This window comes from Acidiphilium sp. PA, assembly GCF_026191915.1.
Lineage (GTDB): Bacteria > Pseudomonadota > Alphaproteobacteria > Acetobacterales > Acetobacteraceae > Acidiphilium.
Genome location: NZ_JAIMBY010000006.1, coordinates 116029 through 173699 on the forward strand (window position 1 = coordinate 116029; position 57671 = coordinate 173699).

The window sequence follows — 57671 nt, forward strand, 5'->3', positions numbered from 1 at the left end:
TCTCGTTATGGTTCCCCGGCATCACCCGACCGCCGGACCCGGCGCATGGCGACAGCGGGCCGGATGAACCCGATCTGTATGCGCTCGCTTTATGGTGCCAGGCTTTCACGCCGCTCACCGCGGTCGATCCGCCCGATGGCGTCCTGCTCGATATCACCGGCTGCGCGCATCTGTTCGGTGGCGAGGCCGGGTTGCGGGCGAGGCTTGCCGCACTCTGGCCACAGGCAAGGCTCGCAATCGCCGATACCGCCGCCGCCGCCTGGGCGCTGGCGCGCTATGGCCAGGCTGATACGCAGCCCCTCGCCGGGTTGCCGCTCGCGGCCCTGCGCGTCCCCGATGGCATGATCGCGCGGCTGCGCCGGCTCGGTATCAGGCGGATCGGTGAGTTGGCTGCATTGTCGCGCGGCGAGATCAGGGCGGGGTTCGGCGCCGATCTGTCGCTCAGGCTCGATCGTCTGTTCGGGCGTGCACCGGAAGCGATGCTGTTCCTGAGCGCGCCGGCGTCGTACCGGGAGGTCGAATATCACGCCGAACCCTTGCTGGCGGCAGAGCAATTGCAGGCGGCGCTGGCGCGGCTCGCGCATAAACTATGCGCGGGCCTGGCGGCGGCCGACCTGGGCCTGGTCGGCCTGAAAACCGGGTTTCACCGCATCGATGCCCGCGTGATCGAGGAGCGCATCGGGTTTGCCGCACCGACGCGTGATGCGCACCATGTCATTCGCCTGTTGTGCGAGCGCCTGCAGGCCGTGGACCCCGGCTTTGGCGTCGAAGCCATCGTGCTTTCCGCCGAAACCGCCCCGCTGGCGATGACCCAGCCCGAACTCGGCGGTGCCGCCGCCCCGCATCACGCGCGCACGATCGACCGGTTGATGCGTCGCGTCCGCCTGTCCCGGTTCGCGCCGGATCAGACGCATATCCCGGAATTCGCCGCACACCGCGTGCCGGTCACCACGCCGGAATCGCAGTGGTCCGCCCCCAGCCATCCCCGCCCGCTGCGCCTGTTCGAACGGCCGGAACCGATCGCGGTGATCGCGCCGGTGCCCGACGATCCACCCCGCATGATGCAGTGGCGCGGCGGGAGCCATCGGGTGGTCCGCGCAACCGGGCCCGAGCGCATCGCGCGTGACTGGTGGCGTCATGATCCGCCGGCCGTCCGCCCGGAAGCGGAGCGGGTACGCGATTATTACGTGATCGAAGACGAGGCCGGCCAGCGCTTCTGGGTGTTCCGCGCCGGGCTGCACGCGGGCGAGGCCGCACCGCGGTGGTTCATCCACGGGCTGTTCTGATGCTCTACGCCGAACTCGCCGCCGCCAGCGCCTTCAGCTTTCTCGAAGGCGCCTCATCCCCGGAGGAACTGGTCGATCAGGCCAAGGCGCTCGGTCTCGCGGCGATCGGCATCGCTGACCGCAACAGCGTCGCGGGCGTGGTGCGCGCCTATCGGGCCGCACGGGGCGCCGATCTGCGTCTGCTGGTGGGAGCGCGGCTCTGCTTTGCCGATGCGCCGGACATCCTCTGCTACCCCGAACATCGCGCCGCCTGGGGGCGGCTGTGCCGGTTGCTCAGCCTTGGCAAATCGCGCGCGAAAAAAGGCGAATGCCGCCTGTTCGCCGCCGATCTGGCCGGAAACGCCACGGGCCAGCGCCTCATTATGATGCCGCCCGATCGGCTCGACGATAGGTTCGCGGCCCAGTGCCACCGGCTCGCGGCCGATTTTCCCGGCCGCATCCATCTCGCCGCGCGCCGCCGCTATGCGCCGGACGATGCCGCCCATCTTGCCGCTCTGGCACGCCTCGCCGCCGCGGCGCGGATCGGGTTGATCGCGGTGAACGATGTGCTGTACCACGCGCCGCACCGCCGGCCCCTGCAGGATGTGCTGCGCTGCATCCGCCTCGGCTGCACGATCGAACAGGCCGGCACCAGGCTGGAGCCGCATGGCGAGCGCCACCTCAAGCCCGCCGCTGAAATGACCCGCCTGTTTCGCGGCCACGCGGCGGCGATCGCGGCCCAGGCCGAGGTGCTCGATGCGGTGCGTTTCACGCTCGATGAACTGCGCTACGACTATCCCGATGAGCCAATTCCGCCCGGTGTGACGCCGGATGCCCATCTGGCCGCACTCGCCTGGGCAGGCGCCGCCGCGCGCTACCCGGCCGGCATTCCTGAAAAAATCCGCGCCACCATCGCCCGCGAACTCGTGCTGATCGCCCAACTCGACTACGCGCGCTATTTCCTGACGGTGCACGATATCGTCGCCTACGCGCGCAGCCAGGGCATTCTCTGCCAGGGGCGCGGCTCGGCGGCTAATTCGGCGGTGTGCTACGCGCTCGGCATCACCGCGGTCGATCCCGCCGAGATCGACCTGCTGTTCGAGCGGTTCGTCTCGGCCGAACGGCGCGAACCGCCGGATATCGATGTCGATTTCGAACATGAACGCCGTGAGGAGGTGGTTCAATATATATATCGCCGCTACGGCCGCGAAAACGCGGCAATCGCCGCAACCGTCATTCATTACCGGCCGCGCAGCGCGATTCGCGAAGTCGGCAAGGTACTCGGGCTGCCCGAGCCGGCGCTCGCCGCGCTGGCGGCGCAAAGCTGGAATCCCGGCGATGAGCTCTGGCCCGATGAGCGGGTGATCGAGGCCGGGCTCGATCCCGCGGCGGCCAAGGTCCGCCGCACGATCGAGCTTGCGCGCGATCTGGTGAATCTGCCGCGCCATCTGTCCCAGCATGTCGGCGGTTTCATCCTGACGCGTGACCGGCTGGACGAGACCGTCCCGATCGGGCCCGCTGGCATGCCGGGCCGCAGTTTCATCGAGTGGGACAAGGACGATATCGATGCGCTGGGCATGATGAAGGTCGATATCCTGGCGCTCGGCATGCTCACCTGCATTCGCAAATGCTTTGCCATGCTGGGCATTCCCGGCCTCGCGGACGTGCCGCGCGAGGATGCGCGGGTTTACGACATGCTGTGCACCGGCGATTCCATCGGCGTGTTCCAGGTGGAAAGCCGCGCGCAGATGAACATGCTGCCGCGGCTGAAGCCCCGGGCGTTCTACGATCTGGTCATCGAGGTCGCGATCGTTCGGCCCGGCCCGATCCAGGGTGACATGGTGCATCCCTATCTGCGCCGCCGCCAGGGGTTGGAAGATCACGAATTACCAGGGCCGCACCCGCAGTACGGTCACCCCGACGAACTCAGGCGCGTGCTCGGCCGCACCCTCGGCGTGCCCCTGTTTCAGGAACAGGCGATGCGGATCGCCATCGAGGCGGCCAAATTCACGCCCGAGGAAGCCAATGCCCTGCGCCGCGCGATGGCGACGTTCCGCAACATCGGCACGATCCACAAATTCCAGGCGCAGATGGTCGAAGGCATGGTCGCGCGCGGCTATGAGCGCGATTTCGCCGAACGCTGCTTCAAGCAGATCGAAGGCTTCGGCACCTACGGGTTTCCCGAAAGCCATGCCGCGAGCTTTGCCCATCTGGTCTATGTCTCGGCCTGGCTGAAATGCCATCATCCGGCCGAATTCGCGGCCGCTCTGCTGAATTCGCAGCCGATGGGCTTCTACGCCCCTGCGCAGATCGTGCGCGATGCGCGCGCGCACGGCGTTGCGGTGCGCGCCGCCGATATCAACGCGAGCGATTGGGATTGCACGATCGAGCATGGTGCCCTCCGGCTGGGTCTGCGGCTGATCGATGGTTTTCATGCCGATTGGGCGCAGCAGATCATCGCCGGGCGCGGCGAAGGCTACGCCACACCGGCCGATCTGCAACGCCTGCCGCGCCCCGCCCTCGACAAACTCGCCGATGCCGGTGCCTTGCGGAGCCTGGGGTTCGATCGTCGCACCTCCCTTTGGCGCGTCGGCGTGATGGAAGACGAGGTCTTGCCCTTATTCACCGATGCGCCGCACAGCAGCGTCACGCCCGCCCTGCCGCCGATGAGCGCGGGTGAACACGTCACCGCGGATTACCGCATCACCGGCCTGTCGCTGCGCGCCCACCCGATGGCGCTGCTGCGGCACAAACCAGCGCTCGCCGATGCGCGCCCCTGTGCTGATACGGCGACCGCGGCCGATCATTCGCGCATCGATCTGGCCGGCGTCGTGGTCGTGCGCCAGCGCCCCGGCAGCGCCAAGGGTACCGTGTTCATCACGATCGAGGATGAAACCGGCATCGCCAACCTGATCGTCTGGCCGGCGCATGTCCTGACCTATCGCGCCGTCATCATCGGCGCCGCGCTGATCCGCGCGCGGGGCAGGGTGCAGCGCAGCGCTGAAGGTGTGGTGCATGTCGTGGTCGAGTCGCTGGCTGATCTGTCGGACCTGATCGGCACGCTCGACCTGCCGCGCGCCCGCGCCGATGAAATGCCGCCACCCGAGCCCGCACGCCGCGCAACCGTCGACAATTCCCCTCATGCCCGTCCGGGAGGCGCGCCCCATGCCCGTCCCGGACATCCCCGTCATCAGCGGATCATACGCAAGAGCCGTGATTTTCACTGACCCTGATCGTCATCATAATCATTTGTTAATCATCCTCCGCCATAATCCGCTCGAAGGATGTGAGGACGAAAAATGGCTAAATCTCCGACGAGCACGAAACCCCAAGAGTCCGAGCCTGGCACAACCGGTGAGGCTGATGCTGCGGCGACCCCGAAAAAGCGCTCGAAACTGCTGTTGTTCGGCATTCCCGCGGCGGTCCTGTTGCTGATCGGCGGCGGGCTCTGGTTCAGCGGTATTCTTCCGCATCTTCTGCATGGCCATAAGCCGGTCGTTGCAACGGGGCCGGTATTCATCAAGATTCCTGAAATCGTCGCCAATCTGAACGTGCCGTCCGGTCAGGATTCCTACGCCAAGCTGGAAGCGACCCTCGAATTATCCAGCAAGGCGTCGGTGTCCCAGGTGCAGCACGACATGCCGCGCATCATCGATGTGTTTCAGACCTATCTGCGCGCGATGCGTCCGAGCGAACTACGCGGCGCCTCCGGCACCTATCGATTGCGCGAAGCGTTGATCGACCGTGTGCGAATCGCGGTGTCACCCAACGTGGTCCGCAACGTCCTGTTCGAAGAACTGATCGTGCAATGATTGGCCGCTCCCGCTTCCTGATTTGATTTTCAACCAGACAACTCTCAACGGCAGGCGAAAATGATCGAAATATTCACCCATTATATTGGCTTGCTGAGCTGGCTTTTTCAAATTACCTTCTTTTGCGCTCTCCTGGTCTCACTGACTTACGCACGCCGCCTCGATCGCTTGCTGCGGCAGGTTCGGAGCGATCATGCCCTCCTGCAGTCGGCATTGCCACAGGTCGATCTGGCTCTGACGAAAGCCGCGGCTGCGACCGATCGTCTGATGCATGATCTGCGCCGTACCGAAACCGCGCTCGGTGAAGCAACCGAGTCCGGCGAAGCCATCACCCGGAAACTGGACGATTCCATCAGCCGCGCGGTTCAACTCCTGGCATCGCCTCCCAAACACACACCGCCTCCCGAGGTTGCGCACCAACCCGCCCCTGCGGTCACGCCCCGCACACCCGCAGGTTCAAAAAGCCGGGCCGAGCGCGATCTGGCGAGGATGTTGATTGATGCCACGTGATAAAATAGCCGATGAGGAGTCGTTAATCCGCACCGAAGGGCACGATCTCCGGCAATCAAGGTCGCTGCGATTTCTGCCCGGTCTCATCGTCCTGCTGATTGGGGTGATTGCGCTGAAGACGGCGACGCTGATCGAAATTTCCTTCGCTCAGGCTGCGCCTACGGCGCCGCCGGCCACTGCTGCCGCACCGCCATCCGCAGGCGCGGCTCAGGCATCAGCGAAACAGTCATCGGCGCGGTATCGACCCGTGAGCAACTGGACCGATCGCCCGCCGCCGCCGCCGATGTGCCGTCCGGACCCGGTGAGCGAGGCCGGTGAGACCAAAATTCTCCTGCATCTTAAGGCGCGTGAAGTGGCATTGGCCGCACGTGCCAAGGCTCTCGACCAGGAACAACTGCAGCTCGATGCAACCAAGGCCGCGCTGGCGCGTCAGGTCGCTGCCCTGAAACCGCTGGCGGCGCGGCTCGAAGCGATGAACACCGCACAGCACAGGGCGGACGAGGCAAAATGGGCATCGCTGGTCGCCACCTACGGCGCGATGGACCCACGCAGCGCGGCGCGCATTTTCGACGGACTCGATCCGACAATCGTTTTCCATGTCCTGAAGCATATGAATAACCGTAAATCGGCCGCTATTCTTGCGGGCATGTCGCCGGCCACCGCGCAGGCGATCACGGAACGCCTCGCTGGCAGCCCGGTACAAGCCATACAGCCGGCCAATGCATTGCTGCCGGATGGCGCGCCATGAGCCGCCGATCCTTCTCGTCGTTCCGGGCATGCTGGGTACTCGTGATCGGGTTGATATCGACCACCCTGGCTGGCCGGCCGGCTCTCGCGCAGACGACAAGCGATCCGTCCTATTGGTTTCGTGTCCTCCTGCCGCCGAATCTGGTCCCGTCGCAGATCGGCCACGCGAGCTTCCGGCTTGGCTCAAATGACATTCTGATCTTTGCGGCCGACTTACCGGTCGAACTCGGGGCCCTGCAGGAGATCACCAAGATCCAGACCGCCGCCGTCCATCATCTGCCGAATGCCACGATCCTGACGATCCCCTTGCCGGCGGGGCAGGTCCTCAATGTGGTCCCGGCACAGAATTCGTTCCACGTCGTTCTGGGCAAACTGCAGGGCACCAAAGCGATCAATCCGTCCTACGCTCATGGGCACATCGTCTTCCCGACCGCTGCGCCGGGTGCGGTCATTACGGTTGCGCTGCCCGATCGAAGTGAGCCCTTGCTGGTTGGTACGGTTATGAATAATGCAGCGCTGGGGCTCGATCTGCAGGGGCCGGGTTATGCGACGATCCCGGCCGTCAGCGGCGTCGTCGTTGCCGCGTCGTCGGACGATCTGGCGATGTCTGCCGATCATGCCGGCTTCGTCCTGGCATCGAGCGATCCGGCCGCCCCGCTGGCGGTCGGCAATCCGCCGGTTTCAGGCACTCTCACGGCTTCGCCAGATCACATCGGGGGGCTCGATCTGCCGCATGGCACGATCCAGGCGCTGCGGGCGCGGATGGAACAGGCGCAACGCCGTGTTGCCGCGGCACCGCCATTGGCGCGCCGCGCTCAATCGTTGCGGCTCGCACGCGTGTTGCTCTCCCTCGGTCTTGGTCCCGAGGCAGAGGGCGTCTTGGTCGATATGCTCCGCAGTGATCCTGCCGCCGCCGATGACCCGCAGCGGCTCGCTCTGCTTGCGGTTGCAAGCGTGCTAGCTCACCGGCCTCTGCCGCACGCGGCGGCAACGTCACCGCCGGCGTTGGCCACACCGACGGACCGACTTTGGCGTGGACTTGCACGCGCCGAGCAGGGCGATGTGATCAAGGCTGCGCCCATGATCACACCCGGATTGCCGCGCCTGATCGCGGCACCGGTATTGCTCCGGCACGAGGTGGCGCCGCTCACCGCTGAAACACTGATCGCGGCCGGGGACGTCGCGCCGGCTAAAACCCTGCTCGAAGCCATGCCGCACGACCGCAATCTGGCTCTCGCGCGGGCCGAACTACGCGAGTCCGAACATCACCCGCACGCGGCCTTGCGCGCCTATCATGCGCTGCTCGACAGTCCAGACCAACGGACGGCGGGCATCGCCCGGTATCGATGGATCATGCTGCGGGTTCAACTCCATCAGATCGATGCCCGCACCGCCGCCGCGTCGCTCGGACGGCACGTCTATGAATGGCGCGCGCCGCGTCATGAGCTCAACGTCCGAATCGCGATGGCGCGCCTGTCGGCCACCGCCGGCCAGTGGCCGCAGGCTTTCGCCGATCTGGGGCGGGCTAGTCACCTGTTTCCCGGCCAGACCTCAAAAATCCTGTCGGTCCGCCAGGAATTGTTCAAGGAAATGATCGCATCGCACGCGTTGAAGACATTATCGCCGCTGGCCGCCGTCACTGTCATCAACGAGAACCTCGACCTTGTCCCGCCTGGTGATGCCGGGGTGCCGATCCTCGGTATACTGTCCGATCGGCTGATCGCGTTGGGACTGCCGGATCAGGCTGCGGGCGTCCTGCGCCAGCTCATCGCGCATTCATCCGACGACGAGACGCGGGCGCATGCAGGCTATGTCCTTGCCGGTCTGGAACTTACGGCGCATCACCTCGCCAAGGCCCAGGCCGCGCTGACTGCAACCGAATTTCCCGATATCAGCGCGCCGCTTGCTTCATCGCGTGCACTGCTTGCAACTGAAATCGCAGCGCGCGACGGTGCTGGCCCCGATCTGACTTCCTTGACGCGCTCGCCCGATCCATCTGCCGTCCGGGTCGCAACCCAGGTCGCGGCTAAGCGGCACGATTGGCCGGCGCTCGAACAAGCGGAGCGAAAACTCGCCGCGGTCACGGTTCCGGCGACAGGCCCGCTTGATCACAAACAAGCGCAGACCATTTTGCAATGGGCCGTTGCGGCGTCTCATCTCAAAGATGGCTCAACTTTGGCGCAGCTGCGCCAGGCATACCAGTCGCGCCTGCCGGCGGGCCGGGCGGCGGACCTGTTCGCAACGATAACTGGGTCTCCCTTGCCGGCGCAGACCGGCCTGTCACAGGCGCTGGCTCAGATTGCGGCAATCGAACGGGTGGGAGCCACTGTCGCGGCGAAACCACACGCCGTGAAACCACCGGGCAAGTCAGCCGGTCAGTCGGAAAAATGATCTGAAAGCCCGGCGCCATCGCGCAGGATCGCCTCTGCCCCGGGCGTGAAGCCGTTATCGTCATGGAGGATCAGGCCCGGTTGCAGCGTCACCGGACCGCGCGCCTGTTTTTTCGATTGAATGATGACCAGTTTGGCAGCCCGACCGCGCCGCGGCCAGAACGGTACGATCCGGCAGGCCCCGAACCCCGCCCGGGTCATGGCGACGAGACACTGATCGATCGACCCTGCCGGCAGAATAAAGGTCAACGTCCCATGAAACCTGACGACCGTACCCAGCGCTGCGGCCCAATCAGCCAATAATCCGCCGCCAGCGCGGTGAGCGGTGCGACGTCCCGCATCGGGCGAGGGTGTATCGAGCAGCGAACGCCAGGGCGGGTTCGCAAAGGCGTGATCGAACGGCTGGCTGATGGGCAGGCGGATGACGTCGGCCGCCACCGCGTGCAATGCCGTCATCGCGTTGATCCGGAAATTATCGGCCGCAAGCGCGGCAAGGCCGGGGTCGCGCTCGATCCCGATCCCTTCGAGCCCGCTAACCCGGTAGCCGAGGCAGAGCAGACCAGCGCCGGCGCCAGTGCCGGCTTCGATGACGCGCTGCCCCGCGCGGGCCGGGATCATGGCGGCCAGAAGCACCGGCTCGAGCCCGCTTCGATGCCCGCGTGCCGTCTGCCGATACTGCAGTTTGCCGCCAAGCAGTGTTCCCGCCGTGTAGGTCACGCTTCGCCCGCTTCCTGCAGCACGCGCCTTGCCTGCGCGGCCTCATCCACGGCGACGGCGATCCGGCGCGGGAACATGCCGATGTTACCCTCGGTGGCGGCGATATTCTGGTCCAGCATCACCGGCGAAAGTCCGGCATCGCGCAGGAGTGCCATCAGAAAACTGAGCCGTATCGTGTCGTTCGATGCGATGATCACTTCCATGCTGCGGTTCGTGCTCCCTGAGTTGCGTCGCGCGCCGGCGCCCGCTCGCCTTGACCCTCGATGATCGAGGCCGATATGCTGTAGCGATCGTCGATAACATGACAAGGTTGAAACCGCCTGTGGATGGTCTGCTGACTTCAGAGCCCGATGCCGTCACGACCAGCGCCCCGGCCGGGGGCGATGCGCTGCAGCGGCTCGCGTCATTGCTCGCGGGCGATCTGGCCGCCACCAACGCCGCGATCATCGCGCGCATGGCCAGCGAGGTCGAACTGATCCCCCAACTGGCCGCACATCTCATTGCAGCCGGCGGCAAGCGATTGCGGCCATTGCTGACCTTGGCATCGGCCCGCCTCTGCGGCTACCGGGGCGAGCGTCACGTGCGGCTCGCCGCATGTGTTGAGTTCATCCATACCGCGACTTTGCTGCATGACGACGTGGTCGATGAAAGTGATCTCCGGCGCGGCCTTGCGAGTGCCAATGCCGTATTCGGCAACAAGGCCTCGGTCCTGGTTGGCGATTTCCTGTTCGCCCGCGCGTTCGAATTGATGGTGGCGGACGGATCGCTCGAAGTCCTGCGCATCCTGTGCAACGCCTCCGCCACGATTGCCGAGGGTGAGGTTCTGCAGCTATCGACTCAGAACGATCTGGGTACCGATATCCCGCGCTATTTCAAGGTGATCGAAGGTAAAACCGCCGCATTGTTCGCCGCCGCGTGCGAGGTCGGCGCGGTCGTGGCGCAGCGCGATGCCGCGACCTGTGCCGCGCTATCGGCGTATGGTTCGGCTCTGGGCATGGCGTTCCAACTGATCGATGACGCGCTGGATTACGCGGCTGACCAGGATGAGCTCGGCAAGACGGTGGGTGATGACTTCCGCGAAGGCAAGCTGACCTATCCGGTCCTGATCGCCTATGCCGATGGCGATGCTCAGGAAAGACGGTTCTGGCAGCGCACCATCGAAGCCGGCGATCAGAGCGATGCAGACTTAAAGACGGCGTTCGACCTGATCGCCCGGCACGACGCCATCGGCCGTACCATTGCGCGGGCCCAGGCCTTCGCGCTCGATGCAAAGGCGGCGCTCGCGCCGTTGCCGGACGATCCGGTCCGCGGTCTGATGATGGAAGCGGCCGATTATGCGGTATCACGCCGTCGTTGAAGCGTCAGCCTAGGTCGCGATCACGATGCTCCCCCGGCGTGCCTTTGCCCGGTAGAGTGCCTTGTCGGCGCGCTCGATGAAAATCTGCGGTGTTAAAATTGAATTCGGGCATAGGCAATCGATCCCGACGCTTACCGTCAGAAAACCGCAGGGCGATTTTTCATGAACGATCTGCAGGTCCCGGACGCCATCCCTGATCCGTTCGGCGACCGCCCTTGCACCACTTAAAAACGTGCCGGGTAGAATAACGGCAAACTCCTCGCCCCCGATCCGGCTTGCCAGATCAGCCGGCCGCAGCGCACCGGTCCCGACGATCGTCGCAAGTTGTTGCAGCGCGATGTCGCCCGTCGGATGGCCATACGCATCGTTATAGGCTTTGAACAGGTCGACATCGATCAGAATGAGGGCAATGTCGAGTTGTTCGCGCAGCGCGCGGCGCCATTCCTTGTCGAGATGATCGTTGAAGCGCCGGCGATTGGCGAGTCCGGTGAGAGGATCGGTATTGGCCAGGAGATCGAGGCGGATCAGATCCGCCTTGCGGCGGTCATCCTCGGCACGGCGGCTCGAAATATCGCGCACGACGCTGACGACTTCGACACGCTGACCGGATTGTCCCGCCGCGATCCGGGTTTTGACCTCGGTCCAGATCGGGCCGCCGCTCCCATTCGGCTGCAATCGAAGTTCAGTGGTAACTTCGGGAGTGCCGTCGCACAGGGTGGCTAAGGAACGTCGGACCGATGTCTTGTCTTCCGGATGGATCAGATCGAACGCCGACCGGCCGGCAAGCGCGTTGTTGGCGATGCCGAGTAGCCGCGCTGCCGCCGGCGATGCATACAAGATCGTGCCGTCCTGCAGAGTGACGAGAATGGTATCGGCCGAGACATCCGCCAGGAGTTTGTAATGCGCGGCACGGGCGATGATTGCGGCCTTCTGGCGGCGCAATTGGGCAATCATCCGTGCATGCCGTTCAAACGATAGGGCAATCGGGATGGATGACAGAAAACTCGCGCCGATCAGCGATTGCAGGATCAGGATGCGCGCTGCGATACTGTCCGGTTCCAACGCAATGATCGGACCATGTCCGGCAGCCGTCCGCCACAGGGCAAAAACCGCCAGACCGGTCACGCCGACGCACGAAACTTCAAAACCGGCGACCATGCCCAGAAAGGCGAACAGCAACGGCATGAAAAATAACGGCGTAGGGCTGCTTTGCTGCAAGACCGCGGTCAACAAGACGAGACAGATTGCCAACGCCAAAATTGCGCTCAAGCGTCGATTCGCGCGGCACCAGTGTCGGTGCGTCCGGTCAAGCAGGACCATGGTGCCAGCCGTGAAAATCAGATTCCCCAGCGCGTGGGACGCAAACCAGACAAGCCATGCCGCGCCGTAATGATCCGTGCCAACAGACGGGCCGATGGCGGCACCGACAGCGGCCCCGAGGGCCGGCCCGACAACACCGATGGCGAACGTGAGCTTGAGCAGGCCATTCAGCCGCCGCAATCGCGGCCTGGCCCCCAGTGGCAACCAGGCGATCACTGCGGCACTGGCAATTTCGATGGTGTTTGCCCCGGCCCATGAGAAAGACGTTAGCCAAGCCGCGCCGGCTGCCAGGCTGGCAAACACGACGCCCGCAGCACTCGCGGTCATGATCGCGGCGGGGAGGCGCCATTCAGTTGGCTGGCGTATCAACAATAACGCGAGCGGCAGCGCATTCGCCGGCCAGCACGCTGGCACGCGGTCACCGAAGCGGCACGCAAACAGGCTGATCGCGGTCAGTGCTGCGACGGTGACCGCAACGGCGAGCAATGCCCCGGCCGTTCCCGCACGCCGCCGGTTGTCTTGGCCACCGGTGTCGCTGTGCAGCAGCGGATCCAGCCAACCGAGCCTTACCACAGCCGAGGCCGGCGCAATCGCTTTTGAAGAGAATACACAAATCTTCCCTGATCTGAGTCGAAACCATCAATTCTGGTTTCGACATCAAATCAGGTTCAGATTAAAAAGCCGTTAAGGTGAAGTTGGGATAGTGCTAAACTATCGTTCAATCCGCGGCCAGCGCCATGTGCTTGCGCGCGATTTCGCCGCTTACATATGACTCGAGAGCCTCGCCGATCGCTTCGGCATGGTGCGCGAACACGTGATCAGCCCCGGCCATGACCCGATAATCGACCGTGACACCCTTCTGGGTGTTCAATTTGTCGACCAGTTTACGAACCGATGCTTCCGGCACCAGCTCGTCGGCATCGCCGTGGATCATCAGCCCGCCGCAGGGGCAGGGGGCAAGGAACCCGAAATCATAGTGCGCGGCCGGCGTGGCAACGCTGATCCAGCCCGAAACCTCCGGCCGGCGCATCAATAACTGCATGCCGACGAAAGCGCCGAACGAATACCCGGCAATCCATAGCCCGCCATGACCGGGATTAAGCGCCTGCATCCAATCGAGTGCCGCAGCCGCGTCGTTGATTTCGCCCATGCCGCCGTCATAGTTGCCCTGACTGCGCCCGACGCCACGAAAATTGAACCGCATGACCGAAAATCCGAGTCGCTGGAACACCTGATACATCGTGTACGTGATGCGATTGTTCATGGTCCCGCCATGCAGCGGATGCGGGTGCAGCACCAGCGCGAGCGGCGCGCCGCGCTCCTTGGCGTGGTGATAGCGTCCTTCGAGGCGGCCGTCAGGCCCGGCAAATGTGACTTCAGGCATCGGTTTATCAGTTCTTTCTCAGTCTTGGTATCGATGGCGAACGCGCTTCCGGAGCGGCTGACCGGAAGCCCAACAAACTCTATTCGTACAACTCAGCGCATCTCACGGAGAAACTCGCAACAGCCCATACCGCCTATCTGCTCGTCAAATCAACATAATTGCCGATTGGACAAAGCAGCTTCCAATAAATAGGGACCCTTGAAGCATTATCGACCGGCTTGGTCTGCATAGCTACTCTCCTGAACGACGATACCCTGACAGACTCCGCCTTGAGCGAACGATTTTTGTACCAACATACCCGACCCGCGCCACCATTCACGTCAAAAGCGGGCAGCAGCATGTCGCTCTCACCCGGTATCGCCCAATTGCCATTGCTGCGACATCATCTATAAACACGGAATGTTTATACGCGGTAATCCCGTGATTTCCTATGGAAATATCGTATGAGCCGCATGTTTTTGCGTGAAACGGTCCAGGCCTACCGCCAGCGCGACCCCGCCGCGCGATCGGACATCGAGGTTTTGCTTTGCTACCCGGGGCTCCATGCGGTGGTGCTGCATCGCGTGGCTCACCGGTTATGGCGGAGCCGCGCGTTTCTGCTGGGACGGCTTGTTTCGCATTTCGGCCGGATGGTGACGGGGATCGAAATCCACCCGGGTGCGACCATCGGCCGGCGCTGCATCATCGATCATGGCATGGGCGTCGTGATTGGTGAGACCGCCGAACTCGGCGATGACGTCTATCTCTACCATCAGGTCACGCTGGGCGGCACGTCGAGCGATCACGGCAAGCGCCACCCGACCGTGGGTAACGGCGTCATCATCGGGGCCGGGGCCAAGGTCCTTGGCGATATTCTGATCGGTGACAACGCCCGCATCGGCGCCAATGCCGTCGTGGTCGCGGAGGTGCCGGCCAATACCACCGTCGTCGGCATTCCGGCCCGGCCAGTCGAACGCGGTACCGCGGTGCGGCCGGCGAAGCCGCGTTTCGACCCGTATGGCACGCCGTGTGACCCGTGCATCGATCCGCTGTTGCATGAAATCGATACGCTGCGCTCGGAAGTGAACGACCTGGAAGCGCGGATCGCGCGCACCGAGGGCTTGCGGCCCGCGCCCGCGGCAAATCCGGAGGCCAGTGTCGATGAGCGCGTCGCACGGAGCTGATCCTCTCTATCTCGATGCCAACGCGACCGAACCGTTGCGCCCGGAAGCCCGGGCGGCGTTGATCGGCGCGTTGGATCTCCTGGGCAATCCTGCCTCCATCCATGCCGAGGGGCGTAACGCCCGCCGCTGTCTCGAAGCGGCCCGCACCACCGTTGCAGACCGGTTCGGCGCAAGGCCGCAGGATGTCGTGTTCTGCTCGGGTGCGACCGAAGCCAACGCCATGGCGATTCACGCGTTCGGCGCGACCCGCCCGATCGTGATCGGGGCGACCGAGCACGATGCCGTACGCGCCGCGGCCCCTGTGGCCACGATCATGCCGGTCGATACGGCCGGTCTCGCCGATCTCGCCTGGCTCGAGGCCGAACTCGCGGCGCGGCCGGGCGCGCTGGTCTGCGTGATGGCGGCCAACAACGAAACCGGCGTGCTCAGCCCGCTCGCCCAGATCGCCGCGATCTGCGCGGGCCACGGCGCGTTGCTGCATGTCGATGCAGTGCAGGCGGCCGGGCGGATTCTCATTGACTATCTGGCGCTCGGTGCCACCAGCGTCGCGATCTCGGCCCATAAGCTGGGCGGTCCGAAGGGCGTTGGCGCCCTGATCCTCGCACCGGCTGCGGCGGCCGGCCTGCCCGCGCTGATCGCCGGCGGCGGCCAGGAACAAGGGCGGCGCGGTGGCACCCCGGCACTGCCCGCGATCGCCGGTTTCGCCGCCGCGATCACGGCGGCCGATCCTGCCGAAGGGTCGCGCCAAACACGCCTGCGCGACGCGATCGAAGCCGGTGTGCGCGACTATGGTGCCGTGGTGATCGGCGCCGGCGCACCCCGGTTGCCCAACACGACCTGCCTCGCTCTGCCCGGCCTCAGCGCCGAGACGCAGGTGATCGCGCTCGATCTAGAGCGGATCAGCGTCTCCGCCGGTTCGGCCTGCTCCTCGGGCAAGGTGGCGCGCAGCCATGTGCTGACGGCGATGGGCCTGCACGACCTCGCCGGCTGCGCCATTCGCGTCTCGCTGCCGTGGAACGCACCCGACGACGCGCCGGCCCGGTTTCTTCTCGCATATCGGGCTCTTGCCGCGCGCGCCTTGCGCAAGCGTAGCGGGTTCTCTAACTCACGCGCAGCGTATATTCCGTCCCTGGTTTGAAGGTTTCCGATGCCCAGCATGATATTTATCGAGCGCGATGGATCGCGCCGCACCGTCGATGCGCCGGTTGGCCTCTCGGTGCTCGAAGTGGCGCATAAGCACGGCGTCGATATCGAAGGCGCGTGCGAAGGCTCGCTCGCCTGTTCGACCTGCCATGTGATCGTCGACCCCGAATGGTACGGAAAACTCGGCAAGGCCTCCGAGGACGAGGAGGATATGCTCGATCTCGCGTTCGGTCTCGAAAAAACCTCGCGTCTGGGGTGCCAGATCGTGATGTCGCCCGCGCTCGACGGGCTGGTGGTACGTCTCCCGGCCGGCGTGCGCAACGCCCAGGGCGGCTAGGGTTCGTCATGCGCGTCGTGGTTGCCATGTCGGGTGGGGTGGACAGCTCGGTGGTCGCCGGGCTGATGCAGGCGGCCGGCCATGAGGTGATCGGGGTGACGCTGCAACTCTACGATCACGGTGCCGCCACCGGCCGCAAAGGCGCCTGCTGTGCCGGGCAGGACATTCACGATGCCCGCAACGTCGCGGATCGTCTGGGCATCGCGCATTACGTGATCGATGCCGAGGCCGCGTTCCGCAAGGCGGTCATCACCGATTTCGCGGAGTCCTACGCCACCGGCAAAACCCCGGTGCCCTGCGTGCGCTGCAACCAGCATCTGAAATTCGGCGACCTGCTCGGCCTTGCCCGCGATCTGGGCGCCGAGGCGCTGGCGACCGGTCATTACGTCCGTCGCGAACAGGGCAGGGATGGCGCCGAGCTGCACCGCGCCGCCGATGCCGCGCGCGACCAGTCATGGTTCCTGTTCGCCACCACGCGCGACCAACTCGAATTCGCCCGCTTCCCGCTCGGCGCCATGCCGGACAAGGCCGAAGTGCGGGCCCACGCCGCCAGCATGGGGCTGCAGGTGGCGGACAAGCCGGACAGCCAGGACATCTGCTTCGTCCCTTCCGGCTCCTATGCCGATATCGTGGCCAAGCTCCGCCCCGACGCCGCCCTGCCGGGCGACATCGTCGATCAGGACGGCACCGTGCTCGGCGGCCACCAGGGTATCGCGCGCTACACGGTGGGTCAGGGCAAGCGCCTGGGTGCGGCATCGGGGCGCGTCGTCACCGAAATCGACGCTGTGCGCCGCCGCATCGTGGTCGGGCCGCGCGGCACGGGGTCACGCCGGGTGAGGCTCGCCGAACCGAACTGGCTGATCGAGCCGCCCGGCGCGCCGTTCCGCGCCACCGTCAAGCTCCGCGCCCGCGAAACCCCGCAGGGCGCCGAAATCGACGCGGCCAGCGGCACCGTGATGCTCGACACCGCGGCACTCGCCGCGCCGGGGCAGGCCTGCGTGATCTACGATGGCACAAGGGTGCTGGGCGGCGGCTTTATCGTCTGACGCCTCGAACGCCACGGCGGTTCGGCCGCTGACGGGCAATGTTATTGATTCAAACGATATTTTTTCCGTTGCGATCATCACTTTATCGTTGCGATCTGTCGCGTTTCATTGATAATTTCCCCCGGTAGTCAGGGGGAAAATCATGTCAGGTTCCACGATACCGACCGGCGGTACTGTCACACTCACGTCTTCACTTACGGGTGATATCACCTTCGCCAATGTCGGGACCGACAGCGGCGTGCTGCTGATCGAGCCCGGTGCCCTGAGTTTCGGCCCCTCGTCGAGCAGCGTGGTGCAGACCTATCTCGGCGGCAATATCCTCGGATTTGCGCCCGGCGACACGATCATTCTCGCCAATCTCGAGCAGGATTATGCCAATTTCGACAAATCGCCGAGTTCGGCTTCGAACAACGCAAGCTTCAATTCGGATATTTCGCTCGCAGCCGGGCTCGGTGTCGATATCCTGATCGAACCAGGCAACGTGATCACGACCAATAATCCTGTGATAAACCTTGGGTTCGGTGCCCAGCTCCAGACGCTCGCCGGCCCCTATCTCGGGTCGATCGACCAGGCGCTGTTCGGCACCGACTCGCTGGCGTCCACATTGACGCTCGCCCTCGCGTTCGAACCAGGCAGCACCACTGCGGTCGATGCGGTCATCACCACCAGCACGCCCCTGGCCTGTTTCACCGCCGGCACGCGGATCACGACCGTAACCGGCGACCGCCCGGTGGAGCATCTGGCGCCCGGCGATCAAGTGATTACCGCCAGCGGCATCGCCCGCGCCGTGCGCTGGGTCGGTCATCGCCGGATTGATTGCGGCAAGCAGCCCGACCCCACACTGGTCCAGCCCATTCGCATCCAGGCCGGCGCCCTGGCGGATGGCGTGCCGTTGCGCGACCTGCTCATCTCGCCCGATCACGCCCTCCTGCTCGACGGCGTCCTGATCCAGGCCAAAGACATCGTCGATGGCGTGCTGATCACCCGGGATCACGCCTGCGCCAGCGTCACCTATTACCATGTCGAGCTTGATACGCACGACATCCTGCTCGCCGAAGGCGCGCCCGCGGAAAGCTTTCTCGATACCGGCCATCGGGGCGTCTTCGCCAATGCAGCCGATCCGGTCGTGCTCCACCCCGATCTGATGAACGCCATCCGCGGGCAGAGTGGCTGCGCCGAGCTCGTCACCAGCGGCCCCCGCCTCGCGGCGGTCCGGGCGGCGCTCGCTGCCCGCAAGCGCGCTCTGGGCTACCGCATCGTCGAGATATGGCCCTATCTGCGGGCCGGCAGCACCGTGTTGGCGGCGGAGCGGAGCAGCACCGGTGAGCTGCGGTTCGATCTGCCGCACCCGGCGCGGCGCATCGAACTCATCACCGGCAGTTTCGTGCCCGCCGAGGTCGATGAAACCTCGGCCGATCGCCGCAGGCTCGGCGCCGCGATCACCGGCATCACGCTGGATGGCGTACCCCTGCCGCTCGACCGGGTGATCCAGGCCAGCAAACGCCACCCCCGCGCGGCGGGTGACAAGACGGTATGGACCACCGGCGACGTCACCCTCTCGCTGCCGCGCGCCGGCAGGCGCCTGGTCGTCACCTGTGCCGCGGTCGCGCGCAACTGGCAGGCGAGCACGCCCGCGGCAAGGCAGGTCGCGCATCGAGCGCGGTGATCCGCCGCGCCTGCACCTGACCGTTCGAGCCCGATGATGCGCTAGCCCGCCCGGCGTCGTTCGTCACGCGTTTCGACGCTGGCGGATCAGCAAAGCGCAATCGACTCTGGTTTCGCCCGTTCATCGCGCTATAATAGAGATGTGTCGCCGCTTTCGTGCCACGCAAGCGGCAGCGCAAAACTCCCGGCGTGACGGTTTTCGGCCGTCGTGCCAAACTATGGTGCAACCATCGCTCCGGGCGCGACCGGCGCGACAAAAACATAAAGGATCCCGCCGTGGCCAACGAAAAATCGCAGAACGTGCAGGACGTCTTCCTGAACCACGTTCGCAAGAGCAAAACCCCGGTCACCGTGTTCCTGGTGAACGGCGTCAAGCTGCAGGGTGTCATCACCTGGTTCGATAATTTCTCGGTGCTGCTCCGCCGGGACGGCCATACCCAACTGGTCTACAAGCATGCGATCTCCACCGTGATGCCGGGTGCGCCGATCCAGCTGTTCGATGCGACCAAGGCCGAGGGTAGCGTCGCCGCCACCCCGTCGCAGAATCCCACCACTCTGAGCCTGATGAACCGCGCGGAGCCCGATCGCGATGACGAGTAGGTTTATTTGACCACCGAAACCCAGATCGCTCCGACGCGCGCCGCGATTCTGCTCCCCTGGGAGCATGGGTCGCGGCGTGATCGTCTGCGCGAAGCGGACGCCCGGCTGGCCGAAGCCATCGGCCTCGCCGCCTCGATCGGGCTGGTCATCGCCTATCAGGATACGCTGCAAATCCGCGCACTCCGCCCGTCCACCCTGTTTGGCGAGGGGCAGGTCGCCCGCATCGGTGAGGCGATCGCCGAGGCCGATATCACCGTCGCGGTGGTCGATGCCGCGCTGAGCCCGGTGCAGCAGCGCAACCTCGAACGCGCCTGGAATTGCAAGGTGATCGACCGTACCGGCCTGATCCTCGACATTTTCGGCGAACGCGCCCGCACCGCCGAAGGCGTGCTGCAGGTCGAACTCGCCCATCTCGCCTACCAGCGCTCCCGCCTGGTCCGCTCCTGGACCCATCTTGAGCGCCAGCGCGGCGGTTTCGGCTTCCTCGGCGGCCCCGGCGAAACCCAGATCGAGGCGGATCGACGCCTGATCACCGATCGGATCGCCCGCCTCAAGCGCGAGTTGGACGATGTCCGCCGCACCCGCGCCCTGCACCGCACCGCGCGCAGCCGGGTGCCCTATCCTGTGGTCGCCCTGGTCGGATACACCAATGCCGGCAAATCGACTTTGTTCAACGCTTTGACCGGTGCCGCCGTCCAGGCCGAGGATCAGCTGTTCGCCACCCTCGACCCCACCATGCGCCTGATCGTGCTGCCCTCCGGCCGCCACGCCATCCTGTCCGACACGGTGGGGTTCATCTCCGATCTGCCGACCGAACTCGTCGCTGCCTTCCGCGCGACGCTTGAAGAAGTGGCCGCGGCCGACATCCTGCTGCACGTGCGCGACGCCGCCCACCCCGACAGTGCCGCCCAGCGCACCGATGTGGTCACCGTGCTCGACGGCATGGCCGATTCCGGCATGATCGACGCGGGCTGGCAGTCGCGCAGCTTCGAAGTGCTCAACAAGATCGACCTGCTCGCCCCCGAATTGCGCGACCTGCCGGATACCACCGCCATCGCGGTCTCCGCCCTGTCCGGTGAAAACCTGATGGCGCTGCGCGAGGCGATCGATGCGCGTCTGGCCAGCAGCATGCACCTGATCGACTACACCCTGCCGGCGGCGGATGGCGCTTCGCTCGCCTGGCTGTATCGCCACGGCGAGGTGCTCGCCCGCGCCGATCTCGATGACGACATCAAGGTCACCGTCCGTCTCCGGCCCGAGGATCGGGCACGGTTCGAGCGGGATTTCGCCCTCTCGGATGCGAGTTCCGCCCCATGATGCTCGATGAAGCCGATCTGCTTGCCATCACCGAACTGATGCGCCACGTGGCGAAAACCATCATCATGCCGCGCTTCGGGCATATCGGTCCGGCCGATCTGCGTACCAAATCAGGCCCGCTCGACCCGGTGACGGTGGCGGACGAGGCGGCCGAGCGCGCCCTCACCCGGGGGCTGCGCCAGCTATTCCCCGGCATCGCGGTAGTCGGCGAGGAATCGGTCTCGGCCGATCCCACGCTGATGAGCGCCATCACCGGAGCCGCACCCGTGTTCGTGATCGACCCGATCGACGGCACCCAGAACTACGCCGCCGGCCTGCCGCTGTTCGGCGTCATGATCGCCCTGGTCGAGGATGACGAAACCATCGCCGGGCTGATCTATGATCCAATCCGCGACGATACCGTGGTCGCCACCAGGGACCACGGCGCCTTCCTGATCCGCCGCGCCGCCGCCGGCGATGCCGCCGGGCCGGATGACTGGGTGCGTCTGCACGTTGCCAAGCCGGCGCCGCTCGATGCGGCGATCGCCTCGGTCTCGTGGCAATACATGCCCGAGCCCGAACGCTCGCTTGTTCTGCGCGGCCTGACGAAGCTGGGCCAGACGCCCAATTTCCGCTGTGCCGCGCATACCTACCGCGCCCTGGCGATGGGCCATCTCCACGCCACCGTCTCGCGCCGGACCCTGCCGTGGGATCACGCGGCCGGCGCCCTGATCGTCGCGGAGGCGGGCGGCTACGTCCGCAAGTCGGATGGTTCGCCCTGGCACCCGTCCGAACTCGATGGCGGCATCATGGCGGCGGTCGACGAGGCGAGCTGGCAGGCGCTACGGCAGTTGTTCGCCTGAACGCGGCTCGCCGGCTTTAACCTGCCGCCACAGCGCCTCCATCGCATCGAGGCCGGCTTGCTCGGGTGTGGTGCCGGTGCCTGCCAGCAACGCCTCGACCGCGCGAAACCTGCGTTCGAATTTCGCATTCGCGCGGCGCAGCGCGGCATCGCCGCTGCAGCCGAGCTTGCGCGCCAGATTGACCATCACGAAAAACAGATCGCCCAATTCATCCTCGATCCGCTCGGGATCGCTGCCCGGCAGCTCCGCGCGCAATTCCGCGATTTCCTCATCGAGCTTGTCGAGCACGGCGGCCGCATCCGGCCAGTCGAACCCGACGCGGGCGGCCCGGCTCGCGAGTTTCTGCGCCCGCAGCAGCGGCGGCAACGTGGTCGCAATGCCGTCCAGCACGCCGGTTTCGGCCTGGCCGGCCCGCTCGCGCGCCTTATCCGCCTCCCACGCCGCGGTCTGCGCCCCGGCATCGCGCATCGTCGCATCGCCGAACACATGGGGGTGGCGGCGGATCATCTTGGCGGTGACACCCGCCGCCACCGCCTCGAAATCGAACCAGCCGCGCTCCTCGGCGAGGCGCGCGTGATAGACTACCTGAAACAGCAGATCGCCCAATTCGTCACGCAATGCCGATGGATCTTTATTCATGATCGCATCGGCAACCTCATACGCCTCTTCGACCGTATAGGGAGCGATGGAAGCGAAATCCTGCACGCGGTCCCAGGGACAGCCTGAAACCGGATCGCGCAGCGCCGCCATCACGGCGAGCAATCGGGGCAGGCTGATGCTGGATCGTTCGGTGTCGGTCATGCGGCCTCGGGCGTTCGGGGTGATGGCGGGGTCGGCTCACGCCGGCGTGATGGCGCGGATTCGCCAAGCCACACTAATATAGCGCTCAAGGAGAACAACCATGCTGATCAGACGTCGACCCGAGTGGGACCTGCCCGAGAGTGCCGCCACGCCGCAGCACATCGTGATGAACCGTCGCGCGGCACTCGCGAGCCTTGGGGCCGCAACCATGGGCTTCGGCGCGATCGGCACGGCCGCCGCGCAAACCCCGATGAAAGTGGCCATCGAAGACCCCGGCTATTCCGCCGCCGCCATGCGGTTTCAACCCGGCCGCCCGCTGACCCCGCAGAAGGACGCCGAGCGGTATAATAATTTCTACGAATTCGGCCTCTCGAAAGACATCTGGCGCGCGGCCCAGAAACTGCCGATCGAGCCCTGGACCATCAAATTCGACGGGCTGGTGGAAAAACCCTTCACGATCTCGTTCGATGATCTGATGAAGCGCGTGAAAACCGAAACCCGCGTCTATCGCCACCGCTGCGTCGAAGCCTGGGCAATCACGGTGCCGTGGGAGGGGTTCGCCATGAGCGATCTGGTCAAGCTCGCCAGGCCGCTGTCCTCGGCGAAATATCTGCGGTTCACCAGCCTCGCCGACGCCAAGACGATGCCGGGATTGTCGATTCCGTTTTTTCCTTGGCCCTACCACGAAGGCCTGACCATGGCGGAAGCGACCAACGAACTCGCCTTTGTCGGCACCGGCCTGTACAACCAGCCGATGCCCAAACAGGACGGCGCGCCGATCCGCGTGGTTCTGCCGTGGAAATACGGATTCAAATCCGCCAAATCGATCGTCCGGGTCGAATTCGTCAAGGATCAGCCTGAAACCTTCTGGCAGAAGACCAGCCCGGACATGTACGGTTTCTGGGCCAATGTGAACCCGAAATTCCCGACGTTGCGCTGGAGCCAGGCGCGCGAACGGATCATCGGCACCGACGAGACCGTGCCCACCGTTATCTACAACGGCTATAGCCAGTGGGTCGCCTCACTGTACGCCGGAATGAAGCAGGACCGTACGCTGTTCATGTAAGCAAAACCGGCGCGTCGCGCGCGGTCGATCGGGCGCTGGGAATGCGCCCGGCCGGCCGCGTTTTTATTTGTTTATTGCGTATAAAACGCGCATCATAAAACATTATGTGTACGTCCATCGACTGAGTTAATTTAAACTAAATCGATAGCAAAGAAAATTTATCTTTACTTATTTTTTTAAGGCTGTTCCTATCCCGGCTCTGCGATGGAACAAACCGCGCGGGGACAAAGCGGCACGAGCCTGAAGGTGGTGCGTTTACGGGAGAGACATGCCATGGCCGAACACCTCAGACTCGACTCATATCTCGATCTTGCCGCCGGCCGCACACCGCATCTCGCCGCGGTCTGTCAGACGGTTCATGCCATCGCCGCCGCCGGACGGCAGATATCGCGCATTCTCGCGCGGGGTCCGCTGGCCGGCAATCTCGGCGCGATCATCGGCGCCTCGATCGACGGCGATGGTCAGAAGGCGCTGGATGCGCTGACCCACACCATTCTCCGCGAAGCCATGGCCCGCGCCCCGGTCGCGGTGCTCGCCTCCGAAGAAGCCGACGAACCCGACCTGCTCGATCCGCACGCATCCCTCGCCGTCGCGGTCGATCCGCTCGATGGCTCATCGAACATCGACACGCTGGCCCCGATCGGGACGATCTTTTCGATCATGCCCGCGGGTATCGGCGTGGCGGATCATCCCGCGGCACCCTTCCTGCAGTCTGGCCGCGAGCAGCTTGCAGCCGGCTTTCTGATCTACGGCCCGCAAACCGCCCTGGTCCTCACCCTCGGCGCCGGAACTCGCGTCTTCACGCTCGACCCCGACTCCGGCGCCTTCATCGCGGTGCGCGGCGAAATCGAGGTACCGCATACCACCCGTGAATACGCGATCAACGGATCAAACCTGCGCCACTGGGACCCCGAGATTCGCACCTACATCATGGAATTGAAAAAAGGCCGCAACGGGCCGCGCGGCGAGGATTTCAACACCCGCTGGCTGGCTTCGATGGTCGGAGATGCGTTCCGCATCCTGATGCGCGGCGGCATCTATCTCTACCCGGCCGATCAGCGGCGCGGCTATCGGGCCGGGCGCCTGCGCCTGGTCTATGAAGCCAATCCGATCGCGATGCTGATGGAACAGGCCGGTGCCGCCGCAACCGATGGCCGCACCGCCGTGCTCGATCTGGTCGCGAGCGATATTCACCAGCGTTGCCCGCTGGTGTTCGGCTCGACCGACGAGGTGATGCGCGTGGCCGATGCGTATCGCACCGGCGCGGTCAGTGAATCGCCGCTGTTCAAGACGCGCTCGCTGTTTCGCAAAACAGCAAGCGCGATCGAATCACTGGCATGAGCCGCAAACACCCGATCATCTCGGTCACCGGCTCCTCGGGTGCGGGCACCACCTCGGTCCGTAACGTATTCGAGCAGATCTTCCGCCGCGAAAAAATCGAGGCGGCGATGATCGAAGGCGACTCCTTTCATCGTTACGATCGAGCGACGATGAAAATTAAGATGGCCGAGGCCGAGGCGGCGGGTAACCGGCATTTCAGTCATTTCAGCCCGGAAACAAACCTCCTGGCCGAATTGCAGGAGACCTTTGCAACCTATTCAGCGTCCGGCCGCGGCAGATTTCGCCACTATATCCATGACCAGACCGAGGCTGAACAATACGGCGCCGCCCCCGGCACGTTCACGCCGTGGCAGGACCTGCCGGAGCATACCGATATCCTGCTCTACGAGGGGCTGCACGGCGCTGTGCGGCACGGCGATATCGATACCGGCAAGCATGCTGACATCAAGATCGGCGTCGTACCGGTCATCAACCTCGAATGGATCCAGAAAATCCATCGCGACAGCAAAACCCGCCAATATTCCACCGAAGCGGTGATGGACACGATCCTGCGGCGGATGCCCGACTATGTTCACTACATCTGCCCGCAGTTCACCTACACCGATATCAATTTCCAGCGTGTGCCGACGGTCGATACCTCGAACCCGTTCATCGCCCGCTGGATTCCGACCGCCGATGAATCGATCGTCGTGGTGCGGTTTCGCAATCCACACGGCATCGATTTTCCCTATCTGTTATCGATGCTGCACGGCAGCTTCATGTCGCGCGCCAATTCGATCGTCCTGCCCGGCAATAAATTCGATCTGGCGATGCAACTGATTTTAACACCGGTGATCATGCAGTTGATGGATCACAAAAAACGGGCTGTGCGATGAAAGAGTGACGAAAAAATCAAGAGAGAGTTTTCTTTTTATGAACAAAACAAAAGTAAAGAAACTTCGTTTGTTTGGTGCTTGCGTTTGAAAACGGCTGTGCTTCCCTTTTTGAAAGAATTCTGAAATGGCACGCATCACTTTGCGGCAGTTGCTCGATCACGCCGCCGAACGCGGCTACGGCGTTCCAGCATTTAACGTTAACAACATGGAACAAGTGATCGCGATCATGGAGGCCGCGGCCGCCACCGACGCGCCGGTGATCTTGCAGGCATCGCGTGGCGCACGGTCCTATGCCGGCGACGTCATGCTGGCAAAAATGATCGAGGCCGCCGAAATCACCTACCCCGCGATTCCGATCTGCCTGCACCAGGACCACGGCAACGATGAAGGCACCTGCCTCTCGGCGATCCAGCACGGCTACACCAGCGTGATGATGGACGGTTCGCTGCAAGCCGATGCCAGGACGCCCGCCGATTACGACTACAATGTTTCGATCACCGCACGCGTGGCCGACCTCGCGCATCGGGTTGGCGTGTCGGTCGAGGGTGAACTCGGCGTGCTCGGCAGCCTCGAGACCGGTACGGGCGAGGCAGAGGACGGCCACGGCGCCGAGGGCGCGCTCTCGCACGATCAGCTCCTGACCGATCCGGATCAGGCAGTGGAATTCATCAAAGCCACCAAAGTCGATGCGCTGGCGGTCGCCATGGGCACCTCGCACGGCGCCTATAAATTTTCCCGCAAGCCCGATGGCGCGATCCTCGCAATGCATGTGATCCGCGCGATCAACGAACGCATGCCTGCACTCCACCTCGTGATGCACGGATCATCCTCGGTGCCGCAGGACTTGCAGGAGGCGTTCAACCGCTACGGCGGCGCGATGCCGCAGACCTGGGGTGTGCCGGTCGAGGAAATTCTCGTCGGCATCCGCCACGGCGTGCGCAAGGTCAATATCGACACCGATTGCCGCCTCGCGATGGCGGCCGCCCTGCGCAAGGTCGCCACCGAAAAACCGGCCGAATTCGACCCGCGCCAATTCATGAAACCAGCAACCGCGGCATTGCGCGATCTTTGCCGGCAACGCTTCGAAGCGTTCGGCACCGCCGGCCAGGCATCGCGCATTCGCCCCCAACCGCTCGCGGTCATGGCGCGGCACTACGCCGCCGGCAGCCTCGATCCCGTGTTTTCCGTTCGCGCCGCCGCCTGAACGACAACCGATAACCGGAGACCTGACAATGGACACACCCACACCAAACATAGCCGACGCCAAGACCGTCCGCGGCAAGGACCGCTATCGGTCGGGCGTCATGGAATACAGCAAGATGGGCTATTGGGAGCCCGATTACGAACCGAAAATCACCGACGTCATCGCGCTGTTTCGCATCACGCCGCAGGACGGGGTCGACGCCATCGAGGCGGCCGCCGCGGTCGCGGGGGAAAGCTCGACCGCGACCTGGACGGTGGTGTGGACCGATCGGCTGACCGCCTGCGAAAAATATCGCGCCAAAGCCTACCGGGTCGATCCGGTGCCGAACGGGCCGGGCCAGTATTTTGCTTATATAGCCTATGATCTCGCGCTGTTCGAACCCGGTTCGATCGCCAACCTTACCGCCTCGATCATCGGCAACGTATTTGGCTTCAAGCCGCTCAAGGCGCTGCGGCTGGAAGACATGCGGATGCCGGTTGCCTATATCAAAACCTTCGACGGTCCTGCCACCGGCATCGTGGTCGAGCGGGAGCGGCTCGATAAATTCGGCCGCCCGCTGCTGGGTGCCACGGTCAAGCCGAAGCTGGGCCTGTCGGGCCGCAACTACGGCCGCGTGGTGTACGAGGCTCTGAAAGGCGGGCTCGATTTCACCAAGGACGACGAGAACATCAACAGCCAGCCCTTCATGCATTGGCGGGATCGGTTTTTATACTGCATGGAAGCGGTCAATCGCGCGCAGGCGGTCTCGGGCGAGGTCAAGGGTACCTATCTGAACGTTACCGCCGGCACGATGGAAGAAATGTACGAGCGCGCGAATTTCGCGCATGAGCTCGGCTCGACCATCGTGATGATCGACCTCGTGATCGGCTACACCGCGATCCAGTCGATGTCGAAATGGGCGCGCAAACACGACATGATCCTCCACCTGCATCGCGCGGGTCACGGCACCTACACGCGTCACAAGACGCATGGTGTGTCGTTCCGGGTGATCGCCAAATGGATGCGGCTTGCCGGGGTCGATCACATTCATGCCGGCACCGTGGTCGGCAAGCTTGAAGGCGATCCGCTGACCACGCGCGGGTTTTATGACGTGCTGCGCGAGGACTACAATCCGATGCGGTTGGAGCATGGCATTTTCTTCGAGCAGGATTGGGCGGGCACCCGCAAGGTGATGCCGGTGGCTTCGGGCGGGATTCACGCGGGGCAGATGCATCAATTGCTGCATCATCTGGGCGAGGATGTCGTGCTGCAGTTCGGCGGCGGCACCATTGGCCATCCGCTCGGCATTGCGGCCGGAGCGACGGCCAATCGAGTGGCGCTCGAAGCGATGATCCTGGCCCGCAACGAGGGGCGTGATTACTACCGCGAGGGCCCGGACATTCTGGCCCAGGCGGCGCGGCATTGTCTGCCGTTGCGCCAGGCGCTCGACACCTGGGGCGATGTGACATTCGACTATACCTCGACCGACACGCCCGATTTTGTTGCTTCCCCGATGCCAGCATACTGAGGATCATGATAATGCGAGTCACGCAAGGTTGCTTTTCGTATCTTCCCGATCTGACCGACGAGCAGATCAGCAAACAGATCCAGTACTGTCTCGACAATGGCTGGGCGGTCAATCTTGAGTATACCGATGATCCGCACCCACGGAACACGTATTGGGAGATGTGGGGTCTGCCGATGTTCGATATTCGCGATGCGAAAGCGATCATGGGTGAGTTGAGCGATTGCCGGCGTATTCATACCGACTGCTACATCAGGCTCAGCGCCTTCGATGCGACGAACACGTGGGAGTCGTTGCGAATTTCCTTCATCGTGCAGCGGCCGGCCGATGAGGCCGGGTTCATGCTGACGCGCCAGGAAATCGGCGGGCGGATGATGCGTTATGAGACACGGGCCTACGGGCTGCAAAAGCCGGAAGGCGCACGCTACGGCGACTGAGGGAGATGATGATGCTCGACCATGCGGACCCTGCAATGCGCCCGACCGAACCGATCGACCTGAAGGCCGAGTTCGCCGGAGCGGGTATCAGCGAAGTGCTCGATGGACTCGAGCGCGATCTGGTCGGGTTGAAGCCGGTCAAGGCGCGCATCCGTGAGATTGCGGCGTTGCTGCTGGTCGAGCGGGTGCGGCAGAAATACGGGTATGCGACGGAGGCACCGACGTTGCACATGTCGTTTACCGGCAATCCGGGTACCGGCAAGACCACAGTGGCGCTGCGGATGGCAAGTATTCTGAAGGCGCTCGGCTTTGTCCGGCAAGGGCAGTTGATTTCGGTGACGCGGGATGATCTGGTCGGGCAATACATCGGGCATACCGCCCCGAAGACCAAGGAGATTTTGAAAAAGGCGATCGGCGGCGTTCTGTTCATCGATGAGGCGTATTACCTGTATCGGCCGGATAACGAGCGCGATTACGGTCAGGAGGCGATCGAGATCCTGTTGCAGGTGATGGAGAACCAGCGCGAGGACCTGGTGGTGATTCTCGCAGGCTACGCAGACCGGATGGACAAGTTTTTCACGCTCAATCCGGGATTCCGCTCGCGCATCGCGCATCACATCGATTTTCCCGATTACGAGAACGCCGAACTGCTTTCGATCAGCGATACGATGCTGCAACGGCAGAATTACCGGTTCACGCCGGAGGCACGGGCCGTGATGGACCGCTATATCGCGCGGCGGCGAGAGCGGCCGTATTTCTCGAACGCGCGCTCGATCCGCAACGCACTCGACCGGGCACGGTTGCGCCAGGCAAACCGGTTGATCGCGCATGACGGGCTGATCGATCCCGCAATGCTGACGATGATCGAACCAGAGGATCTGCTCGGCAGCCGGGTGTTTCTGGAGGCCGACACGCACGCGGGAGAGGTCGATACTTGAGGGTGGTGGCAGAGGGTAGGGCAGGGAAGGGAAGGGAAGGCTTCTTTTTTGTAAAAAAGAAGCAAAAAACTTTCTTTAATCTGGGTCACGGGCGTTTTCACCGGCACGGACCCAGATTAGCAAAGTTTTTTAATCTGGGTCACGGGCGTTGTCACAGCCGCAGACCCAAATTAACAAAGTTTTTTTTGCTTCTTTTTTGTTCACAAAAAAGAAGAACTTCCCTTGCTTCTTTGTCTATTTCGTGTCGCAATCGTAACGATTTAGGCGTGCATCAGCCCCGCGGGCCTTTGCGCCACATTTTTTTGGCGTCGAACGAGGGCACGAAGGGGTGGTGCCAGGGCGGGACGGGTGGTGGGGGTGGGCCGAGGATGTCGCGGAGTTGTTCGGGGGTGAAGTCGATGCTGCCGTCGGGGTTGACTTTGTATTGGGCCATGAAGTCGGGCTGGCGCCTGGGGCGGGGGCGTTTGGGGCGGGGGGTGGCGGGGTTTGTGGGTTCGCCCCGGGGTTTTCTGGGGCGTTTGATGATTTGGGGGGGACGCAGGCCGAGCATGGTGTGGAGGGGGCGGAGGATGCGGCCGAGGCTGGGGTGGGTGGCCAGCAGCTCCAGCACGATGGGGTCTTCCATGAAAAGCTGGAGATCGGCGCGGGCGGCGGCACCGGCGACGACGGTGGCGGGGCCGTTGGGGAGCAGGCGGATCAGCCAGGCGAAGCCGCGCGGCAGGGTGACGGGTGGTTTGGGGTTGGGGATGGCGGTGGCGGGTTCGCGCCCGACCGGTCTGGGAGCGCGGGTGCGGGTGCGGGGGGATTGGGGTGGGCGGGATGCGATGCGGGCGAAGCGGGCGATCTGGCGGGCGAGGTAGTTCCAGATCAGGACGATGAGCGGGCCGTGGATTTTGAGGCGGTAGCCGTTGTCGGCAACCGAGCGTTGCAGGGCACGGAAGATCACCGTGAAGCGCTCGGTCGGGTCGGCAGGCATGAACGGCGCGTTTGCGATCATGACGGTACGTAAACCATGGCGGGCGGGGGGTGAGAAAGGGATTTGTTAGGGGGACTGTTAGATTCTTGGTTTGGGGTGTGGCGTGGTGGCGGATGTTGGGGGTGATGGTTGAGGCCGGATTGACTTTATGGGGATGGTTGAAGGGGCAGATGGGTCGATTTTGGTATTGTGGGCGATTGGCTTCGCAAGGGCTCTGCCTATCCTACGGCTTGCTGCACTCCTCAGCAGCATCCGGCGGCGGATCGATTTCTGGTTCATGTTCGTTTCCTTCTTTTGGACGTTCTCTGGATCAGTAAACCCGTCGCGACGCCTGCTGATGGGCAATCCGCCACTTGCAGGACTCAGGTCGCGACTTCAACGACCTCCCGTAACCGGTAGCGGGTACCATCGGTCACAGGCGGTAGATCCGTGTTGCGTTCGCGTGAAACAATTTCGGCCGTTCGTGCCCGGTAAAGTCCGACACAATCTCTTTGAAGGCATCGAAAATCGCATCATGCGGGCTGAACAATTTGCCGGCCGGAAAATTGCTTGCGAACATGCACCGGTCCACGCCGAAGGCGTCGATCGCGTGCAGGACATAGGGGTGTATCGACCGGGGGATCTTATGACGGTCGCAGCGGCGGGAACATCCCACGGCAAGGGCGCTTTGATAGCGAATGTGTCAGGCAGCCACGCCGTTTCGTTTTTTTCAGAGTTGCGAAGCTGGAACCGGCGCTCGGATATACGTTTCGAATTCATCATGGTATCCGCGATCGGCAACGGCGCCGGGATGCGCTTCGCTGCTCGATCGCCGGTACCATACCCGATGCCGCTCGCTGTGGCCTGCCGTGGCGCGCGGGAGATCTTATCACTGTTCATCCGGTAGAGCCTGCAAGCGGATTTCGGCGCAATCCCGATCAGCCGGTTTATGATTTTTGCAGGACCGGCCGGCGCACCGGCAGGGGCGGGAACGGTGCCTGGCGATATGCGTTGATTGAAATCGCGATCCTTCAGGATGGACGAAGACCCGTTTTCAGACATTCCTGGTTCCTCCGTACTCATTGCCGATCGCATCACCCGTTGTGGTGATGCCGATGCCACGGTCGCGTCATAACCAGCCCTTGATCTGCTGGACCATTGCTGCGGTCGAGATGCCGTAGCGGTCGTGCAGGGTGGGCAGGGCGCCGGCGGCGAGGAATTCGTCCGGCAGGCCGATCTGGCGGAATTTCGGCGCGATTCCGGCGCGGAGGAGGCCGGCTGCAATTGCCTCGCCAAGACCGCCGATCACCGTGTGGTTCTCGGCGACGACGACGAGGCGTCCGCCCTTGCCTGCGGCGGTCATGATCGTGTCGAGATCGAGCGGCTTGATCGTTGCCGCATGCAGAACCTCGACGCCGATGCCGTCCTTGCCGAGCATCTCCGCGGCCTGCAGCGCGCGCATCGTGGCCAACCCTGTCGAGACCACCAGAACGTCGTTGCCGGGGCGGAGCGACTTTGCCTTGCCGATCTCGAATGTGTAGCCGTACTCGTCGAGGATCAGCGGCACGTTGCCGCGCAGGAGACGCATATAGACCGGACCCTCGTGCGCTGCGATCGCGGGCACCGCCTGCTCGATCTCCAACGCATCGGCCGGGTCGATGATGGTGAGGTTTGGCATGCCGCGGAAGATCGCGATATCCTCGGTTGCCTGATGGCTCGGCCCATAGCCGGAGGTCAGGCCGGGCAGGGCGCAAACGATCTTGACGTTGAGCTTTTCCTCGGCAATCGCCATGCAGATGAAGTCATAGGCCCGGCGGGCGGCGAACACGGCGTAGGTGGTGACGAAGGGCACCGTTCCTTCCCGCGCGAGCCCGGCCGCTGCCATCATCAGCAGCTGTTCGGCCATGCCCATCTGGTAGAACCGCTCGGGATAGGCTTTTGCGAAGATGTGCATGTCGGTGTATTTCGCGAGGTCGGCGCTGAGGCCGACGATTTCGGGCCGCGACTTTGCCAGTTCGACCAGCGCGTTGCCGAAGGGGGCTGCGGTCGTGCGCTGGTCGGCGGTCGCGATCGAGGCGATCATCGCCGAGGTGGCGAGCCGCTTCTTCGGCGCGGCAGTGGTTTGAGCGGTGCTCATCACAGGGTCTTTCCGCTGAAGGTTTCATCGAGCAGGGCAATCGCCTGCTGCCATTCCCCGGGCTCGACGCGCAGGAAGTGGTTGCGCTCGCGGGTTTCGAAGAAGGACACGCCCTTGGCCATCTGCGTGTCGCAGATCACGATGCGCGGGGCGGCAACCCTGGCTGCGCGTGCCGCGTCGAAGGCTGCGACAACTGCATCGATATCGTTGCCGTCAACGCGCTGGGTGTGCCAGCCGAAGGCGCGGAACCGCTCGTGCAGCGGTTCGCGCGAGGACATCGCCGAAGATGGTCCATCTGCCTGCTGGTCGTTCACGTCGACGATGCCGATCAGATTGTCGAGCTGCCAATGGGCCGCACCCATGACACCTTCCCAGATCGAGCCCTCGTTCAACTCGCCGTCGGAGAACAATGTGTAGACAAACGAATTCGAGTGTTTGCGTTTGAGACCGAGTGCCATGCCAACGGCAATGCCGACGCCGTGGCCGAGCGAGCCGCCGGTCATTTCCATGCCCGGCGTGTAGGCCGCCATGCCGGACATCGGCAACCGGCTCTCGTCGGTACCGTAGGTCTCGATGTCGCTCTCGGGCAGGATGCCGGCCTCGATCAGTGCGGCGTACAGCGCGATCGCGTAATGGCCGATCGAGAGGAGGAAGCGATCGCGCCCTTCCCAGTGCACGTCGTCCGGCCGGTGGCGCAGCGCATGGAAATAGGAAACGGCAAGCACGTCGGCGATGCCGAGCGCCTGGGCAATGTAACCCTGGCCCTGGACCTCACCCATCCGCAGCGCGTGCCGGCGGATGCGGTAGGCACGCTCGCGAAGCGAGACGTTCGAACCGGCGTAGGGAAATCCGCCGGCGGGTCCGGCGGGCGGTGCATGGATATCGAGAGTGGGCATGATGTCGGGGTTCCGGCGCTATGAGTGGGTTAATGGATCAGCATGCCGCCGTTCACATCGATCACCGCGCCCGTGACATAGGCGGAGAGATCGGAGGCGAGGAACAGGAAGATCCGGGCGACGTCTTCAGCGGTGCCGAGCCGGCCGATGGGGATGCCTTTGAGAATTTCCGTGCGCATCTCGTCGGTCAGCATGCCACCGGTGATTTCGGTCTTGATCAGGCCGGGTGTCACTGAATTGACCCGGATGCCGAACGGGCCGAACTCGCGGGCCATCGCCTTGGCAAGGCCCAGGACGCCGGCCTTGGCGGCCGAATAATGCGGACCGCCGAATATGCCGCCACCGCGCTGGGCCGAGACCGAGGACATGCAGGCAATCGAGCCGGCGCGCCGGTCGCGCATGTGGGGCAGGAAAGCCTGGCTGAGATAGAACACGCCGGTAAGGTTGACGTCGATGATCCGCTCCCAGTTGCGCTCGGTGATGTCCTGCAGGCGCAGCGGCTCGGTAATGCCGGCATTGTTGATCAGAATGTCGATCTGACCGAAGGCGGCGATCGCCTGCCGGGCGGCGGCTTCACAGGCTGCGCGGTCGGTGACGTCGCAGGCGAAGCCAGCATGCTCGGCGCCAATCGACGCGGCGGCAGCCGCCGATGCAGCTTGATCAAGATCGAGAATGGCGATGCGTGCGCCATGCGCGGCGAGCAGACGGGCTGTTGCAACTCCGATACCCTTTGCGCTCGCGGCGCCCGATATGACCGCCGTCTTTCCCGTGAGTAGCATTTTGTTTCCTGCACCCGTGCCGCGATGAGATAAACGCGTAGGTACATGAAACATCAGACGCTTAATTTGCATGAGATGATGAATTCAGTTCATGTGTGTGCGCGATGTTGAACAATGTCCCGCTCTCCATGTTGCGAGCCTTCGAAGCCGCCGGACGGTCAGAATCGTTCCGGGCCGCGGCGGCGGAACCTGGCCTGACGGCGAGTGCGGTGAGCCACGCGATCCGCAAGCTGGAGGACCTGCTTGGCGTGCGGCTGTTCCAGCGCCAGGCCAAGGCTGGCCCGCCCTCCGGCAACGCGATCGTCGCAGTCGCCTCGATGATCTGCTCCGGGCCTTCCCTTGGTGGCCAGACGCCTCTTCCGTAGACCTCTGGACGTAGCCGGGTTCGCTGGGCCAGACTGTCGAAAGCCGCGATGTGGGTGATGCGGGGCTCGCCGGCCAGGGATCGCCAACCGCAAGAATGGGCGACCGCTGGAAATGCCCGCGGTACTCATACCGGGTGCTCATACTGGCGGCTGCTCATGGCGCGGCCAGCCGAGCGTCCGGGCCCGATCAAGCGACCGCCGCACGACCGCGCGATGGAACGGCGCGATGAGGGTGATGTAGACGCGCCCGAGGGGACGATGGCAGAAGATCAGTGTGGTCACCGTGAGTCGCTGCGGTTGCCGCGGGGATGCGGGCTGCTGGAGGACCGACAGGCGGAAATCGAGATGCGTGTCGTCCTCGCCGAGATTGATTTCATTCTCATACCGTTCGAGAACCCGGAAGATATTTATCCGGTCGCCGCATGCGGCCTCGAGATCGGCCGCAGTCTTGAGGCCGAAGGGCCGCACGAGCCGCTGCCGATCGAACGCCCGCCCGCTGTGCAATATTGCCGTCGCACGCGATATGCGCTTTGCTCAGATTAACCGAAGATCCATCATCCGGTAGGCGATTATCACGATGGTCACGACCGGGACGCTGCGCCCCGCAGGTGCCGGCGATGGAAAGGAGTGCGAAACGATGGATATTGTCGATGCGATTCGGGCCTATCACGACGATCTGACGTCGATCCGCCGCTCCATCCACGCCCATCCCGAGATCGGCTTTGAAGAGTATCGCACCAGCGATCTGGTCGCGGCAAAGCTCACGGAATGGGGCATCGCGGTGCATCGCGCGGTCGGCGGCACCGGGGTGGTCGGCGTGCTGAGCCGTGGCAACGGTGCCGGCAGCATCGGGCTGCGCGCGGATATGGACGCCCTGCCGATCACCGAAGCGACCGGGCTCGCCTACGCCAGCACCAACCCCGGCGTGATGCACGCCTGCGGTCATGACGGCCACACCACCATGCTGCTCGGCGCGGCGCGCTATCTGGCGGCCACCGGCAATTTCGACGGCACAGTCAATTTCATCTTTCAGCCCGCCGAAGAGGGTCTGGGCGGTGCGAACGCCATGATCAGCGCCGGGTTGTTCGACCGGTTTCCCTGCCAGCAGGTGTTCGGCATGCACAATCGCCCGGGGCTCGAGGTCGGCGCGTTTGCGATCAAGCCCGGGCCGATGATGGCGGGCGGCGCGTTTTTCGATATCACCGTCACCGGCCGCGGCGCGCATGGCGCCCGGCCGGAGGACAGCGTCGATCCCGTGCTGGCGGCCGCAGCGATCACCAGTGCGCTGCAATCGATCGTTTCACGTAACGTTACCCCGGGCGATCCGGCAGTGCTCAGCATCACCGGCCTGCAGGCAGGCACCGCTTATAACGTGATCCCCGAAACCGCGACGATCCGCGGCACCGCGCGCAGTTTCAAGCGCGAGACGATGCAGATGATGGAAGACAACATGAAGCGCCTGGCCAGCCAGATCGCCGCCGGTTTCGGCGCGGTCGCGACGGTCGATTTCCGGTTTCTGTTCGCGCCCTTGGTGAACGATCCGGCAGCGACCGATGCGATCGTCGAGGCGGCCGCCTCGCTGGTCGATGCCGCGAAGATCGATCGCGCGAGCGCACCGGTGATGGGGTCGGAGGATTTTTCATTCATGCTGGAATCCCGCCCCGGCGCCTATATCAATCTGGGCAATGGCGCGGCGAGCGCGCCGGTGCATAATGATCGCTACGATTTCAACGACGCGGCAATCCCGTTCGGCGCCGGCCTGTATGCCGCGCTGGTCGAACGCCAGCTGCCGCGCGCCTCGGCCGGCTGACGCACGATGAGCGATCGCACCGCCGCCATCGCCCACGCGCGAGAGGCGTTCGACTCCGGCCGGTTCCAGGATGTGCTCGCCAAATTGATCGCGGTGCCCAGCACGTCGCAGGACCCCGATCATGCCGCGGATGTCGCAACCTATCTCGATGCGCATATGCGCCCCTGGCTGCTCCGCCTCGGCTTCACCGTCGCGCTGCATCCGAACCCGGAACCCGGTTTCGGGCCGATCCTGTTTGCCGAGCGGATCGAAGCGGCGGGTCTGCCGACCGTCATCACGTATGGCCATGGCGATACGGTACACGGGCTCGAGGACCAATGGCGCCCTGGTCTGGCGCCTTGGGCGCTGACGGTCGAGGGTGATCGCTGGTACGGCCGCGGCACCGCCGACAACAAGGGCCAGCACGCGGTCAATCTCACCGCGCTGGAATCCGTGATTGCGGCACGGCAGGGCCGGCTCGGGTTCAATATCAAACTGATCCTGGAGACCAGCGAGGAACAGGGCTCGCGCGGGCTGCGCGCCTTCGTCGCGGCGCGGCGCGACCTGCTGGCGGCCGATGTGCTGATCGCCTCCGATGGGCCGCGCGTGCTGCCCGATCTGCCGACCATCGCCACCGGCACGCGCGGCACGTTCCATTTCGATCTGCGGGTCTCGTTGCGGCGCGGCGGCGTGCATTCGGGCCATTGGGGCGGCCTCGCGGCGGACCCGGCGGTGATTCTCGCGCATGCGCTGGCCTCGATCTGCGATCGCCACGGCCGCATTCTGGTGCCCGGCTGGTTGCCCCAGGCCGGCATTCCGCCGGCGACCAGGGCGGTGCTGGAGGGCTGCCCGGTCGGCGGTGGCGGCGAGTCTGCCGCGATCGATCCGGGCTGGGGCGAGCCCGGCCTGACCGATGCGGAAAAAATCTTCGCCTGGACCAGCTTCATCGTGCTGGCCATGAGTTCCGGCACGCCGGCCCATCCGGTCAACGCCGTCGCACCCGATGCTTGGGCGCACTGCCAGCTGCGCTACACTGTCGATGCCGATCCCGCGCGTTTCGAAGCCGATCTGCGCGGTCATCTCGATGCGGCGGGATTTCCCGAGGTGCGGATCGAGCGCGCCGGCATCCGCATGCCGGCGAGCCGCACCGATCCCGCACACCCCTGGGTTCGGTTCGCCGCCGACAGTATCGCGCGCAGCCTCGATCGCCGCGTGCAGATCATCCCCAATGCCGCCGGTGGCCTGCCCGGCGATGTGTTCGTCGATCATCTCGACGTGCCGCTGGTCTGGGTGCCGCACAGCTACAACGGCTGCCAGCAGCACGGGCCCGATGAACATAGTCTGGCCTCGTCGCTGCGCGAGGCGATCACTGCCTTCGCCGGGCTCTGGTGGGACCTCGGGGCGGGAAACACGCCGGCCCCCACGTGCAGTATTGCCAAACAAGATCACGCGCACGGATTATAAAGATTGTCGTGGAGCGGTCGATGGCGCCAGACGACGTGATTGCAGGATCGCGACAATCTCGCTCACGGCCCGGCCCCGGGTGGTGTGGGGCATGTCTTGCGGCGCCGCATGCGATGCTGAAGGCGGCGGAGCAGGTGCCGAATTCAGTGTAATCCGGCCGCGATGGATGGGCGCGGGGTTGTCAGGTCCCGCCACGGGCGCGCTTTTCGTAAAGCTATGCTCAATGAGCGTGCAGGCATCCCACATTTTTGTGGGCTTGGGCTTTGAGTGAACCGGGACGCGGCAATCTCGTGGCCGAAGAATTCCAGAATAGCGGTTTTTTGGTCAGTCGAACATATCGGGCTGCTGCGCTGCGATCTGGGCGTAAAGCGTCTGGAAATGCAGCCAGCCGATAAAATCGTTGCCGACATGCTGGCGGCTGTATTCGGCGTTCTTCTGGGAGAGTGTCCGGGGTTTGACACCGGACGCCTCGATCAACAGCTGCACCTGGCAGCACCGCTCGAGGGCGATGAACCAGAACGCGGCGTCGTCGATGCTGTGGCGGCTGGCGGTCAGCAGCCCGTGATTCTGGTGCAGTGCAGCCCGTGCGTTGGCGAAAGCGCTGGCGATCGAATAGCCGGACTCGCGTTCGACCGCGACCGCACCCGCGGAGGCCCCGATTACAACGTGGTTATTGTAAAAACAGGCGGCGTCCTGGCTTATCATGTCGAGCGGCCGCCCCGTGGCGCACCAGGCGGTGCCGTAGACGGTATGAGCATGGCACATCGCGACGATGTCCGGATGCGCTTCGTGGACGGCTGCGTGAAGAACGAAGCCGGCTCGATTGATCGCGTGGGATCCCTGCACGACGTTGCCGGCATGATCCGCCAGAATCAGGTTCGACATCTTGACTTGCGAGAAATGGACGCACATCGGGTTGGTCCAGTACAGCTCGGGCCGTTCCGGGTCGCGGATTGTCAGGTGCCCGGCGAAGCCGTAATCGAAACCATGCATCGCGAAGGCGCGTACGGCCGCAACCAGATGCTGCTTGCGATAGGTCCGCTCGGCCTCGAACGAAGAAAACTGTGGGATTTCCGGGAAGATCAGGCCCTGCTGTTCCGGCTGATAGATCGATACGCGGCCGTCCAAGGTTTCGAGCATTTGCGTTCCTCGTTCGTCTTGTGATGGGTTGGACTGGAATATGGCCTGAAAGTGCCGCAATTGACAAAGGATAGTTTCTCACTCCCGCGACAGGACGGGTTCTGAGGCTGATCGTGCGCCTCTCGATTTCCGGCGCGCCGCACGCGTTCGGGGCCGGGGCCCGGGTGGCGGCGTCTCAGGTTGGGCGGCCGTAAACCATCAACCATCAACGGGTCATGCGGGACGGCGAATAGGCGGGACGTGCGGCGAACCGCACTGCCGTCGTCATCGACAGTCGACGTGTCAGGACGACAGCGTGCGGTGGTGTGCGAGGGATGATGGCGGCAGGAAAAGCGAGACCCGCCGGCTCGCCGCAGATTTCGGTGCTCCCATCGCCAGACGCTTACCAGTTGTTATCGGGGTCGAAGTCTGTGTTGTCGTCGGTGGGTTGGTTGTTATCGTTCCAATCGGGTGAGCCGGACAGGCCGTCGTCGCGGTCGGGGGCTTGGGGGTCGGGTGGTGCGATGCCATCGTCGCGGCTGGCGTTCTGGTTGCCGAGCAGGTCGCCGACGATGCGTTCACCCGCGACGAAGGCGGCGCCGGTGGCGAGGCCGGAGAGCAGGGCGCTGCCGAGGCCTGATCCGCTGGCGGTGGGGCCGGCGGGTCCGTAGGGGGGTTGGTTTCCCATGCCCATGTTCGGGTTGCCGAAGCCGTAGGGCTGGGGCGGGCGCATCGCGGTCTGGCGTGACCGGCGGATGATCCGCACGATGAAGAACACGGCCAGCAGGGCGATGAGGATCAGGCCGAATTTGTTCATATGAAAGCCGGTGGGGGCGAGCGGTGCGGGTGCCGGGCCGGCGAGGTGGGCTTTCAGGGCGGCGACTTTATCGGGTTTGGCGAAGGGCAGGCCGGGGGCGGCGGATTCCGCTTTGGCCAGCGCGGTGCGGGCGGCGGGACGGTTGCCGAGTGCGTCCTGCGCTTCGGCGGTGAGATACCAGGCGACGCCGCTTTGCGGGTGGGCGCGAAGGATCGGCCGCAGGTCGGCGAGCGCGGTGCGGGCGTGGCCATCCGCGATCATGATCTGGATCTGCTGGGGTGTCTGGGTGGTTTGGGCGGATGCGATGCCGTGGCCGAACATGAGCAGGCCGGCGACGGCGAGACTGCGGATCAACGAACGGCCCGTCATGGGGACCTCCTGGATGGGTGCGACACGCCGTATATAAGCCTTCGGCGCGCACTATACAGCTTCGTGATCGGTGCCGGCGGATTGTGTGCGGCGCGGGTCAGTCCTGTTCCAGCGTTCTGAACAGCATCGATTTGAAGCGGGCGATGTCGATGGTGCGGCAGACATCGATGGGCGGCAGTGTCTGGGCCCAGGCGGGATCGTTGGCGTGTTTGCCGGCGGTGGCGAGTTCGTCGATCAGGGTGGCGCCGCGGGCGAGGCCATCGAGCGGGATGGCGACGCCGCACCGCGTGGTGTGCGTGACGATCGAAGGGTCGAGGGCGATGGCCATGGCGACGGGGTCGGGCAGGGGCAGGCCGGGTTCGGCCTGGGTTGCGGTTGCGGCGCGCAGGGCGCTGCGCGAGCAGGCGATGGCGAAGCGGGCGGTGGCGTGGCGGGACGTGGTGAGGCGGGTCATGTCATCGGCATCGAGGCAGGCGGCGCCGCGTGAGAGTTCCCAGCCGACCAGGGTGATGGGCATGCCCGACGCGAGCACGATGGCGGCGGCTTCAGGGTCGCACCAGATGTTGTATTCAGCGGCCGGCGTGACGTTGCCGATGCTGCCGGGGTTGCCGCCCATGATGGTGCAGCTTCGGACCCAGGTGGCGAGTTGGGGTTGGATCCGCAGGGCGAGGGCGATGTTGGTCAGCGGGCCGAGGGTGACGAGGTCGATGGCACCGGGTGCCGCGCGGCAACGCCGGATCAGTTCGAAGACCGCCGGTTCGGCCTCGGCCTCGTGCGTGGGGGTTGGGAATCCGACGTCGCTCAGGCCATCGGCGCCGTGGAAATAGCCGGCATCGGCGCGGGGTTTCAGCAGCGGGCGGTCGGCGCCGCGATAGACCGGCACGCGGGCACCGCAGAGGTCGAGCACGATGCCGGCATTGATGGCGCCTTGTTCGACGGCGACATTGCCGCTGACGATGGTGATGGCCTCGATCCGCACATCCGGCGTGCGGAGCGCCATGATCAGGGCGATGGCGTCGTCGGAGGCGGTATCGGTATCGATGATCAGGGTGCGCATCGGCGGGTTATCGGGTGTTGCGAAGGGGAAGGGAAGCGCTTCTTTTTTGAAAAAAAGAAGCAAAAAACTTTCCGACCCTGGGGCACGGGCGTTTTCACGGGCATGGGCCCAGATTAGCAAAGTTTTTTTGTTTCTTTTTTGTTCACAAAAAAGAAGTCTTTCCCTTCCTTCGCTCATGTCGGTCATGGCAGCCTCCCTCCCGAAGCTTGTGCTGCATTGCGGGGCAGAGCAGTTGCGTTATTCGCCGAAATCCCCAATGTCGGCCCAACGCACCGCGGAGGAAGTATCGCATGGCCGAGCAGGACGAGATTTTCGCACCTTACGACGCACCGGCCGGCGGCTGGGGCGCGCTGGCGGCGACCGCGAAGGCGCTGCGGCGGCAGAGTGTGGTGGCGCGGGGCGGCAAGGCGCTGCTGGCGGCGAACCAGCCCGAGGGGTTCGACTGCCCAGGCTGTGCGTGGCCTGATCCGAAGCACACGTCATCGTTCGAATTCTGCGAGAACGGCGCCAAGGCGATTGCCTGGGAAGTGACCGACAAGCGCGTGACGCGGGCGTTTTTCGAGCGCTACACGGTGACGGAATTGCTGGCCAAGAGCGATCTCTGGCTCGAGGAGCAGGGGCGGCTGACCGAGCCGATGCGCTACGATGCGGCGCGCGACAAATATGTGCCGGTCGCATGGGATGATGCGTTCGCGCTGATCGCGCGGCACATCAATGCGATGGAGCATCCCGATCAGGCGGAGTTCTATGTGTCGGGCCGCACCTCGAACGAGGCGGCGTTTCTGTTCGCGCTGCTGGGGCGGTTGGTGGGCACCAATAATTTCCCCGATTGCTCGAACATGTGCCACGAGCCGACCAGCCGCGGGCTGCCGCTGTCGATCGGGATCGGCAAGGGGACGTCGGTGCTCGAGGATTTCGAGCATGCGGACATGATTTTGAACATCGGCCAGAATCCCGGCACCAATTCGCCGCGCGCGATGGGCACGCTGCGCGAGGCGGCGAAGCGCGGGGCGCGGATTGTGGTGTTCAACCCGCTGCGCGAGCGGGCGCTGGAGCGGTTCGCCGACCCCAAGAGCACGCAGGATATGCTGTCGAGCGGGGCGAAAATCGCGCATCTGTATTGCCAGGTGAAGGTCGGCGGCGATGCCGCGGCACTCAAGGGCATCATGAAACTGGTGATCGAGGCGGATCGCGCCGGCAAGGCGGCCGGGACCGGCGGTGTGCTCGATGACGATTTCATCGCGGCGCATACGCACGGATTCGAGGATTTCGTTGCCGATCTGGATGCGACATCGTGGGAGGATATCGTTGCGACCTCCGGGTTGAGCCGTGAGGTTCTGCAGCAGGTCGCGACGATTTATTGCGAGTCGAAATCGGTCATTCTGATGTACGGCATGGGTATCACCCAGCATCAGCATGGGTCGGAAAACATCCAGCAATGCGTTAATCTTTTGCTGTTACGCGGCAATATCGGGCGTCCGGGCACCGGGATTTCGCCGGTGCGCGGGCATTCCAACGTGCAGGGGGATCGGACCGTCGGGATCGATGAAAAACCGACCGCGGCGTATCTGGACCGCCTGGGCGCGGTGTTCAAATTCGAGCCGCCGCGCGCGCATGGGCATGGCGTGGTGACCAGCATCGAGGCGATGATGCGGGGCGAGGTGCGGGTGTTTCTGGCGATGGGCGGCAATTTCGTCGCCGCCGTGCCCGATACGCCGGTGGCCGAGGCGGCGATGCGCCGGCTGCATCTGACCGTGGGGGTGAACACCAAGCTCAATCGCGGTCATCTGGTGCATGGGCAGGATGCGCTGATCCTGCCCTGCCGGGCGCGCAGCGAGCTCGATGAGCAGGGTGGCGTGCTGCAATCGGTCACGGTCGAGGACAGCATGAGTTTCGTGCACGCCTCGGGCGGGTTGCTCGAGCCGGCCAGCCCGCATCTGATGTCGGAAGTGGGGATCGTCTGCGGCATGGCAAAGGCGATTTTCCCCGACCGCTACACGCATATCGACTGGGATGGGTATGCCACGAATTACGATAAGATTCGTGACGACATCGAGGCGGTCTATCCTGAGCTGTTCCGCGATTTCAACCGGCGGGTGCGCGAACCCGGCGGGTTCCGGCTGCCCAATCCGGCGAGTGAGCGGATCTGGAAGACCAGAACGGGCCGGGCGAATTTCCTGGTGTTCAAAGGCGTCGCCGAGGATACCGCGCGCGTGGCCGAGCCCGGGTTGTTGCGCCTCGCCACGCTGCGCAGCCATGATCAGTACAACACCACGGTCTACAGCAACGACGATCGGTATCGCGGCATCAAGGGCGACCGGATGGTGGTGTTCATGAACGAGGCGGACATGGCCTCGCGTGGGATCAAGCCGGGCGGCAAGGTGCGGCTGCGGACGGTTTCGACCGATGCGACGGTCAGGATGGTCGAGAATCTGACGGCGATTGCCTACAATATTCCGAGCGGATCGGTGGGCGCATATTATCCCGAGACCAATCCGCTGCTGCCGCTGTATCATCATGACGCGCTGGCCGAGACGCCGGCGGCCAAATCAATCCCCGTGATCGCCGAACCGATGGGCTGAGCGTGGTCGATCGGCGTGAGGCGCTGGTGCGGCTGGACGCGGCCGATCCGCTGGCCGGGTTCCGCGATGCGTTCAGCCTGCCGGAGGGCGTGATCTATCTGGATGGCAATTCGCTCGGCGCGCTGCCGGTGGCGACCGCCGGGCGGGTTGCCGCGGTGGTGGCTGCCGAGTGGGGGCAGGGCTTGATCCGCTCGTGGAACGATGCCGGGTGGATCGGGTTGCCCGAGGCCGTGGGTGACAAGATCGGCCGGTTGATCGGTGCGGCGCCGGGCAGCGTGCTGGCGGCTGATTCGACATCGGTCAATCTGTACAAGCTGCTGGCGGCCGCGCTGGCGTTGCGGCCGGGGCGGCGGGTTATCCTGACCGAAGCCGGCAATTTTCCGACCGATGTCTATATCGCCGACGGTCTCGCGGCCTCGCTGGGCGAGGGGCATGAGGTGCGCGCGGTACCGGCCGGCGGGTTGCGCGAGGCGATGACGCCGGAGGTTGCGGTGGTCATGCTCACCCATGTCAATTACCGCACCGGCGCGATGCACGACATGGCGGCACTGACCGCGGCGGCGCATGCTGCCGGGGCGCTGATGGTGTGGGATCTGGCGCATTCGGCGGGCGCCGTGCCGCTCGACGTTGCGGCGGATCGGGTCGATTTCGCTGTCGGCTGCGGCTATAAATTTCTCAACGGGGGGCCTGGGGCGCCGGCGTTTCTGTATGTCGCGCCGGGCTTGCAGGGGCAGGTGCGCTATCCGCTGACCGGCTGGCTTGGTCATGCCGCGCCGTTCGCCTTCGAGGACAGATTTCGCCCGGCGGCGGGGATTGCGCGCGCGACGGTCGGTACGCCATCGATCATCGCGATGGCGGCGCTGGAGGTTGGGGTCGATCTGGCGCTGCGCGCGCCGATGGCGGCGGTGCGCGCCAAATCGCTGGCGCTGTCGCGCCTGTTGATCGATCTGGTGGCGGCGCGGTGCGGCGATGCGGGGTTCACGCTGGTGACGCCTTTGGCCGATGCCGAGCGGGCGAGCCAGGTTTCGTTTCGTCATGCGCACGCCTACCCGATTGCGCAGGCGCTGATTGCGCGCGGCGTGATCGGTGATTTTCGGGCGCCCGATGTGCTGCGCTTCGGCATCACGCCGCTTTATCTGCGCTATGTCGATCTCTGGGACGCGGTGGATGTACTTGCCGATGTCATGACGCGGGAGATCTGGCGGGAGGCGCGGTTTTCGATGGTGCGGGTTGTGACGTGACGTGAAAGAAAGTACTTCTTTTTTGTAAAAAAGAAGCAAAAAACTTTTATTTATTTGGTTATCGGGCGTTTCACTGGCACGACCCCAAGTCAAGAAAGTTTTTTGTTTCTTTTTTACAAAAAAGAAATACTTCCTTCCCCTTCACCCTTGCCCCCATGGGCCATTTATGATGGATTCCCGGCATGGACCAGGACGAGCCCAGAGCGATGCACGATATCGGCGGTGTGCCGCGCTTTTTGTGCGAGCCGGTCGATCCGTCGCCGCATAGCCTGACCGAGTTCGATCGTACGGTCGATGCGATTCGTCAGATCCTGGGTCAGAAGCAGGTCATGTCGGTCGATGAGCTGCGCCGCGGCATCGAATCACTGCCCGAGGCGACCTATTTCGGGCTGTCGTATTATGAGCGCTGGCTGCGCTCGATCACCGCGATCCTGCTCGAAAAATCGGTCATCACCGAGGCCGAATTGATGGCGGCGGCGACCGCGCCATGAGCCTTGCCCCCGGCCGCAGCGTGCGCGTCAAGGCCGATTGGCCGGAGCTGCGCGGCCGGTGCCATATCCGCACGCCGCATTACGTGCGGGGCCAGACCGGCACGATCCTGCGCCACCTTGGTGATTTCCCCAACCCCGAGGACCTTGCCTTCGCCCGTCCCGCCGCGGCGACGCCGCTCTATCATGTCCGGTTCGATCAACCATCGCTGTGGGGTGAGGGCGCCACAGGCGATGATATCGTGATCGAATTATTCGCCCATTGGCTGGAGCCGCTATGACGATCGCGACGCTCGACCACGATACGCTGTTGCAGGCGCTGCGCCGCGTGCTCGCGGAGAAGGACATCGCCCAGCCGGATGAAATCGCCGAACGCATCCGCATCACGGATGCCGGCACACCGGCCCAGGGCGCGCGCATGGTCGCCAGGGCCTGGTGCGACCCCGCGTTTCGCACGCTCATGCTGACCGATGGCGCCCGCGCCGCCGCGCTGCTCGACATTCCGATGCGCGGCGCCCCGCCGCTCGGCGTGCTGGAAAATACCGCCGATCTGCATCATCTGGTCGTCTGCACCCTGTGCAGCTGCTACCCGCGCGCGGTGCTGGGATATCCGCCGTTCTGGTTCAAATCCGCCGCCTATCGGGCGCGCGCGGTGCGCGACCCGCGGGGGTTGCTGACCGAATTCGGCACCACGCTGCCGGCCGCCACCGCGCTGCGGGTGGTCGACAGCACGGCGGATTACCGCTGGATGGTGCTACCCCAGCGCCCGCACGGCACGGAAGGCTGGAGCGAGGCCGCGCTGGCCCGCCTGGTGCGCGCGGGCGACATGATCGGCGTGACCATCCCCGCGCTCGCCTGAGGCGGCGCCTGACCCTTGCGGGTCAGGCGGTTTCCTTGAACAATTCCCGCCCGATCAACATGCGGCGGATTTCCGAGGTGCCGGCGCCGATTTCGTACAGTTTGGCGTCGCGCAGCAGGCGGCCGGTGGCGTAATCGTTGATGTAGCCGTTGCCGCCGAGGCACTGGATCGCTTCGAGCGCCATCCAGGTCGCGCGTTCGGCGGCGTAAAGAATGGCGCCGGCGGCGTCCTTGCGGCTGGTCTGGCCGCGATCGCAGGCTTTGGCGACGGTGTACACGTAGGATCGCGCGGCGGACAGCGTGACGTACATGTCCGCGAGTTTGCCCTGGATGAGCTGAAACTCGCCGATTTTCTGGCCGAACTGCTCGCGTTCGTGAACGTAGGGGATCACGATATCGAGGGCGGCCTGCATGATGCCGAGCGGGCCGGCCGCGAGCACGGCGCGTTCATAATCGAGCCCGCTCATCAGCACGTTGACGCCGCGCCCGAGGCCGCCGAGCACATTGGCCTCCGGCACCACGCAATCCTCGAACACCAGCTCGCCGGTGTTGGAACCGCGCATGCCCAGCTTGTCGAGTTTCTGGGCGCAGGAAAAGCCGGGCATGGTTTTTTCGACGATGAAGGCGGTGATGCCACGGGGCCCGGCCGACATGTCGGTTTTGGCGTAGACCACCAGCGTATCGGCGTCCGGCCCGTTGGTGATCCACATTTTGGTGCCGTTGAGCACGTAGGTGGCGCCGTGTTTTTCGGCGCGCAGCCGCATCGAGACCACGTCCGACCCGGCGTTGGGCTCGCTCATGGCGAGCGCGCCGACGGCGGTGCCGTCAAGCAGGCCGGGCAGATAGCGCCGGCGTTGCTCTTCGGTGCCGTTCAAATTGATCTGGTTGACGCAGAGATTGGAATGCGCGCCGTAGGACAGGCCGACCGAGGCGGAGGCGCGGGAGATTTCCTCCATGGCGACGGCGTGCGCGAGGTAACCCATGCCGGCGCCGCCATAGTCCTCGGGCACCGTGACGCCGAGCAGGCCCATGGCGCCGAATTTTTCCCACAGATCGGCCGGGAATTCGTTGTCGCGGTCGATCGCGGCGGCGCGGGGGGCAATCTCGGCTTCGGCGAAGCGGCGGACGGAGTCGCGGAGTGCATCGATGTCCGGGCCGAGGTCGAAATCGAGTGTCGCCTGATTATTGCCGTGCATGGTCGCTCCCTGTTGCGGCGCTGTCGCGGGCCGGTGCGGCGGCTTCGAGCCAGCCCCACAGGCCGAACGCGGCGCCGATGATGCCTTCGGTGCCGTTGTAATTCACCACGGCGGCAATGCCCACCGCCAGCGCCGCAACCCCGAGGGACCGGCGCGCCAGGGCGAAGGCGAGCAGGCCGAGACCGAGGGCAGCGATGCCGAACCAGCCCTCGTACTGCGCCCACAGCACCGCCTGGCGCGGCGCGCAGATCAGCGGGGGGTGGGGTCTGGCGCATATCGCCACGAAGGCGCGCGGCACGATGGTGAGTTGCCGAAACGCAATGGCCAGGGCCGAAACCGCCACGACCACGGCAATTCCGGTCTGGTCCGCCCGGCTCAATCTTGCTCTCATGCCATCCGCCCCGTAATGGTGCATTGCGAAAACGCCCGCAAAGAAACGCCCATAAAGAATGCCATACCGCATACCATGAAATCATGACCGACCAGAAACCACCGCCGCCGGCCTCGCTGAGCTTTCAGGATATGATATTGACGTTGCACCGCTTCTGGGCGGCGCAAGGCTGCGTGATCCTGCAGCCCTACGATGTCGAGATGGGGGCGGGCACGTTTCATCCGGCCACCACCCTGCGCGCGCTGGGGCCGAAGCCCTGGGCCGCGGCCTATGTGCAGCCCTCGCGCCGGCCATCCGACGGGCGGTACGGCGAGAACCCGAACCGGTTGCAGCATTATTATCAGTACCAGGTGATCATCAAACCCTCGCCGGCGGATGCGCAGGATCTGCTGCTGGCGAGTTACCGGGCGATCGGGCTCGACCCGCTGCTGCATGATTTCCGCTTCGTCGAGGACGATTGGGAGAGCCCGACCCTGGGTGCCTGGGGGCTCGGCTGGGAGATATGGTGCGACGGGATGGAGGTGGGGCAGTTCACCTATTTCCAGCAGGTTGGCGGCATTGCGGTCGATCTGCCGAGTTTCGAGATGACCTATGGGCTGGAGCGGCTGGCGATGTATGTCCAGGGGGTCGAGAACGTCTATGATCTGCGGTTCAACGACGCGGGCAATGCGCGGTCGCTGACCTATGGCGATGTGTTTCTGCGCGCCGAGCGCGATTATTCGGCGCATAATTTCGAGGTTGCGAACACCGATATGCTGATCCGCCATTTCGCCGATGCGGAGGTGGAGTGCGCGGCGCTGGTTGAGCGCGGTCTGGCTCAGCCGGCCTATGATTACTGCATCAAGGCGAGCCATCTGTTCAATCTGCTCGATGCGCGGGGGGTGATCTCGGTGGCCGAGCGGGCGAGTTACATCGGCCGGGTGCGGGCGCTGGCGAAGGCGTGTGCCGAGGTGTGGGTCGCGGGTGAGTTGGTCTGATGGCTGAATTTTTTCTGGAGCTGTTTTCCGAGGAAATTCCGGCACGGATGCAGGCGCAGGCGGCGGCGAACCTCGCGAAAATCGTGGGCGAGGCGCTTGGACCCGTTCAGCCGCGCGATGTGGTGACGTTCTACGGCGCGCGGCGGATTGCGCTGGCGGCCAATATTTCACCGGAAATGCCGGCCAGCGAGACCGAGTTGCGCGGGCCGAAACTAGGCGCGCCGTCTCAGGCGATCGATGGGTTTTTGCGCAAGAATCAGGCCGAGCGCGATGAACTGGTCGAGGAGGGTGGACATTTCCTGTTGCGCCGGCATGTGGCGGCGCGGCCGGCGGCGGATGTTATTCTGGCCGATCTGGGCAAGGCGCTGGCGGCGTTTCCCTGGCCGAAATCGATGCGCTGGGGCCAGAGTGCGGCGTTCACCTGGGTGCGGCCGCTGCGCCGGATCGTGTGTCTGCTCGATGGCGCGGTGGTGCCGATTGCGCTGGGGACGGTGGTCGCGTCCGATCTGTCCGAGGGGCATCGATTTCTTGCCCCTGGCACCTTCAAAGTTGTCAATGCGGCGCAATGGCAGGCGGAGTTGCGCCAGCGGCGGGTGATCGCCGATGCCACGGCGCGCCGGGCGATGATCGCGGATGGGTTGCAGCGCGAAGCGCAGGCGCTGGGGTTGAGCATCGTCAAGGATGATGGATTGCTCGATGAAGTGACCGGGCTGGTGGAATATCCGGTGCCGCTGATCGGGCGGATCGAGCAGCGGTTCATGGCGTTGCCGCCGGAAGTCCGCGAGCTGTCGATGAAGGTGAACCAGCGGTATTTCTCGATGCGCGATGCGGCGGGCGAACCGGCGCCTTATTTCGCATTCGTTGCGAATATCGAGGCGAGCGATGGCGGGGCGGCGATCATTGCCGGCAACGAGCGCGTATTGCGGGCGCGGCTGGCGGATGCCGAGCATTTCTGGGCGCAGGATCGGCAGCATCCGCTGGAGGATTATCTGCCGAAGCTCAAATCGGTGGTGTTTCATGCGAAGCTGGGCACGCAGTTCGAGCGCGCCGAGCGGATTTCGACAATGGCCGGCGTACTTGCATCATTACTCGGCGTCACGCTTGAAGATGCTTATACTGCGCAACGTGCTGGGCTACTTTGCAAGGCCGATCTGGTGACCGGCATGGTCGGTGAGTTTCCGGAATTACAAGGGATCATCGGCGGATATTATGCCGGAGACAACGCAATCGGGCGGGCCATACGCACCCATTACCAGCCCAAGGGACCGACTGACGAAGTGCCACGAGGACTGGTTCCCTCGATCGTCGCACTCGCAGACAAGTTCGACACCCTCATCAAATTTTTCGAATGTGGGGAACGGCCGACCGGATCCGGTGATCCTTATGCGCTCCGCCGCGCAGCACTCGGTGTCATTCGCATCATTGTCGAGAATGGACTTCCTCTGCCGCTCAACGAACCGGGACTGATCGTTGATCATAGCCTTCTCGACTTCATCCTTGACCGGCTCCGCGTGAAGTTGAGAACCGAGGGACGGCGATTCGATATTCTCGATTCCGTGCTGGCGAAAGGTAAGGATTTCAACCTCGTGCGTCTGATGCGGAAAATCGACGCGATCGAATCCTTCCTGCAGACCGATGATGGGCTGAATTTGCTCGCCGCATATCGCAGGGCCGCTAATATTCTCCGGATCGAGTCAGCAAAGGACGGTCCATATCTCCAGAACGCGGACCCGGAGCAGCTGAGGGAAGACACGGAGAGGCAGTTAGCCGCCCTGCTTCACGAACGGCGACCCGCTTTAAGTCGTGAAATCGAATCTGAAAACTATAATGCGGCAATGAAGAATCTCGCAGCCTATCGAAAACCGATCGATCAATTCTTCAATGACGTCACAGTCAACGCCGATGATCCATCGCTGCGGCTGAACCGTTTGTTCCTGCTCAACGACTTCGTAAAACAATTCGACCAAATCGCCGATTTCTCGAAACTGGAAGGGTAACCCCGCCATGAGCAAATACGTCTATAGTTTCGGCCCTGGTGCCAGCGATGGCAGTGCGGCGCTCAAGAATTTGTTGGGGGGCAAGGGTGCCAACCTCGCCGAAATGGCGAGCATCGGCTTGCCGGTGCCGCCGGGCTTTACCATCACCACCGAAGTCTGCACCGAGTTCTACAAGAACGACAAACAGTATCCCGCGGCGTTGCGCGCCGAGGTCGATGCGGCGTTGGCCAAGGTGGAGCAGGGCGTCGGCCTTGGCTTTGGTGACAAGACCAAGCCGCTGCTCGTCTCGGTCCGCTCCGGCGCGCGGGTATCGATGCCGGGGATGATGGATACCGTGCTCAACCTCGGCCTGAATGACGAGACGGTCGCCGGCCTCGCCGCGGCCTCGGGCGATGCGCGGTTTGCCTGGGATTCCTATCGGCGCTTCATCCAGATGTATGGATCGGTCGTGCTCGGTGTGGCGCATCACCGGTTCGAGGAGATCATCGAAACCGTCAAGATCGATGAAGGCACCATCGAAGACACGCAACTCACGGCCCAGGACTGGCAGCGCGTGGTCGAGGAGTATCAGGCGGTCGTGCTCGCCGAAACCGGCAAGCCGTTTCCGCAGGACCCGCATGACCAGCTTTGGGGCGCGATCGGTGCGGTGTTCGGCTCATGGATGAACCAGCGCGCCATCACCTATCGCCGCCTGCATGAAATCCCGGCCGATTGGGGCACCGCCGTCACGGTGCAGGCCATGGTGTTCGGCAACATGGGCGATGATTGCGCGACGGGCGTGTGCTTCACGCGCGATCCTTCGACCGGGCTTAATGAATTCTACGGCGAATACCTGCCGAACGCGCAGGGCGAAGATGTGGTCGCCGGCATCCGCACGCCGCGCCCGTTGTCGAACTCCTATGCCAAGCCTGGCGAGTTGAGCATGGAGGCGACGCTGCCCGAGGCCTATGCCGAGCTCAACCGGGTGCGCGAAACGCTCGAGCGGCATTATCACGATATGCAGGACATCGAGTTCACCATTCAGCGCAACAAATTATATATGTTGCAAACCCGCAATGGCAAACGCACCGCCACCGCCAGCGTGCGGATCGCGGTGGAAATGGCGCAGGCCGGGCTGATCGATCAGCGCGAGGCGGTCATGCGGGTCAATCCGCAGTCGCTCGACCAATTGCTGCACCCCACGCTCGACCCCAAGGCGGTGCGCAAACTGCTCGCCAAGGGCCTGCCGGCATCGCCGGGTGCAGCCTCGGGCCTCGTGGTGTTTTCGGCCGATGAGGCGGAGATGCGCGCGCAAAAGGGCGAGGCGGTCATTCTGGTGCGGATCGAGACCAGCCCTGAGGATATTCACGGCATGCACGCGGCGCGCGGCATTCTGACCACGCGCGGCGGCATGACCAGCCACGCCGCCGTGGTGGCGCGCGGCATGGGGCGGCCGTGCGTTGCGGGGGCCGGCGGTATTCATGTCGATTACGGCACGAAAACCCTCACTGCCGGCGGCATCAGCGTGCGGGCGGGCGACACCATAACCCTCGATGGCGCGACCGGCGAGATTTTCGCGGGCTTCGTGCCGATGATCGAACCGGCGCTGTCCGGTGATTTCGCGACATTGATGGGCTGGGCTGATGAAATCCGCCGGCTCAAGGTGCGCGCCAACGCCGAAACCCCGCTCGATGCCGAGACCGCCCGCAAATTCGGCGCCGAGGGCATCGGCCTGTCGCGCACCGAGCATATGTTCTTCGACCCCGAACGGATCGGCGCGGTCCGCCAGATGATCATGGCGAATGACGAGGCCGGGCGGCGCACCGCGCTCGAAAAACTGCTGCCCTATCAGCGCCAGGATTTCGTCGAATTGTTTCGCATCATGGCCGGTCTGCCGGTGACGATCCGTTTGCTCGACCCGCCGCTGCATGAATTCCTGCCGCATGGCGACGCCGAGCTTGAAGATGTCGCCGCCAATCTCGGCATGAGCATGGACGCGATCCGCCAGCGCGCCGGCGAACTCTCCGAAGCCAACCCGATGCTCGGCCATCGCGGCTGCCGGCTCGGTATTTCCTATCCCGAGATTTACGAGATGCAGGCGCGCGCGATTTTCGAGGCGGCGCTCGAGGTCGCACGGGAGACCGGCAGCGCGCCGGTGCCGGAAATCATGATCCCGCTGGTCGGCATGAAGCGCGAACTCGACATCACGCGCGCGCAGATCGATGCGGTCGCCAAATCCGTGTTCGCGGCGGCCGGCACCACGATCGAATACAGCGTCGGCACCATGATCGAACTGCCGCGCGCGGCGCTGACGGCCGATACCATCGCGCAATCGGCCGATTTTTTCTCGTTCGGCACCAACGACCTGACCCAGACCGTGTTCGGCCTGTCGCGCGACGATGCCGGCAAATTCCTGCCGAAATACGTCGAGTCCGGCATTCTGCCGAAAGACCCGTTCGTGTCGATCGATGTCGAAGGTGTCGGTGCGATGATCCGCATCGCCGCCGAAAAAGGCCGTGCCACCAAGCGCGACCTGAAACTGGGCATCTGCGGCGAACACGGCGGCGATCCGGCCTCGATCAATTTCTGCGAGGAGATCGGGCTCGATTACGTGTCGTGCAGCCCCTACCGCGTGCCGGTCGCGCGGCTTGCCGCGGCACAGGCGACGATCGGGATCGCGGCGGACCGGACCGCCTGAGGCCGCGTTGCGAACGCGCGGGGTCGAGGGGCAGGGCCCCTGACCTAGCGCGGTCGCAGTGTGCCGCCGTTCAAATTCAGCGACCTGTGCCCTTTCGGAAATGCGCGATTTTTGGCATACGTGCTGGAACCGTATCGGAGGAAACAAGAATGTCGCATCCTACACTCATCAAAGTCATGCCGGAGATTGCGGCGCACGCGCTGGTCGATCGCGCGGGGTATCACGATATGGCAGCCCGCGCCGCCGCTGACCCGGATGCGTTCTGGGCGGCGGAGAAGGACCGGATCGACTGGATCACGGCGCCGACCAAAATCAAGAACACCTCCTTCACCGGCGATGTCTCGATCAAATGGTTCGAGGATGGCGTGCTGAACGCTTCGGTCAACTGCCTCGATCGGCATCTGGCGACGCGGGGCGATCAGGTGGCGATCATCTGGGAGGGCGATGACCCGGGCCAGAGCAAACACGTGACCTATCGGGAATTACATGCCGAGGTCTGCCGGATGGCGAATGTGCTGGTCGCACTCGGCGCGAAAAAGGGCGACCGGATCACGATTTATCTGCCGATGATCGTCGAGGCCGCGGTGGCGCTGCTGGCCTGCGCGCGGATCGGCGCGATCCATTCGGTGGTGTTCGGCGGGTTTTCACCCGATAGCCTGGCGAACCGGATCCAGGATTGCGATTCCACGATTCTGATCACCGCCGATGAAGGCCGGCGCGGCGGGCGGAAAGTGCCGTTGAAGGCCAATGTGGATGCGGCGCTGAAATCCTGCCCGATGCTGAAATCCGTCGTGGTGGTGAAGGCGACCGGCGGCGATGTCGCGATGATGGCGGGGCGCGATGTGTGGTATCATGAGGCAGCCGCCGCGGTGCCGGCCGAATGCCCGCCCGAGCCGATGAACGCGGAAGACCCGCTGTTCATTCTCTACACCTCCGGTTCGACCGGCAAACCCAAAGGCGTGCTGCACACCACCGGCGGCTACATGGTGTGGGCGAGTTTCACGCATCAATACGTGTTCGATTATCATGAGGGCGAGGTGTACTGGTGCACCGCCGATGTCGGCTGGGTGACCGGGCACACCTACATCGTGTACGGGCCGCTGGCGAACGGTGCCACGACGCTGATGTTCGAGGGGATTCCCAATTATCCCGACACCTCGCGCTTCTGGCAGGTGGTGGACAAGCACAAGGTCAATATTTTCTACACCGCCCCCACCGCGATCCGCGCGCTGATGCGCGATGGCGAGGCGCCGGTGAAACGGACCTCGCGCGCATCGCTGCGCGTGTTGGGGTCGGTCGGTGAGCCGATCAACCCGGAGGCGTGGTATTGGTACAGCCATGTGATCGGCGACGATCGCTGCCCGGTGGTCGATACCTGGTGGCAGACCGAGACCGGCGGCATCCTGATCACCGGATTGCCCGGCGCGGTCGATCAGAAGCCGGGGTCGGCGACGCTGCCGCTGCCAGGGGTCAAGCCGGTGCTGGTGGATGCCGAGGGCCACGAACTCGCCGGCGCGACCGAGGGCAATCTGTGCCTCGCGGATAGCTGGCCGGGGCAGATGCGCACGGTCTACGGCGATCACGACCGCTTCATCCAGACCTATTTCTCGACGTTCCCGGGCTATTATTTCTCGGGCGACGGCGCGCGGCGCGATGAGGACGGGTATTACTGGATCACCGGGCGGGTCGATGACGTGATCAACGTTTCGGGTCACCGGATGGGCACGGCGGAGGTGGAATCCGCCCTCGTCGCGCATCCGAAAGTCGCCGAGGCGGCGGTGGTCGGGTTTCCGCATGACATCAAAGGCCAGGGCATCTATGCCTATGTGACGCTGGTCAGCGGCGAGGAACCGACCGAGGCCTTGCGAAAGGAGTTGATCGTGTGGGTGCGCAAGGAAATCGGCCCGATCGCCGCACCCGATGAAATCCAGTGGGCGCCCGGCCTGCCCAAGACCCGCTCGGGCAAGATCATGCGGCGGATTCTGCGCAAGATCGCGGCGAACGAGACCGATAGTCTCGGCGATACCTCGACCCTGGCCGACCCCGGCGTGGTCGATGATCTCGTGGCGAACCGCGCGGCTTGAGCGTGAGGTTTCGCATCGGGCAAAGGGCTGGCCTTACAGCCCTTTGCCTTGCCGTGCTCCCCGGCGTTGCGGTCGCCCAGACGCAGATGCAGATGAACCAGCAGGCGAGCGCGGAATTCCGCATCGCCGCCGCCCGTCTCGACCTGGTCTACGCGCGGGTCCTGCGCGACAGTGATCCGCACCGGCAGGATTTGTTGCGGCAGGCGGAGCGGGATTGGGTGGCGTATCGCGATGCCGAATGCGCGTACCGGACGGCGGGCTCCGAAGGGGGGTCGATCCACCCGCTCGAAATCATCTCCTGCCGCACTGAACTGACCCGGGTGCGCACCCGCGCCCTCGAACGATCGGACTGCAAACCGGGCGATCCCGCCTGCCAATAGGAGCCATGATGGAACACATGATCGAACACGAAGCCGGCAAGGTGCATCGGGTGTTGGGGTCGGGCGGGGTGGGCTTGCATGTGCGGGAATGGGGGCCGGAACACGCCCAGCCGATCCTGTTCATTCACGGCTGGTCGGCCTGCTACCTCGCCTGGCACAATCAGTTCGATTCCGCGCTGCGCGAAAAATATCGGATCGTGTGCATGGATCTGCGCGGGCACGGATTTTCCGACAAGCCGCTCGACCCCGAGATGTATCAGACCGGCGCGCACTGGGCGGATGATATCGCGGCCGTGATGATCGCGCTTGCGCTGAAACGACCCGTGCTGGTCGGCTGGAGCTACGGCGGGTTCGTGATTTCGGATTACCTGGCGCGGCACGGCAGCAAGAACGTCGGCGCGGTCAATTTCGTCGGCGCGGCAGTCATCTCGTCGAACCCGCCAAGCCATATCGGCGAACGCTTCATCGACGGCGCCTTGCTGGCCGCCAGCGACGACCCGGCCGTAATGATCGAAGGCGTGCGCCACGTCGTGCACGCGACGACCTACAGGCCGCTGCCGGTCGCCGATACCGAACGCGCCCTCGTCGCACTCGGATTGACCCCGCCCGCCGTGCGGGCCTTTCTGTTGATGCGCACGCTCGATTTCACGACGACGCTCGAAGCGCTCGACCGGCCCTGCCTGATCAGCCAGGGCAATGAAGATTGCGTGGTGCTGCCCTCGATGGCCGAACACATCGCATCACACGTCCCCCACGCCAAACTCTCCCGCTACGCCGCCTGCGGACACGCCCCCCAGCAGGAACACCCCGACCGCTTCAACAACGAACTGGCCGCCCTGGTCGAGTCCCTGTGATTCTGGCGGGGCTTGGGCGCTGGGTTAAGGAAGTAAGGCGGGGGGCTTTGCCCCCTCGACCCCCACTAAGGGCGTAGCCCTTAGAACCCGCTAGTTTTAGGCAAGGGGAGGGCGACACGGGCCAGATCAGTTGAACCACCGAGGCAGCGCCCTCCCCTTACCTAAAACTAATGGATTTTAAAGGCTCCGCCTTTAACGGGGTCCAGGGGCAGAGCCCCTGGCCTTGCTTCCTTAACCCAGCACCCAAGCCCCACCAGAATCACAGGAACTTCGCCAGGCGGACGGCGGTGTGGCCGCGGCCGGTGCGGTGGCTGGGCATGACGAGGAGGCATTGATCGTGGGGGGTGCGGACTTCGGCGATCCCGTCGTAGGCGAGGATCGTATCGCGGGTGGGGATAATCTCGCCGCCGCGGAAGGG

54 protein-coding genes (3 of these 54 cut by a window edge) are annotated in these 57671 nt (G+C 64.2%); 37 read left to right on the forward strand and 17 right to left on the reverse strand.

All coding sequences use genetic code 11. The features are described from left to right. Positions 1-67, forward strand: partial view of an ImuA family protein gene (locus AruPA_RS10285; RefSeq protein WP_265636591.1) — the 3' portion only. 494 nt of this gene lie to the left of the window's left edge; the window shows 67 of its 561 coding nt (coding positions 495-561); its start codon lies off the left edge, out of view; its stop codon occupies positions 65-67. After that, a protein-coding gene (locus AruPA_RS10290; protein WP_265636592.1) for a DNA polymerase Y family protein crosses the window boundary here: on the forward strand, positions 1-1286 show its 3' portion. 16 nt of this gene lie to the left of the window's left edge; the window shows 1286 of its 1302 coding nt (coding positions 17-1302); its start codon lies beyond the left edge, outside the window; it ends in the stop codon at positions 1284-1286. Before AruPA_RS10285 ends, AruPA_RS10290 begins: the two co-directional genes overlap by 83 nt. After that, a complete protein-coding gene (locus AruPA_RS10295) occupies positions 1286-4492 on the forward strand; it encodes an error-prone DNA polymerase (protein ID WP_265636593.1) in 3207 nt (1068 codons plus the stop codon). Before AruPA_RS10290 ends, AruPA_RS10295 begins: the two co-directional genes overlap by 1 nt. Positions 4493-4564: 72 nt before the next feature. Beyond that, positions 4565-5077, forward strand: coding sequence for a flagellar basal body-associated FliL family protein (locus AruPA_RS10300; protein ID WP_265636594.1), 513 nt, complete (start codon positions 4565-4567; stop codon positions 5075-5077). Between the two features lie 60 nt (positions 5078-5137). Then, on the forward strand, positions 5138-5587 hold the full coding sequence (locus AruPA_RS10305; RefSeq protein ID WP_265636595.1) for a hypothetical protein: 450 nt from the start codon (positions 5138-5140) through the stop codon (positions 5585-5587). Continuing rightward, complete coding sequence (locus AruPA_RS10310; protein ID WP_265636596.1) at positions 5577-6335, forward strand: MotE family protein; 759 nt, start codon at positions 5577-5579, stop codon at positions 6333-6335. The genes AruPA_RS10305 and AruPA_RS10310 overlap by 11 nt, the downstream gene beginning before the upstream one ends. Continuing rightward, a complete protein-coding gene (locus tag AruPA_RS10315) occupies positions 6332-8725 on the forward strand; it encodes a hypothetical protein (RefSeq protein ID WP_265636597.1) in 2394 nt (797 codons plus the stop codon). Before AruPA_RS10310 ends, AruPA_RS10315 begins: the two co-directional genes overlap by 4 nt. On the opposite strand, the gene AruPA_RS10320 is transcribed toward AruPA_RS10315, so the two are convergent. Both AruPA_RS10320 and AruPA_RS10325 read right to left on the reverse strand, forming a co-directional pair. Further along, a complete protein-coding gene (locus AruPA_RS10320) occupies positions 8710-9441 on the reverse strand; it encodes a tRNA1(Val) (adenine(37)-N6)-methyltransferase (RefSeq protein WP_265636598.1) in 732 nt (243 codons plus the stop codon). The genes AruPA_RS10315 and AruPA_RS10320 overlap by 16 nt on opposite strands. Beyond that, positions 9438-9644 carry a DUF2007 domain-containing protein gene (locus AruPA_RS10325; RefSeq protein WP_265636599.1) on the reverse strand — a complete coding sequence of 69 codons (207 nt, stop codon included), beginning with the start codon at positions 9642-9644 and terminating at the stop codon, positions 9438-9440. The genes AruPA_RS10320 and AruPA_RS10325 overlap by 4 nt, the downstream gene beginning before the upstream one ends. A 98-nt stretch (positions 9645-9742) precedes the next feature. Between AruPA_RS10325 and AruPA_RS10330 the strand changes: the two genes are divergently transcribed. Beyond that, the gene (locus AruPA_RS10330; protein ID WP_408858591.1) at positions 9743-10798 is read left to right on the forward strand and encodes a polyprenyl synthetase family protein; all 1056 of its coding nucleotides are present in this window, start codon (positions 9743-9745) and stop codon (positions 10796-10798) included. A 9-nt stretch (positions 10799-10807) separates the two neighbouring features. Here AruPA_RS10330 and AruPA_RS10335 read toward each other — a convergent pair whose 3' ends face one another. Together AruPA_RS10335 and AruPA_RS10340 are read right to left on the reverse strand one after the other, a co-directional pair. Beyond that, the gene (locus AruPA_RS10335) at positions 10808-12691 is read right to left on the reverse strand and encodes a diguanylate cyclase (protein WP_265636600.1); all 1884 of its coding nucleotides are present in this window, start codon (positions 12689-12691) and stop codon (positions 10808-10810) included. A 145-nt stretch (positions 12692-12836) separates the two neighbouring features. Then, positions 12837-13502, reverse strand: coding sequence for an alpha/beta hydrolase (locus AruPA_RS10340; protein ID WP_265636602.1), 666 nt, complete (start codon positions 13500-13502; stop codon positions 12837-12839). Between the two features lie 443 nt (positions 13503-13945). Here AruPA_RS10340 and cysE point away from each other — a divergent pair, with 443 nt between their 5' ends. The 8 genes from cysE to AruPA_RS10380 all read left to right on the forward strand — a co-directional run bounded on the left by cysE (position 13946) and on the right by AruPA_RS10380 (position 21615). Further along, positions 13946-14665, forward strand: coding sequence for a serine O-acetyltransferase (cysE, locus tag AruPA_RS10345; RefSeq protein WP_265636603.1), 720 nt, complete (start codon positions 13946-13948; stop codon positions 14663-14665). Next, positions 14643-15803 (forward strand): cysteine desulfurase family protein, encoded by a 1161-nt coding sequence (locus tag AruPA_RS10350; protein WP_265636604.1) that lies wholly within the window; start codon positions 14643-14645, stop codon positions 15801-15803. The genes cysE and AruPA_RS10350 overlap by 23 nt, the downstream gene beginning before the upstream one ends. 9 nt (positions 15804-15812) lie before the next feature. Then, a complete protein-coding gene (locus AruPA_RS10355; RefSeq protein WP_265636605.1) occupies positions 15813-16145 on the forward strand; it encodes a ferredoxin family 2Fe-2S iron-sulfur cluster binding protein in 333 nt (110 codons plus the stop codon). Between the two features lie 8 nt (positions 16146-16153). After that, positions 16154-17191 (forward strand): tRNA 2-thiouridine(34) synthase MnmA, encoded by a 1038-nt coding sequence (gene mnmA / locus AruPA_RS10360; RefSeq protein ID WP_265636606.1) that lies wholly within the window; start codon positions 16154-16156, stop codon positions 17189-17191. Between the two features lie 142 nt (positions 17192-17333). After that, positions 17334-18857, forward strand: a complete 1524-nt coding sequence (locus AruPA_RS10365; RefSeq protein WP_265636607.1) for a Hint domain-containing protein — start codon at positions 17334-17336, stop codon at positions 18855-18857. A 275-nt stretch (positions 18858-19132) separates the two neighbouring features. After that, positions 19133-19456 (forward strand): RNA chaperone Hfq, encoded by a 324-nt coding sequence (gene hfq, locus AruPA_RS10370; protein WP_029311233.1) that lies wholly within the window; start codon positions 19133-19135, stop codon positions 19454-19456. A gap of 6 nt (positions 19457-19462) precedes the next feature. Then, positions 19463-20773: a GTPase HflX gene (gene hflX, locus AruPA_RS10375; protein WP_265636608.1), complete on the forward strand. Its 1311-nt coding sequence runs from the start codon at positions 19463-19465 to the stop codon at positions 20771-20773. Then, the gene (locus AruPA_RS10380; protein ID WP_265636609.1) at positions 20770-21615 is read left to right on the forward strand and encodes an inositol monophosphatase family protein; all 846 of its coding nucleotides are present in this window, start codon (positions 20770-20772) and stop codon (positions 21613-21615) included. Before hflX ends, AruPA_RS10380 begins: the two co-directional genes overlap by 4 nt. Here AruPA_RS10380 and mazG read toward each other — a convergent pair. Then, positions 21595-22416, reverse strand: a complete 822-nt coding sequence (mazG, locus tag AruPA_RS10385; protein ID WP_265636610.1) for a nucleoside triphosphate pyrophosphohydrolase — start codon at positions 22414-22416, stop codon at positions 21595-21597. The genes AruPA_RS10380 and mazG overlap by 21 nt on opposite strands. Positions 22417-22516: 100 nt before the next feature. Here mazG and msrP point away from each other — a divergent pair, with 100 nt between their 5' ends. The 7 genes from msrP (at position 22517) to cbbX (ending at position 29781) form a co-directional block, all read left to right on the forward strand. Then, positions 22517-23482, forward strand: coding sequence for a protein-methionine-sulfoxide reductase catalytic subunit MsrP (gene msrP, locus AruPA_RS10390; protein ID WP_265636611.1), 966 nt, complete (start codon positions 22517-22519; stop codon positions 23480-23482). A gap of 273 nt (positions 23483-23755) precedes the next feature. Continuing rightward, a complete protein-coding gene (locus AruPA_RS10395; protein ID WP_265636612.1) occupies positions 23756-24823 on the forward strand; it encodes a class 1 fructose-bisphosphatase in 1068 nt (355 codons plus the stop codon). Beyond that, positions 24820-25698 (forward strand): phosphoribulokinase, encoded by an 879-nt coding sequence (locus AruPA_RS10400; RefSeq protein WP_265636613.1) that lies wholly within the window; start codon positions 24820-24822, stop codon positions 25696-25698. The genes AruPA_RS10395 and AruPA_RS10400 overlap by 4 nt, the downstream gene beginning before the upstream one ends. Positions 25699-25822: 124 nt before the next feature. Further along, positions 25823-26902, forward strand: a complete 1080-nt coding sequence (gene fba, locus AruPA_RS10405) for a class II fructose-bisphosphate aldolase (protein ID WP_265636614.1) — start codon at positions 25823-25825, stop codon at positions 26900-26902. Positions 26903-26930: 28 nt separating this feature from the next. After that, positions 26931-28409, forward strand: coding sequence for a form I ribulose bisphosphate carboxylase large subunit (locus tag AruPA_RS10410; RefSeq protein ID WP_265636615.1), 1479 nt, complete (start codon positions 26931-26933; stop codon positions 28407-28409). Positions 28410-28420: 11 nt separating this feature from the next. Further along, positions 28421-28843, forward strand: coding sequence for a ribulose bisphosphate carboxylase small subunit (locus AruPA_RS10415; RefSeq protein ID WP_265636616.1), 423 nt, complete (start codon positions 28421-28423; stop codon positions 28841-28843). Between the two features lie 11 nt (positions 28844-28854). Continuing rightward, positions 28855-29781, forward strand: coding sequence for a CbbX protein (gene cbbX, locus AruPA_RS10420; protein ID WP_265636617.1), 927 nt, complete (start codon positions 28855-28857; stop codon positions 29779-29781). A 271-nt stretch (positions 29782-30052) separates the two neighbouring features. Here cbbX and AruPA_RS10425 read toward each other — a convergent pair whose 3' ends face one another. From AruPA_RS10425 to AruPA_RS10445, 5 genes are all read right to left on the reverse strand, one after another. Continuing rightward, positions 30053-30778 carry a hypothetical protein gene (locus tag AruPA_RS10425; protein WP_265636618.1) on the reverse strand — a complete coding sequence of 242 codons (726 nt, stop codon included), beginning with the start codon at positions 30776-30778 and terminating at the stop codon, positions 30053-30055. Between the two features lie 391 nt (positions 30779-31169). After that, positions 31170-31412, reverse strand: a complete 243-nt coding sequence (locus AruPA_RS21800; protein WP_408858592.1) for an amidohydrolase family protein — start codon at positions 31410-31412, stop codon at positions 31170-31172. 453 nt (positions 31413-31865) lie between these two features. Further along, positions 31866-32873: a transketolase family protein gene (locus tag AruPA_RS10435; RefSeq protein ID WP_265636620.1), complete on the reverse strand. Its 1008-nt coding sequence runs from the start codon at positions 32871-32873 to the stop codon at positions 31866-31868. After that, on the reverse strand, positions 32873-33769 hold the full coding sequence (locus AruPA_RS10440) for a transketolase (RefSeq protein WP_265636621.1): 897 nt from the start codon (positions 33767-33769) through the stop codon (positions 32873-32875). The genes AruPA_RS10435 and AruPA_RS10440 overlap by 1 nt, the downstream gene beginning before the upstream one ends. 29 nt (positions 33770-33798) lie before the next feature. Continuing rightward, on the reverse strand, positions 33799-34548 hold the full coding sequence (locus AruPA_RS10445) for an SDR family NAD(P)-dependent oxidoreductase (protein WP_265636622.1): 750 nt from the start codon (positions 34546-34548) through the stop codon (positions 33799-33801). Positions 34549-34652: 104 nt separating this feature from the next. Between AruPA_RS10445 and AruPA_RS10450 the strand changes: the two genes are divergently transcribed. Next, positions 34653-34913, forward strand: coding sequence for a LysR family transcriptional regulator (locus AruPA_RS10450; protein ID WP_265636623.1), 261 nt, complete (start codon positions 34653-34655; stop codon positions 34911-34913). Between the two features lie 138 nt (positions 34914-35051). On the opposite strand, the gene AruPA_RS10455 is transcribed toward AruPA_RS10450, so the two are convergent. Next, positions 35052-35381 carry a DUF2867 domain-containing protein gene (locus AruPA_RS10455; protein WP_265636660.1) on the reverse strand — a complete coding sequence of 110 codons (330 nt, stop codon included), beginning with the start codon at positions 35379-35381 and terminating at the stop codon, positions 35052-35054. 169 nt (positions 35382-35550) lie between these two features. On the opposite strand from AruPA_RS10455, the gene AruPA_RS10460 reads away from it, so the two are divergent. Together AruPA_RS10460 and AruPA_RS10465 are read left to right on the forward strand one after the other, a co-directional pair. After that, complete coding sequence (locus AruPA_RS10460; protein ID WP_265636624.1) at positions 35551-36723, forward strand: M20 aminoacylase family protein; 1173 nt, start codon at positions 35551-35553, stop codon at positions 36721-36723. Between the two features lie 6 nt (positions 36724-36729). Next, positions 36730-38166 (forward strand): M20/M25/M40 family metallo-hydrolase, encoded by a 1437-nt coding sequence (locus AruPA_RS10465; protein ID WP_265636625.1) that lies wholly within the window; start codon positions 36730-36732, stop codon positions 38164-38166. Between the two features lie 324 nt (positions 38167-38490). On the opposite strand, the gene AruPA_RS10470 is transcribed toward AruPA_RS10465, so the two are convergent. From AruPA_RS10470 to AruPA_RS10480, 3 genes are all read right to left on the reverse strand, one after another. Then, entirely contained in the window at positions 38491-39306 is an 816-nt protein-coding gene (locus AruPA_RS10470; RefSeq protein WP_265636626.1) for a class II aldolase/adducin family protein, read from the reverse strand. A 382-nt stretch (positions 39307-39688) separates the two neighbouring features. Then, a complete protein-coding gene (locus AruPA_RS10475) occupies positions 39689-40471 on the reverse strand; it encodes a tetratricopeptide repeat-containing protein (RefSeq protein ID WP_265636627.1) in 783 nt (260 codons plus the stop codon). A 97-nt stretch (positions 40472-40568) separates the two neighbouring features. After that, a complete protein-coding gene (locus AruPA_RS10480; protein ID WP_265636628.1) occupies positions 40569-41528 on the reverse strand; it encodes a nucleoside hydrolase in 960 nt (319 codons plus the stop codon). A gap of 290 nt (positions 41529-41818) precedes the next feature. Between AruPA_RS10480 and AruPA_RS10485 the strand changes: the two genes are divergently transcribed. From AruPA_RS10485 to AruPA_RS10505, 5 genes are all read left to right on the forward strand, one after another. Next, complete coding sequence (locus AruPA_RS10485) at positions 41819-44110, forward strand: FdhF/YdeP family oxidoreductase (protein WP_265636629.1); 2292 nt, start codon at positions 41819-41821, stop codon at positions 44108-44110. Positions 44111-44112: 2 nt separating this feature from the next. Beyond that, complete coding sequence (gene kynU / locus AruPA_RS10490; RefSeq protein ID WP_265636630.1) at positions 44113-45351, forward strand: kynureninase; 1239 nt, start codon at positions 44113-44115, stop codon at positions 45349-45351. Positions 45352-45533: 182 nt separating this feature from the next. Further along, on the forward strand, positions 45534-45842 hold the full coding sequence (locus AruPA_RS10495; RefSeq protein WP_029312478.1) for an SH3-like domain-containing protein: 309 nt from the start codon (positions 45534-45536) through the stop codon (positions 45840-45842). After that, positions 45839-46120 carry an SH3-like domain-containing protein gene (locus AruPA_RS10500; RefSeq protein WP_265636631.1) on the forward strand — a complete coding sequence of 94 codons (282 nt, stop codon included), beginning with the start codon at positions 45839-45841 and terminating at the stop codon, positions 46118-46120. Before AruPA_RS10495 ends, AruPA_RS10500 begins: the two co-directional genes overlap by 4 nt. Continuing rightward, a complete protein-coding gene (locus AruPA_RS10505) occupies positions 46117-46698 on the forward strand; it encodes a nitrile hydratase subunit alpha (protein ID WP_265636632.1) in 582 nt (193 codons plus the stop codon). The genes AruPA_RS10500 and AruPA_RS10505 overlap by 4 nt, the downstream gene beginning before the upstream one ends. 22 nt (positions 46699-46720) lie before the next feature. Here AruPA_RS10505 and AruPA_RS10510 read toward each other — a convergent pair whose 3' ends face one another. Next, positions 46721-47893, reverse strand: a complete 1173-nt coding sequence (locus AruPA_RS10510; protein WP_265636633.1) for an isovaleryl-CoA dehydrogenase — start codon at positions 47891-47893, stop codon at positions 46721-46723. Next, the gene (locus AruPA_RS10515; RefSeq protein WP_265636634.1) at positions 47880-48284 is read right to left on the reverse strand and encodes a hypothetical protein; all 405 of its coding nucleotides are present in this window, start codon (positions 48282-48284) and stop codon (positions 47880-47882) included. Before AruPA_RS10515 ends, AruPA_RS10510 begins: the two co-directional genes overlap by 14 nt. A gap of 83 nt (positions 48285-48367) precedes the next feature. On the opposite strand from AruPA_RS10515, the gene AruPA_RS10520 reads away from it, so the two are divergent. The 6 genes from AruPA_RS10520 (at position 48368) to AruPA_RS10545 (ending at position 57253) form a co-directional block, all read left to right on the forward strand. Then, positions 48368-49261, forward strand: coding sequence for a glycine--tRNA ligase subunit alpha (locus tag AruPA_RS10520; RefSeq protein WP_265636635.1), 894 nt, complete (start codon positions 48368-48370; stop codon positions 49259-49261). Then, the gene (gene glyS / locus AruPA_RS10525; RefSeq protein ID WP_265636636.1) at positions 49261-51258 is read left to right on the forward strand and encodes a glycine--tRNA ligase subunit beta; all 1998 of its coding nucleotides are present in this window, start codon (positions 49261-49263) and stop codon (positions 51256-51258) included. The genes AruPA_RS10520 and glyS overlap by 1 nt, the downstream gene beginning before the upstream one ends. A 7-nt stretch (positions 51259-51265) precedes the next feature. Next, complete coding sequence (gene ppdK, locus AruPA_RS10530) at positions 51266-53935, forward strand: pyruvate, phosphate dikinase (protein ID WP_265636637.1); 2670 nt, start codon at positions 51266-51268, stop codon at positions 53933-53935. Positions 53936-54084: 149 nt separating this feature from the next. After that, positions 54085-56019 carry an acetate--CoA ligase gene (gene acs / locus AruPA_RS10535; RefSeq protein WP_265636638.1) on the forward strand — a complete coding sequence of 645 codons (1935 nt, stop codon included), beginning with the start codon at positions 54085-54087 and terminating at the stop codon, positions 56017-56019. Between the two features lie 2 nt (positions 56020-56021). After that, positions 56022-56399 carry a lysozyme inhibitor LprI family protein gene (locus AruPA_RS10540; protein WP_265636661.1) on the forward strand — a complete coding sequence of 126 codons (378 nt, stop codon included), beginning with the start codon at positions 56022-56024 and terminating at the stop codon, positions 56397-56399. Positions 56400-56407: 8 nt separating this feature from the next. Next, the gene (locus tag AruPA_RS10545; RefSeq protein ID WP_265636639.1) at positions 56408-57253 is read left to right on the forward strand and encodes an alpha/beta fold hydrolase; all 846 of its coding nucleotides are present in this window, start codon (positions 56408-56410) and stop codon (positions 57251-57253) included. Between the two features lie 259 nt (positions 57254-57512). Here AruPA_RS10545 and AruPA_RS10550 read toward each other — a convergent pair whose 3' ends face one another. Beyond that, positions 57513-57671: the end of a succinylglutamate desuccinylase/aspartoacylase family protein gene (locus tag AruPA_RS10550; RefSeq protein ID WP_265636640.1), read on the reverse strand. 816 nt of this gene lie beyond the right edge of the window; the window shows 159 of its 975 coding nt (coding positions 817-975); its start codon lies beyond the right edge, outside the window; its stop codon occupies positions 57513-57515.

Coding starts and splice junctions, on each gene's coding strand:
- AruPA_RS10295 (WP_265636593.1), top strand. CDS start 1,286: ATGCTCTACGCCGAACTCGCCGCCGCCAGCGCCTTCAGCTTTCTCGAA.
- AruPA_RS10300 (WP_265636594.1), top strand. CDS start 4,565: ATGGCTAAATCTCCGACGAGCACGAAACCCCAAGAGTCCGAGCCTGGC.
- AruPA_RS10305 (WP_265636595.1), top strand. CDS start 5,138: ATGATCGAAATATTCACCCATTATATTGGCTTGCTGAGCTGGCTTTTT.
- AruPA_RS10310 (WP_265636596.1), top strand. CDS start 5,577: ATGCCACGTGATAAAATAGCCGATGAGGAGTCGTTAATCCGCACCGAA.
- AruPA_RS10315 (WP_265636597.1), top strand. CDS start 6,332: ATGAGCCGCCGATCCTTCTCGTCGTTCCGGGCATGCTGGGTACTCGTG.
- AruPA_RS10325 (WP_265636599.1), bottom strand. CDS start 9,644: ATGGAAGTGATCATCGCATCGAACGACACGATACGGCTCAGTTTTCTG.
- AruPA_RS10330 (WP_408858591.1), top strand. CDS start 9,743: ATGACAAGGTTGAAACCGCCTGTGGATGGTCTGCTGACTTCAGAGCCC.
- AruPA_RS10340 (WP_265636602.1), bottom strand. CDS start 13,502: ATGCCTGAAGTCACATTTGCCGGGCCTGACGGCCGCCTCGAAGGACGC.
- cysE (WP_265636603.1), top strand. CDS start 13,946: ATGAGCCGCATGTTTTTGCGTGAAACGGTCCAGGCCTACCGCCAGCGC.
- AruPA_RS10350 (WP_265636604.1), top strand. CDS start 14,643: ATGAGCGCGTCGCACGGAGCTGATCCTCTCTATCTCGATGCCAACGCG.
- AruPA_RS10355 (WP_265636605.1), top strand. CDS start 15,813: ATGCCCAGCATGATATTTATCGAGCGCGATGGATCGCGCCGCACCGTC.
- mnmA (WP_265636606.1), top strand. CDS start 16,154: ATGCGCGTCGTGGTTGCCATGTCGGGTGGGGTGGACAGCTCGGTGGTC.
- AruPA_RS10365 (WP_265636607.1), top strand. CDS start 17,334: ATGTCAGGTTCCACGATACCGACCGGCGGTACTGTCACACTCACGTCT.
- AruPA_RS10380 (WP_265636609.1), top strand. CDS start 20,770: ATGATGCTCGATGAAGCCGATCTGCTTGCCATCACCGAACTGATGCGC.
- mazG (WP_265636610.1), bottom strand. CDS start 22,416: ATGACCGACACCGAACGATCCAGCATCAGCCTGCCCCGATTGCTCGCC.
- msrP (WP_265636611.1), top strand. CDS start 22,517: ATGCTGATCAGACGTCGACCCGAGTGGGACCTGCCCGAGAGTGCCGCC.
- AruPA_RS10395 (WP_265636612.1), top strand. CDS start 23,756: ATGGCCGAACACCTCAGACTCGACTCATATCTCGATCTTGCCGCCGGC.
- AruPA_RS10400 (WP_265636613.1), top strand. CDS start 24,820: ATGAGCCGCAAACACCCGATCATCTCGGTCACCGGCTCCTCGGGTGCG.
- fba (WP_265636614.1), top strand. CDS start 25,823: ATGGCACGCATCACTTTGCGGCAGTTGCTCGATCACGCCGCCGAACGC.
- AruPA_RS10410 (WP_265636615.1), top strand. CDS start 26,931: ATGGACACACCCACACCAAACATAGCCGACGCCAAGACCGTCCGCGGC.
- AruPA_RS10415 (WP_265636616.1), top strand. CDS start 28,421: ATGCGAGTCACGCAAGGTTGCTTTTCGTATCTTCCCGATCTGACCGAC.
- cbbX (WP_265636617.1), top strand. CDS start 28,855: ATGCTCGACCATGCGGACCCTGCAATGCGCCCGACCGAACCGATCGAC.
- AruPA_RS10425 (WP_265636618.1), bottom strand. CDS start 30,778: ATGATCGCAAACGCGCCGTTCATGCCTGCCGACCCGACCGAGCGCTTC.
- AruPA_RS10435 (WP_265636620.1), bottom strand. CDS start 32,873: ATGAGCACCGCTCAAACCACTGCCGCGCCGAAGAAGCGGCTCGCCACC.
- AruPA_RS10440 (WP_265636621.1), bottom strand. CDS start 33,769: ATGCCCACTCTCGATATCCATGCACCGCCCGCCGGACCCGCCGGCGGA.
- AruPA_RS10445 (WP_265636622.1), bottom strand. CDS start 34,548: ATGCTACTCACGGGAAAGACGGCGGTCATATCGGGCGCCGCGAGCGCA.
- AruPA_RS10450 (WP_265636623.1), top strand. CDS start 34,653: ATGTTGAACAATGTCCCGCTCTCCATGTTGCGAGCCTTCGAAGCCGCC.
- AruPA_RS10460 (WP_265636624.1), top strand. CDS start 35,551: ATGGATATTGTCGATGCGATTCGGGCCTATCACGACGATCTGACGTCG.
- AruPA_RS10465 (WP_265636625.1), top strand. CDS start 36,730: ATGAGCGATCGCACCGCCGCCATCGCCCACGCGCGAGAGGCGTTCGAC.
- AruPA_RS10470 (WP_265636626.1), bottom strand. CDS start 39,306: ATGCTCGAAACCTTGGACGGCCGCGTATCGATCTATCAGCCGGAACAG.
- AruPA_RS10475 (WP_265636627.1), bottom strand. CDS start 40,471: ATGACGGGCCGTTCGTTGATCCGCAGTCTCGCCGTCGCCGGCCTGCTC.
- AruPA_RS10480 (WP_265636628.1), bottom strand. CDS start 41,528: ATGCGCACCCTGATCATCGATACCGATACCGCCTCCGACGACGCCATC.
- AruPA_RS10485 (WP_265636629.1), top strand. CDS start 41,819: ATGGCCGAGCAGGACGAGATTTTCGCACCTTACGACGCACCGGCCGGC.
- AruPA_RS10495 (WP_029312478.1), top strand. CDS start 45,534: ATGGACCAGGACGAGCCCAGAGCGATGCACGATATCGGCGGTGTGCCG.
- AruPA_RS10500 (WP_265636631.1), top strand. CDS start 45,839: ATGAGCCTTGCCCCCGGCCGCAGCGTGCGCGTCAAGGCCGATTGGCCG.
- AruPA_RS10505 (WP_265636632.1), top strand. CDS start 46,117: ATGACGATCGCGACGCTCGACCACGATACGCTGTTGCAGGCGCTGCGC.
- AruPA_RS10510 (WP_265636633.1), bottom strand. CDS start 47,893: ATGCACGGCAATAATCAGGCGACACTCGATTTCGACCTCGGCCCGGAC.
- AruPA_RS10515 (WP_265636634.1), bottom strand. CDS start 48,284: ATGAGAGCAAGATTGAGCCGGGCGGACCAGACCGGAATTGCCGTGGTC.
- AruPA_RS10520 (WP_265636635.1), top strand. CDS start 48,368: ATGACCGACCAGAAACCACCGCCGCCGGCCTCGCTGAGCTTTCAGGAT.
- glyS (WP_265636636.1), top strand. CDS start 49,261: ATGGCTGAATTTTTTCTGGAGCTGTTTTCCGAGGAAATTCCGGCACGG.
- ppdK (WP_265636637.1), top strand. CDS start 51,266: ATGAGCAAATACGTCTATAGTTTCGGCCCTGGTGCCAGCGATGGCAGT.
- acs (WP_265636638.1), top strand. CDS start 54,085: ATGTCGCATCCTACACTCATCAAAGTCATGCCGGAGATTGCGGCGCAC.
- AruPA_RS10545 (WP_265636639.1), top strand. CDS start 56,408: ATGGAACACATGATCGAACACGAAGCCGGCAAGGTGCATCGGGTGTTG.